The sequence below is a fragment of the Streptomyces sp. NPDC006925 genome (genome assembly GCF_042869575.1).
Classification (GTDB): domain Bacteria; phylum Actinomycetota; class Actinomycetes; order Streptomycetales; family Streptomycetaceae; genus Streptomyces.
This window is the reverse complement of the sequence record NZ_JBIAGB010000007.1, coordinates 143,836-201,128: the sequence shown is the minus strand read 5'-3', so window position 1 is coordinate 201,128 and position 57,293 is coordinate 143,836. Positions and strand designations below refer to the sequence as shown.

The window sequence follows — 57,293 nt, the reverse complement described above, 5'->3', positions numbered from 1 at the left end:
GAGCCGCCGCCCCCGTCGGCCGGGGGCCGAGCCATCCTGTCCGGAGCACCGCTGTTCGGCGCCTCACGCCCCGGCGCCCGGCTCGATGACGACGCAGGAGGCCGACGGCACGGGCAGCGAGCCCGCCGGTCGCGGCATCCCGGTGGCCGGGTCGATCCCGAACCAGGTGACGTCGCCGGAGCGCTCGTTGGCGGCGTAGAGCCGGTGACCTGCCGGGTGCACCGCCAGGTCGCGGGGCCAGCAGCCACCGCTGGGCACGAGCGCGACGCGCTCGGGCAGCGCGGACGAGGTCAGGTCCAGGACGGCGATGCTGTCGTCGCCCCGGTTCGCGGCCCAGGCGAAGCGCCCGTCGGGTGCGATGGCGAGCGCGGAGGGGTGGTTGGCGGCCGCCGCGTGATCCGGGGGTACGAGCCGGGTCTCGCCGAGCGGCTCCAGCGTGCCTCGCACGGGGTCCCAACCGCAGGTCACCACGGTCGAGTCCAGCTCGTTGACAACGTACGCCCGCCGGTCGGCGATCCGCCGTCCCCCGGAGTGCGCGGGCCCGAACGCCAGATGGCGGGGGCCGGTTCCGGGGCGGAGCGGGACCTCGCGGTGCGGGCGCAGGCTCGCGTCGGCGTCCCGCAGGTCGTAGATCCACACCGAGTCGGTTCCCAGGTCGGTGCAGAGCAGCCAGCGACCTGACGGGTCGGGGGTGACGCCGTGCGCGTGCGGCCCCTCCTGCCGCTCCCGGACCGGGCCCCGGCCGCGGTGCTGGTGTGTGCGCGCGGGCGCGGCCGGGGCACCGTCGGCGCGCAGGGGCAGCATGCTGACGCTGCCGGAGGTGTAGTTCGCGGTGCAGAGGCTGTTCCCGGCGACCGCGAGATGCGTGGGCCCGGCGCCTTCGACGGGGACCGTGGTGCCCAGCAGCGCGGGGAGCGCGCCGGCGGAGGGGCCGCCCGCGCCGGGACTTCCGGCCGGGCCGGGTCCGTCGAGGCGCAGCGCCGCGACCGCGCCGCGATCGGTCTCGCTGACGGCGTAGAGGAGGCCGACCGAGGGCGCCAGGGCGAGGAACGAGGGGTTCGCGACGGTGTGGTCCGTATGGTGCAGGGCGCTGAGCGCGCCGGTGCGGGGGTCGAGAGCCGCAGTGGTGATGCCCCGGCCCCCCGCCGAGGTGAACGACCCGATGTACGCCCGTGGGTGCCGCCGCGTACTGCTGTTCATCGCACCGCCCTTTCGCCGCCCCGTGCGGAAGGCACGACGGTAACAGGCACGGGCCGCTTGGTCTGGACCAATCAGCGAAGTTGGCTCGTCCGGACAGAGCGCGCGGTCAGCTCGCTCCGGACCGATCGGGGCGGCGGCGCGGGCCGGGCCGGCAGTGCGCCCTCAGGCGGCCGCTCGCGGGTGGGTGTGCAGCGGCGCGGCGAGCTGGTGGAGCGCGTCCTCCAGGGCGTGCAGATGCACCAGTGCGCGATCACCGGACGGGGGCGGCTCCGCGGCCGCGGCAGCCACCGGGACGGCGCTGCCGCGGGCCGGGGTGATCCGGGCCCGCGCCGGCACCGCCAACCGGTGCACCGCGGCCTCGACGCGCTCGCAGGCCGCGGTGAGCCGGGCGTCGTGGGACGCGGCGGGGTCGGCCGCGGCCTCGGCCAGACCGCGGATCTGGCGGGCACAGTCGTCCAGCAGGGCCAGCACCTGGCGGGCCCTGGCCTTGCGTGCACGCAGCGGACTGAGGGGATGGACGAGCGGCGCGACCGACAGCCGCACGCGTCCCAGCAGCAGTTCCAGTTCCGCGACCCGCGGTTCGGGCCCCTCGCCGCTGCCGCCCGCGAGGCGGTCCGCCGCCTCCCTGGCGCACTCGTGGACGCAGTGCACCGCACGCCGTATCCACACCTCGGTCGCGGCATGAGTGGTGACGGGCAGCACGAGGGCGACCGCGAGCACGGCACCCAGCGCGCCCACCGCGGTCTCCTCCAGACGCAGCCCGAGCAGTCCGGGGTGCAGGACGCCGAGCAGGCCGTAGAGCATGCCGACCATGAGCGTGACGAAGAACATCATCCACGAGTAGGACAGCGGTGCCGTGTAGAAGATCCCGAAGACGCAGCAGGCCACGACGGCGAGCGTGGGCGCGGCGGCGCCGTCCACGGGCACCGCGACCAGCAGCCCGGCGGCCAGCCCCGTGACGGTGCCCAGCACCCGGCGGAAGCCGCGGACGAGTGTCTCGCCCCGGGAGGCGGTGTTCACGAAGATCCACCAGGCGGCGCCGACCGCCCAGTACCAGCGGTCCAGGGACAGGGCCTGCCCGGCGGCCAGGGCGAATCCGCAGGCGGCGAGCGCCTGGAACGCCTGCCGGGTGGTGGGCCGGGCCAGCCCCCGGCCGCCGACGGGCGCGACGGCGGGCTGCGGCGCCGCGCCGCGCTCGAGCGGCCACAGCACGAACCGGGTGAGCGCGGCTGCCGCGAGCGCCAGCAGTCCGGCGGTGAACGTCTCCGGAAGCCGGTCGGGCTCCATACCCAGGAACTGCGCGGCGAAGAACTGCATGAAGGCGAAGATGCCCAGCGCATTGCCGCGCGGCCCCCAGCGGCGCGCGTACACGCCGGCGAAGACCACCGCGAGGAACGCGGCGTCCCGGGCGGGCGGCTGCTCGTGCAGGAACGCGGCCAGCGTCAGCACGGGAGCACCGACAGCGGGCAGCAGCGCGGTGGTGCGGCCCTGCGCACGCACGGTGGGGTCGGCGACGGTGAACAGCGCGAGCAGCGCCACCAGCCCGCCCGCGACGGTGGCCTGCAGCGGCAGACCGGCGACCGCGCAGACGGCGACCGCGAGTCCGATGCCGATGACAGCGCGTGCGGAGACGCGCGCCCGGTGTGAGCGTTCGGGACCGAGTGCCGCGACGGTGCGACGGAGGAGATGTGCTGGGGTCCTTCCCCCGGGCTTCCGAAGCGACTTGTCCAAAACCCCTCCAATCCGGGCTGACCTGGTCGGCCATGCGTCCACATGCTGGTACGAAGAGGAAAGCACCCCTTCCCACCTGCCACCAAATCGCACGCGTTTGACATGCTGGACGCGTGATCAGTTCTGCCGCCGCACCTGCGGTCGTCTTCGACCTGGACGGCACTCTCGTCGACAGCGAGCCGCACTACTACGAGGCGGGCAGGCGCCTGCTCGCCGCACACGGCGTTCCGGGCTTCACCTGGGCCGAGCACGCGCGGTTCATCGGAATCGGGACCCGGGAGACCCTCGCCGCACTCCGCCGCGAACACGGGCTCACCGCATCCGTGGACACACTGCTGGCCGAGAAGAACCGCCTGTATCTCCAGTCGGTGCGCTCCGGCACCGAGGTGTTCCCCGAGATGCGAAAGCTCGTGGAACACCTGCATGCCTGCGGGCATCCGCTGGCCGTGGCCTCCGGATCGTCGCGCGGCGCCATCGACGCGGTACTCGGAGCGACCAGCCTGGATGAGCTGCTTCCGCTCCGAGTGTCGGCGGAGGAGGTGCCGCATGGCAAGCCCCGGCCGGATGTCTTCCTGGAGGCGGCCCGCAGACTGGGCGTCTCCCCCGCGGACTGCGTGGCCGTCGAGGACGCCCCGGCGGGCGCCGAGGCGGCCCGGCGGGCGGGAATGCGGTGCGTCGCGCTGCCGTACCTGGCCGAGCAGGCCGCCGATCCGGGGTTCGCGGGCGCGGGCCTGCTGGTCCCCGGCGGTCAGCGCGAGTGCGACGCGCAGCAGATCTACGACTGGATGGTCGGGCGCCCTGCCGCCTCCCGGCCGCCCTCGGGCGGCCCGCAGCGGGCGTGACGGCGCGGACCGGACCGCACGGGGCAGGCAGCGCCGGCCCGGGACGCCCGGAATGCAGAACTTCGCACCCGGGGCGCATGGGCTGGAGGGGCCGAGCCGGTGCGCACGGGAGTGGGAGCGCCGAGCCGGAGCACGGGCGGAAGGGCGCGGACGGCGGTCGGGGTTCCCGCCGTCCGTGGATCCGCCACGTCCGCACCGCGCGCGGAAGCCGGCCCGGGCGGGACCGGCCGCGCGGGTGTCAGCCGCCCGTGGGCCGGACGGTGTTCATGATCTTCTTGATGTCGTCGGCGTTCAGCGCATCGGGCACGCCCTGGTCCGCGTAGATCACCCAGCCGTGCATGGTGCCGTCGGGGAGCTTCTGCGCGATGCTGTGCACGACGGCCTTCGGCGGCACGCACGCGCTCGGCCGGTTGGTGACGGTGACCTGGGCGGTCGCCGTGTAGCCCTCGATGCCGCCGTGCTTCCACGGCTTCGCCTGGCTGACCTCGATCTTGGGCTTGTGGTCCTTCCCGCCGTACGCGGCGAAGCCCCAGTTGCCGGCCCAGTTGCGGGCGTTCTCCTGGAGGGAGCCCTCCTTGCCGCCGCCGGTGGTACCGACGGTGGCAAGCTGCCCCTTGCTCGCCTGGCCGATCGCATCGGGGTTGGGGTTGGAGCCGCAACCGCCCTCGCGGTAGTTGGCCGCCGCTGTCATGACGACGATCGGCTTGCCGTCCTTGTCCGTGTAGGAGAGGGCCGTCCCCTTGTCCAGGACCTTCCACTTCTCGGCCTTGGCGGGCACGTCGTAGCGGAAGTGGTGCTTCTGCGAGGACTGGGTCTGCCAGCCCTCGACCATCGGCTCGTCGCCCGCGGGGGCCGCCGGGTCGGAGGACTGCGAGGCCCGCTCCGAGGGGCTCTTCGAGGCGGCGGACTCCTTGTCACCGCCCTTGCCGGCGTCGTCGTTGCACCCGCTCAACGCGACGGCCAGTCCCATTCCGAGGGCCGCGACCAGGGTCCTCTTCCTCCGGTGAACCGGTGCTGCCGCCGGGGTGGGCTGCGGATGCTGAGCGGTGGACTGCGGGGCCTTTGACTGATACATGATCAACACTCTAGGCGCATCGCACTGCTGCTCGGGCACCGGATGGACCTCCCTTACGAGACGCATACCGGCCCGTGACACGGCGCGCAAATCCGTCCCCGGACAAGGACGCCGGCCCCGGGCGACCACAACGCCCGCCAGATTCCGGAAACCGTTACGGAACACCCGACCGGCGGACCGCGAAGAGGCCCGGGGGCCGAGCGCGGGCAGCGCCAACCCCCCGCACACAGCCCTCCGTCGCCGCCGTCCGCAGCCGTTTTGGATCGCCTCCGGATCCTCAATACGATCTGGCGATGATCACCAGAAGACGGCTTGTGACCGGGGCGTGCGCCCTGCTCATGGCCCTGCCCCTCGGGCTCCTCCCGACCGGCACCGCGAGCGCCGAGCCCGCGTCGGACGAGAACGCCCCCAAAGTCGAGTTGACGCTCGATGTCAGCGGCTCCATGCGGAAGCGCGACATCGACGGCAGATCCCGGATGGCCGCCGCCAAGCAGGCGTTCAACGAAGTCATCGACGCGGTACCGGACGAGGTCCAGCTCGGTATCCGGACGCTGGGCGCCCGCTACCGCGGTGACGACCGGAAGGAAGGCTGCAAGGACACCCACCAGCTCTACCGGATCGGCCCGCTGGACCGCACCGAGGCGAAGACCTCCGTGGCGACGCTCGCGCCCACCGGCTGGACGCCCATCGGCCCGGCGCTGCGCGCCGCGGCCGACGACCTGGAGGGCGGCGAGGGTTCCCGCCGCATCGTCCTCATCACCGACGGCGAGGACACCTGCGCGCCGCTCGACCCCTGCGTGGTGGCGCGCGAGATCGCCGCGAAGGGCATCAACCTGACCGTGGACACGCTCGGCCTGGTCCCCGACGCCAAGACCCGCGAGCAGCTCAGCTGCATCGCGGAGGCCACCGGAGGCACCTACACCTCCGTCCGGCACACCGAGGAACTCACCGACCGGGTGAACCAGTTGGTCGACCGCACGGCCGACCCCGTCGCCGTCCCCCGGCCGACCGAAGGCTCCCGGACGTGCTCCCAGGCGCCGAAGCTGCGCCCGGGCCTGTACACCGACCGCGAGAAGTTCGGTCAGCACCGCTTCTACCGGGTCGAGGTCCCGCCCGGCAAGGAGCTGCGCGCCTCGGTGAGCATCGGGGCCGACCGGGCCGTCCACAACGACTACGGCGTTCTGCTCCGCGCCGTCACGGTCCACGGCCGGGAGATCGTCCGCGGTTCCGAGGCCGGCGACGGGCGCACCGACCTGATATCCACCGGCCTGCGCTATCCCAAGATGCCCGCCGACGAGGACGAGGCGCCTGCGGAGACCGTGTGCCTCCAGGTCAGCAACTCCTTCTCGGCGCCCGCCTCGGTCAAGACCGAGCCCGGGCTGCCCCTGGAGCTGACCGTCGACCTGGTGGAGAGCCCGCACGAGGCGGCCGACGTCGCCTCCTTCGGCCTGGGCCGCGGCTGGTGGATGCTGGGCGCCCTCACGCTCTCCGGGCTGCTGGCCGGTCTGCTGTGGGGCTGGCTCTCCCGCTGGCGCAACCCCGTCAGGAGGGGCCACTGATGCGTATCATCCGCACCCTGGCAAGCGCGGCGCTGGCCTGCGCGGCACTGTTCGCGGGAACGGGCGGCGCGGCGGCGGACACCGCCTCGCCCGACGCCGAGGACGGCAACTCCGGGCCGACCCGGGCCGGCACCGGCTTCCGTGATGCCGCAGCCGTCCCGCCGGGCCGATCGGCCACCGCGAACGCGTCCAGCGGCGACTACCTGTACTGGGTCTTCCCCCTCGACACCGGGCAGCGCGCCACCTTCAAGGCCGAGGTGGAGCTGCCCGAGCAGTCCGCCCGGCACGGCGACTCGACCTGGCGCATCGACGTGTACGACGGGCTGCGCCGCCGACAGCCCTGCATGTACGGCATGCAGAGCAGAGTGGCCACCGGGGAGACCGCGTCGGTCGAGCTGTCCTGCACCCTGCGTCCGGTCCGTTCGCTGACCGATCCGTGGTCGGCGCACCCGCTGCCGGGCAGCTACTACCTGCGGCTGACCGCCGTGGACGCCCCCGAGAAGGATCTCGGCCTGCCTATACGGGCACAGGTCGAGGCCGTCACCAAGGACGCCGGCGGTGCCCACGCGGTCGACGGGTCCCTGTCCACCCCCCTGACCCCGGGGGTATCCGCGACAGACGGCAAGGACGCGGAAGACGGCGAGGAAAGCGCAAGCCCCGAAGCGCAACAGGGCCCGGCAGCCGTCGAGCCGGAGGACGGCTGGTCCTCCGGCCGCTGGTCCGACCGCTGGATCTGGACCGTCGCGGGAGGTGTCCTGGCCGCCCTCGGCACCCTGGGCGGCTACGCCCTCGCCCGCGGTCCGGGACGCCCCTCCCGGATGCCACCGGGCGCCTGACCGAGCGGGCCCGATACGTGCTCCGGGCGGCGGATGCACCCCCGCCGCCCGGAGCACGTCGTTGCGGCGCGGGCGGCTACTCTTCGCCCCCTCCCATCCGGCGCAGCCGGTCGGGACGGACAAGGACCAGCCCTCTGCGGCTGGTGCGGACGATGTCCCGTTCCCGCAAGCTCTTGAGCAGCCTGGCCACGGCCTCACGGGAGGCTCCGACGGCGCCTGCCAACTCGTGCTGGCTCAGCCCGGCGGTCAGGCGGACTCCCTCCGCTTCCTCTACCCCATGGGTTCTCGACAGCTCCAGCAGCAGAAGTGCCAGCCGCTCACGCACCCCGAGCGCGCCCTGCTCCACGCGCCGCCGGTCACTGGCCCTGGTCCGGTCCCCGATCAGAGTCAACAGGTGGAGCGCCGTGGCGGGGAACCCCGCCAGGTGGGTGAGAAATAGACTGCGATCGATCGTGACGGCCTCGACCCGTCCGAGTGCGGCGACCGTCGCCGAGCGCGGGCGGCCGCTGACCGCGGATGCCTCACCGACCACGTCGCCCGGCCCTCGCAGTGCGAGCAGAGCCTCGTATCCGTTGGCAGCGGAATGGGTGACCTTCGTCCACCCTTCGAGGATGATCACCACGTGGGTGGACGGTTCGTCCTGGTGCACCAGCACCGCCTGCGGTCCGTACGTCATGGGCCAACCCAGTTCCAGCAGCGCGACCCGCTCCTGGGTTTCCAGACGGGCGAGGAACGGGACTTGGTCGTCCAGCCTGCCTGCCCGAGACGGCACCACCGCTCCGGGAATCGTGGGACCGCTCTCCGATCTCCGCCGTTCCGGTACCGAACCGGTCGAACCGTCGGTGTCCACCAGCACTCCCCCAAGGCCAGGCGACTCCACTCTCCTTCGGCAAAGCCTTCCCCGCGCTCCGGGGCTCCAGCCTAGGACACGTGGCCCAGCTCTGTGGGCACGCCGGGGCCGCTGCTACCCGCCCCGCGCACCACACGGCACTGTCTCAGCGCCCGTTCAGGTACGGCGCAAGGTGGTGCAGACGGGTGAAGTAATCGGGATGAGAGGACAGGAGCCGTCCCGAAAAGCTCTGCTCACGACCGTATGCCGAGGTCCCCTTGCCCGCTGCAGCGGTCCGGCCGCAGCCGGACAGAGCCGGAGCCGTCACCCGTCCGCTGGCTGCTTCCGCTGTGTGCATCATGTGCAGCACTTCGGCAAGCGGCGGCCCGAACCCGACCGCCGCCGCGTGACGATCGGCCCGTAGCTCGGCTCGCCGCGCCACCGCGGCCAGCAGATAGGGGGCGACAACCAGCGCCAGAACAATGAACCAGAAGGACAGCACGATCAACGCCAGGCAGATGCCCACCACAAGGAGAAGCGCTGCCGTCGCACAGCCCATGCGCCCGGGACGGAGCAGGGCAACCAGCCGGACGAATCTCCGCGCGGCCGCCCACGCGAGGCGTCCCGGAAGCGCATACCACTGCCCCAGAAGCGACGACCACGCGTGACCGCGCACATGGTGACCCAGCTCATGAGCGAGAACGGCGGCCATCTGACCGTCCGAGAGATGGTCCAACGAGAAGCGGGTGACCCCCACGATATGCCCCGCTGCTGCCAAGGCGTTGAGATGATCGCTGTCCTCGATCCACAGCTCGTAGGCGCGGCCCTCGACACCGGCCCGAGCGCTCACTTCCCGCCACAGCGGCTCGAGCCGGGCCCGTTCGCGCGGTGTCGGGTGGCGGAGCTTCAACAGATGACGGGCCACGGCCCGTTCGGTCGGACGGTGGAACGCCATGGCACCCGAGGCGATCCACATGAGGATTCCCGTCCACTCCATCGCAGGCAGCAGGGCAGCGGAGAGTACCGCCACGATCCCCAGGCTCGCGAGTGACGAGGGCAGGCACAGCAGGAGTTGCCCCACAGCGGTGGCATCGATTGCCCGCTGCCGCTTGGCGAGGTGCACACGTCCGCGGCGACGCAGGTCCTCGTGCGACGCGCGCTCGCTGTCCCCGGGAGCCGACCGGACTTCGGGGCCGCCGGGTGACTGGCCGTCCCCGGTCGATCCGGGCTCGCCCGGATATGATGGTGGGGGCGGCATCGTCCGGGTGACGTGGTGGGGTCCTTGGGGATCAGCGTCCGAGGGAGCGGAGTACCGCGCAGCAGCGGGGCGGGGAGCGCGTCCGGGGCGGGCAGGATCGGGAGGAGTGGTCATGGAAACTTCCTGTCTGGACAGACGGCCTCAGATGGCGAGGTGGGGGACAGCCCGGCGCGGGTTGTTCAGCCGACGAACTGCGCGAGAACCAGGAGCGTGACTCCTGCGCAGTAGGCACCCAGACCCCCGCGGATCCACCGGTGTTTGGCTCCGACGATGCGGCTGTTCTGGGCGAGGGCGTCGAGCACGCCGTCGTCCGGGCGCGATTCAGTGACGGCGAGCGCCTCAGCCAGCCGACCGTGCTCCGTGGCCCGGCGGATGTCGTCGAAGTAGGTCAAGGGCCGTCCGGGCGACCACCGACTGGTGCCGTACCGGGGCAGGACGGCGAGGAGCAGGCATCCCAGTGCTCCAGCCAGAGCGGCCATAGCAGACCACGACAGCACGTTCCCGGCATTCGAAAGCCGCGACAGGGGGCCGCCGCAGGCTGTGAGCAGGCCACCCAGCAGAGTCATCGTCATACTCATGACGCCCAGCAGCAGCGACGCTTTGTTGTCTGCGTACGCGGTCTCGGATCGTAATTGCGCCAGCAGACGAGTCCCCTCGCAGGCGGTGTCGGCTCCGGTGCGACCAGTGCTCATCGCTCCCCCTCAGCATGGGAGGCCGGGGCTCCGCCTGCCTGCTCACGAGGAGGCAGGCAGCTCTCGGCGGCCCCGGACCAGGACAGCGGATCCGGTGCGAAGGGCGCTGGGACGGCGTCAGGCAGGTTGCGGGCGAGGAGTTGCTCCACGATCCCCACGGCCTGCCTGTTCAGACCAGCCCGCTGATAGTCCTCCGGGGTGCCTTCCTTCAACACTCGCAGAGCGGCCTCGGACTGGTTGCGGATCAGGTCCAGCTGGTCCTTGCGCAGGTTCTCCATCACGAGCCGGGAGTCCTCCGGGTGCTGCGCCAGGTGCAGGGCCCACATCGCCACGCCGCCCTGCTGCAGGTAGGACTCGTAACAGTCGATCTTGGCCGTCTCCAGTTCCCTGGCCTCTTCCTGTTGGCGCCCCTCGAGCATGAGCAGTTCGTGCTCGTACCGCGCCTGTTCCTTGTTCCGCTCCGCCTTGAGCCGGTCTTCCCGCATCGCCATGTCGTGCGACTGGCCCAGCTCGGTGTCGGCGTACCGCATGCGGCGCAGTTCCTGCTGGTGGGCGACCGCGGCATCGTCCGGCCTGACCCGCGTCGCGTACGAAGTGCGCAACCCGACGTCCTCTCCCAGCTCGCCCGCCCTCGCGAGCACTCGGCACACCGCGGATTCGGCCTCCTTGCTCCGGTCGATCGGGTAGCCGCGACTCACCGGATACATCAGCCGCTGCAGTCTGCGTTTCAGGAAGGCGGGCACATCCCGCTCTCCGCTGGCCACGAACTGCTGCGGCCCGGAGACCTGCCAGGTGAGATCCACTTCGGCGGAGAAGTCGAAAGCGTCGTTGTCGCTCGGCAGCGACAGCGACGCGGTGAAGGTGTGCACCCCCGTGTCGACTTCGTAGACGGCGGTGTACGGGCTGGCAGCGAACAACGAGCGCCTCGGCCGGTGGGGCGGCAGATAGACATCGAACCCGCCTTTGTCCGTGGTGAAGACCAGTGCGTTGTCGATTCGGCTGTAGCTTCTGCGGTGGTCGTAGCGGGACAGCTGACGCACGATCAGCACCGGGTCGGCCAGCTCGGTGTGCCGGTCGGCTCCTTGGTCCCAGTCAGGTGCGCGGCGCAGGTCGGCCATCATTCGTCTCCTCACTCGATGGTGATCCGCGGCTTCGTTCCCGCAGCCACGGAGGGGAACCCGGGGTCTCAGACCACCGACATCAGACGCTCGGCAACGGCGGGAACGGCGCCTCGGCAACCGTCGCGCAGCGTCTCCAGCATGTGCGCGAGGCGCTTGCGGTCCTCGGCTGAGCCGACGAGAGCAGGAAGCAGCGTCGCCAGTTCCTCTTCGGCCTGCGGATCGGCTCCCGCTTCCCTGACCCAACCGGCCAGTGCCCTCAACGCGTCGGTGGTGTAACGCAGATCACTCAAGGCAGTCCGCCACAACAACAACAAACGCTCCGCGTCCGCGCCACCCCAGTCTCCGTCCGTGGCCGCCGAGGTGGCCTCGGCGTACCATCGCAGCAGCATTCTGCTGTCGCCACGTGTGCATGCCATGACGAAAGCCTGGAGCGCCAGCCGGTGGTCCGACCCTCCGTCCCCGAGAAGTTGAAGCAGTCCCCGCAGCACCCGACTGCGCACCGGCGCCGACTCGTCGCTCAGCAACAATGCGGCCGACTCGGCGATGTGCTCCGCCTCCTGCTCCTCCTCTCCGGTGCGAGCAGCTTCGGCCAGTGCCCTCAGCGCCTCGTCGGGCATCCTCGGACCCACCAGGGCATAGGCCCGGATGGCTGTCCAGCGATGCCTCGCCTCGGCCCCCTCCTCGCACCAGGAGCGCAGGATCTGCGAAATGTTCGGCGCGTCGAGGGCGTGTGCCATCGCCAGAGCGTTGGCAGCGACGAGGCAGTCGCGGTAGCGCCTCGATTTCGCCCAGTCCTCGATCAGCAGCGCCATGGCCGACGGCAGATCGGCCTGGGCGAGTACCGCGGCCGTCACCGCCGCGCGGGCACGCACCAACGGCCGTCCGTCCTGGGCGAGCCGCCGGAGCCACTCGAGAAGAGCGGGGCGCGCGGAGGGGTGACTCGTCCAGACCTCCCGAAGGACCTCGCCGGCAGTTCTGGGCTCCTGGAAACGGGCCATGCGCTGCCGCACCGGACCCCACTCGGTGTGCTCCTTCTGCCAGTACTCGATGGCACGGGCCAGACGCAGACGCTTCGTGATGGACGTGCCGAAGATACCGACCCGCGGCTCGCGTCCGGCGTCCTCGGTTCGCTGGAACTGCGCGAACAGCGCGTCGCTCAGCTCTGCGGTCAGTGCGTAGGCGGCCTCGTCGAACGCCGCGAGGGAGATGAGGAACGCCTTGTCCCTGAGTTGGGTCTCCTCGTCCCCGAACCACTCCTGGACCTGTTCCCGGACCAGCCCCGTGCCGACCTCCGCGAGTTGCTCCGGCGTCACGGCACCCTCCACGTGCGCGCTGAGGACCTTCGCGAACGCCGCCGCCTCCCGTAGCTGATGGCCTTCCCTGCCGAGGAACTCCCGGGAGGGTCGCAGGGCAAGCAGTTCCGACTCCTTGCGCGAGTTCTGCACCCGGGCATGCAGATGCGAGCGGAGCACGGCCTGGGGTGACGGCGGTTGCCATTCGACGGCAGACACACCTTGCAGGGAGGCGAACAGGTCGACGGTGATGACCAGGTAGGCGTCCTTCTCGCGGAGCGTTTCCCGCACGGCCCACAGGTCGATGTCGCGCAGCGGGTTCTCCCTGTTCGTCGCCAGGTCGCTGATGAGGTAGCCAAGTGAATCGCCGTTCAGTTCGTCCTTGACAGCGGTCGGACGTGTGTTGGGGTCGACGGCGCGTACGGGCACGGCACCGAGGGCACGCAGCAGCATCAGGCCTGCGCTGCGACGGCCGGAGAAAGGGGCACCGGACAGCACGAGGACCCGCTCCTCGCGCAGCCGGTCGCGGAGGGGGTGTACCAGTTCCTCGTATCCGGCGAATACCTCAGCCAGCTGGTCGATCTCCTCGGGCGGGATGTTCCCGGAGGTGTGCGTGGCGGTGCCGAACCGGTAGTGGTGCTCGACCTTCGTGCCCAGGACAACGTCGCCAGTGACGCTGCCTCCGCTGACCCCGGTCTGAGCACCTCCGACCAGGCTGCCGCTCACGGCCTTCGGTACGTGCTCGTACAACTCGCGCCGGGCGGACCAGGGATCCTGTGGGCGGTCGTCTGCCGCCTCGACGTTCTCCTCGCCGTTCTGCTCGGGCCCGTCGGTCTTCAAGACGTCGTCGTCCTGCGGCCGCTCTCCCCTCCTGTCCCCGGCGTTCTCGCTCATGACTGGCCGCTCCGGCCCTCGCGCCGGACGCTCCCCAGAACCACATCGCCGGTGACCCGGCCTCCGCTGACCCCGGTCTGGTCGCCGAGGACCTGGCTGCCACCGAAGGACGCGTTCGCGCCGCTGAACGTGACGGCCACCCCCCGGTCGGTAGGCGCTGCGGCAGAAGTCGGAGCCTGTCCGCCGGCGGCACCCGACGCAACGACGTCGCTGCTTTCCGGCGACGCAGCTCCCGGGACAGGAACAGGGGCGGCTGACAGAAGTGGACCGTGCAACCACAGGTCGAGCCGGTCCTTCTTCACGGCGACCGCGGCGTGATGGAACTGCTCCGGGCGCAGGCCGCGGTGCCCGTGGCGCACCACACCTTCGTAGACGGAGGGTGACACGCCCAGCACACAGTCCGATTCCCGCCTCGCGAGCGCTTCGCGCAGAACGTCGGCGTCGAGCAGTCGGCACGATTGATTGAGGTCGTGGCCGACGAGTCCGCCGACCGTGCCGTGCTTCGGATCCAGAGCGACCTCTCCCGCGGCCAACACCATCCGCAGCCGCATCTGCGCACTGCTCGATGCCAGCCGGTTGTACTGGCACAGCACATCGGGAGTACTCGTCAGCAGAGCTCTCAGCAGTGCGGTCTTCGGGATGTCAGCGCTGACCAGAACGATCAGGCCGTCTCCGCGGTCCTCGCGGTACTGCATGTTCCGCTCGACACCCGCCTCGGCCAGGGTGTCCTCGACCACATTGTGCAATTCCCGGCGCAGGCAGGCCTGCGCCACATCGTCCCGTCGGCTGAAGTCCTCGATGTCCAGCAGCAGGATGGTGCGGTTGACGGGTTCTGTCAGGGCCAGAGTCATGCGTGCCTCTCGGACGATCGGGCTCGGTCCGGAGCACTATCCCGCGGGGGTCTGACAGCGCAGAAGGAACAGCTGCACACAGGGTCTGTAACCGATGACACACAACGCCCCATGCTGAGCTCGCTGTTGGCCTGGCCTCCACACAGTGCCCGGTTGCCGCAGCCGGGTTGCTCGTTAGGGTGATACCCCGGCGGCCAGCCCCCGGGCCGTCGGGCAGCCCGAGCCGCGCGAGCGCACGGGAAGCGTCCGGCAGGGCGCGGGCCGAGGGGGCCCGGACGGAGCCGTGCCGGCCAGGAGGGGATACCGGGGGCGGTTGCGGTCGCCCGGTCGCCGGGGAAGAGCCGGGCCGGCGGGGCGCAGACGAGGGGCCCGGCACCACGGCCGGGCCGACAGAGTGTGGGGGGCGACGATGCATCGGCTGGACGGAGCAGGCCCGGCACCCGGCCCGGCCCGGTACGGGCCCACCGGATCCGGAGTCCGGCTCGGCCCGTCCGCGCGGCCCGCGGAGGCCGGCGGTCCGGACCGTGTGTGCGGGCGGACAGTTCGGGCGGTGCCTGGTCGCCGCAGCGCGGCGCGGCACGGGGGAGAGCCAGGCGTCTCGACGGACAGGCAGGTCGCCGCCGCGGGCCGGACCGGCGCGGTGGGCGGGTGACCGGGCGGGCGGCGCCCGCGCTGCTGGCTTCCCCGCTGCGCGCGGCGTTCGGGCCTGTCGCGGCTCTCGCCGCGTTGGTGGTCGCCGTGCTCGGATTCCGGTACGCCGGGGAGAACGGGCCTGGCGAGGTGGAGGCGCGGGTCCGGGCGGAGTTCGAAGGGGTGGGGTCGCCGTGGCGACAACTCGCCGTGGCCACGGACTTCCTGGGAGAGCCCGCGGGGGCGGCGGCGCTGATCGCGGCAGCGGTGACGGGCTGCCTGCTGCTCCGGTGGTTTCGCGCGGCGGTGCTCACGGTGGCCGGGACCGGGCTGGCCGTGGGGGCGACGACGCTGCTCAAGCATCTGGTGGGACGCACCATCAACGGCGGGTATCTGTCCTACCCGAGCGGGCACACCGCCTTCGCCACCGCACTGGCCCTGGCCGTGGCGCTGCCGGCAGCCGGCCGGCTCGGCCTGGGCAGGACGGCCGGCCCGCTCCTGGTGTTCGCCGCGGCGCTGGCCGGCGGTGCTGCCATGGGCTGGGCACAGGTTGCCCTGGGGGCGCACTACCCGACCGACGCGCTCGGCGGCTGGTGCACCGCGCTGGCGGTGACACCGGCGACCGCCCTGCTGATCGACCGTGCGGCCGGCCGACGGGCCATCCGCACGGACCGGGCCGCTCCGCCGGGTCCGAGGTGACGCTACGTCAGGACGAGCGGCTGAACACAGGCTGCACGGGCCGTCCGCCCAGCCAGGGGGTGGGGTCGGCGGCGTCGAGCGCCTTCCGGTACACCGCGCAGGCCCCGGCCACCACCTCGACGGTGCGGTCGATGTCGGCCTCCTCGAGTGCGCTGCTCACCACGAACGACGGGGCCAGCACTCCGCCCGCGAGCAGGTGCCGCAGGAAGAGGGTGCGGTACTCCTGCGAGGGCTGCCGGTTCTCGTCCAGGGTGGCGAACACCAGGTTGCTGGCCCGGCCCCGGACGACGAGGTGGTCGCCGACGCCCGTGCTCGCGGCGGCCTCGCGGACACCGGCGGCCAGCCGCTCCCCGAGGGCGTGCAGCCGTGCGGTGATGCCTTCCTCGACGTAGGTGGTGAGCACGGCCTGCGCGGCGGACAGGGCGTGCGTCTCCGCACCGTGCGTGGTGGACAGGAGGAACACGCGGTCGCCGGGGTGCCGCAGTCCGCCTCGCTCCATCAGCTCGCGGCGCCCGGCCAGCGCGGAGACGGCGAACCCGTTGCCCAGCGCCTTGCCGAACGTGGAGAGGTCGGGGACCACGCCGTACAGGCCCTGGGCTCCCGCCTCCGACCAGCGGAGGCCGGTGATCATCTCGTCGAAGACCAGTACGCAGCCGTGCCGGTCGGCCAGTTCGCGCAGACCGGCGAGGTATCCGGGTGGGGGCTCGGTGTGGGCCGCGGGTTCGAGGATCAGACAGGCGACCTCGCCCCGGTAGCGGGTGAGCAGCTCCTGGGTGGCGGCCAGGTCGCCGTAGGGAAAGGACAGGGTGAGTTCGGTGGTCGCCTCCGGAACCCCGGCGGACATCGGTGTGGTGCCGATGAACCAGTCGTCGGTGGAGAAGAACGGGTGGTCGCCGCAGAGGGCCACCCGCTCGCGCCCGGTGGCGGCGCGTGCGAGGCGCACCGCGGCCGTGGTGGCGTCGGAGCCGTTCTTGGCGAACTTCACCATGTCGGCGGTCGGCACCGTGGCCAGGAAGCGCTCCGCCGTCTCGACTTCCACGACGGACGGCCGGACGAAGTTGCTTCCGCGGTCGAGTTCCCTCCGCACCGCCTCCAGCACGCGCGGATGTGCGTGACCGAGACTGACCGAACGCAGGCCGGAGCCGTACTCGATGTAGCGGTTGCCGTCCAGGTCCCACACATGGGCACCGCGACCGTGGCTGATGACCGGGGCGAGGTCGGCGGGGTACTGGTCGTCGCCCTTGGCGTAGGTGTGCGCACCGCCGGGGATCAGGGCGTGCAGCCGCTCGTTCGCCGCCCGCGACCGGGGGAGGAAGAACTCTTCGCTGTCCGCCGCGGCTTCGAGGGCCGCGGCCGCGCTGTCGGAGCGCTCGGGGCTTTCGGTGTCCATGTCGGGCCTCACCTCTCCCTGTGCTTCAGGACCTCGGCGAGGCTCGGCGCCTCCCGGTCCCGCCGGGACATCGATGTGACCGGCAGCGGCCAGCCGATGGCGAGCTCCGGGTCGTCGAAGGCGATCGTCACGTCCTCCGCCGGATCGTGCGGGCGGTCGATCCGGTAGGAGGTGTCGGCGGTGTCGCTCAGCGCCTGGAAGCCGTGCGCGCATCCCGCCGGGAGGTACAGGGTCGTCTGCGTCTCGCCGGACAGCTCGAAGGAGGCCACGTTGCGGTGGGTCGGCGAGTGCGGCCGCAGGTCCACGACGACGTCGAAGATCTGTCCGTAGGAGCACCGCACCAGCTTGGCCTCGCCGTCGCCGGAGCGCAGGTGCAGGCCGCGCAGCACGCCCCGCACCGAGCGGGACACGCTGTCCTGGACAAAGGCGTCCGGGTCGAGGCCCACCGAGCGGATCACGTCGGCGTCGAAAGTGCGGCAGAAGAAGCCGCGTTCGTCGGCGTATGGCGTCGGCTCGAACAGGTATGCGCCGGCGATCGCCGGGACGTGGGTCGCCTTCATGGAGTCTCCTGCCGGGTGCGGGCGTGCGGATGGTCGTTCGCCGGGAACAGGGTGGCCGTCAAGGCCTCGAACTGGTCCCGGAGTTGCCGGGCGGTGAGCCGGTTGCGTTCGGCGAGGGTCCGGCGCAGCCCGACCGATCGCCTCTCCAGCGCGCGGAACTGCTCCAGCAGCCGGTCGGCATCGACCTCGCGGGCCGGGTGGCAGTACGCGCCCAGCCCCATCCGGGCCAGGAGCGCGTCGCTCTTGGCCGCGTAGCTGAGAGCGAGCGTCGGGGTGCCGGCCTTCAGCGCGCAGACCAGGTTGTGGTACCGGGTCGCCACCACGATGTCGGCAGCTGCGGCCTCCGCCATCAGGTCGGCCAGCGAGGTCGCCTCCGCGGCGTCGACCAGCGGCGAGTCCACCGCTTCGCGGATCGCGTCGACCACCCGGGCGTCGCACTCGTCGCCGGTGAGCAGCCGGACCGGCCTGCCCTCCTCGACCAGCGCGCGCACGAACCGGGTTGTTCCGTCGAGGTAGCGGCGGTGGATCTCCTCGGCGCGGGCGCGGTCGTCGTTGCCGCCGTGGAAGTCCATGACGCCGACGCAGACCAGGCCGGGCGGGCCGGATCCACGGCCGGCCGCTGGTGCCGGCAGGGCGAACGCGAGGTCCGGGTGGACCTCGTCGCGCGTGGTGTCCACACCCATCTCCCGCATCGCGTCCCGGGACAGCTCGTCCCGGTATGACCGGTGGGCGGCCAGCCGCGCCGACCAGCTCACCAGTGCCCGGGTCACCCGGTCGCCGATCGCGGCGGCGCCGACACCGACCAGCGCGACCTTGGTGCCGCACAGCCGCCCGGAGGCGCAGAGCAGGAACAGCGCATACGGGAAGCCCCACGGCCGCAGCGGCAGCGTGGCCTCCAGAACGCCCATGCCCGGCACGATCACCACGTCGTGCCGGCGCACCCAGGCGGCCGTGCGGACCACGTCGACGAGCTTGCCCAGCCCCTTGCCCGCGATCGAGCGCGCCCGGGACGCGGTGCGGTACTCCCCGCGGTACCAGTGCAGCCGCGTCGCGGGAATCCCGTACCGGGCCGCGACGGTCTCGGGCCCGCCGCACAGCGCGTCCACAACCGCCTCCGGGTGCTCGGCGCGCAGGTAGGCGAGCACGGCCTCCAGCGATCCGTCGTTGCCCAGATTGCCGGAGCCGAGCAGTCCGAACAGCCCGACGCGTGGGGAAGTTGTCATGTCCGTCGCCCTTCGCGGCCTGCGACGAGGTCGTCGACGGAGACGGTGAGCCCGGCCGCCGTCCCGACCGGGGCGCGATCCTCGACCCGCTCGCCGGCGCCCGGCCGGACCCGGCTGGTCAGCCACGCGGCCAGGTGCCGGTAGCAGGCGCGCCGGTCGGCCGCGGACAGCGGCGCCCGCCGGATCGCCGAGGCGAAGCCCGCGACGTACTCGGCCAGCAGCCGGGGCGTCGGGTGCAGCGGGCCCGCCCGTCGCGGGTCCAGATTGACGCACCGGGAGCGTTTGGAGGGGTTCGCGCGCTCGGCACGGGTGGGGTGGTCGCGGCGGAAGTACAGGAGCTGAGGCACCTGGTGGAAGGGCCCGTGCAGGACGATCTCGGCGACGAACGTCCGGTCCGCGTGGTGATAGCTGTCGTGCGGCCTCACCCGGCGCAGCATGTCGGCGCGCATCACTCCGTAGAAGTCGTCGCCACCGGGCTCGAACAGGAAACTGCGGAAGCGCTCCGGTGCGTGCGGCGAGTCGGTGGCGAGACCGTACTCGTAGGGGACCTTCACCTGTCCTTCGCCGTCGATGACCGCCTGGCCGGAGTGCGCCAGGACCACGTCCGGCCGCGCGTCCAACGCCTCCACACAACGCCGCAGCAGGTCACGGGCGTAGAGATCGTCGTGCGAGGCCCACTTGAACAGCTCGCCGCGGCACTCGGTGAAGACGTGGTTGTGGTTCGGTGCGGCGCCTATGTTCCGGCGCAGCCGGAGGTAGCGGATGCGTGAGTCCTGCGCGGCGTACTTGCGGCAGATGTCCTCAGTCCCGTCGGTCGAGGCGTTGTCGGAGACGACCAGTTCGAAGTCCTCGTAGGTCTGGCCGAGCAGCGCGTCGAGCGCCTCGGCGAGGTACTCCTCACCGTTGTACACGGGCAGGCCGATGCTCAGCCGGGGATGCGCGTTCATGGCGTCCTCACTTCGCGGATGGGGTGGTGGTGGCGCTCGCGCAGGGCGGACCGCAGCTGCAGCCACCACACAGCCGAGCCCAGGAGCGTCGCGGCTGCCACGCCCCAGGCGGAGCCGACCGTGCCGGCCGCGGCTGCCCCGCCGAGCCCGCCGCCGACATAGCAGGCGGAGGCGAACAGCTGGCTGCGCAGGCTGCGCCGGGCCGCGGCGAGCGCGCGCAGCCCGGCGGCCGCACCGGTGCCCAGGCCGGCGCCCGCCACGCCGAGCGTGGCGGGCACGATGAGCTCCGCCGCGGCATGCCAGACGTCGCCGAGCACCAGCGCGCCGGCCCGGTCCGGGAGCAGCAGCAGCGCCCCGCCCCACAGCAGTGCGGCGGCGGCCTGCCCGCCGCCCAGCAGGAGGCAGAACGGGCCCAGCCGGTGCGGGGCCCGCCGCAGCACCCGTGCCGCCTCCGCAACGGTGACCAGCGAGAGCCCCATCAGCACGGCGAGGAACGGGCCGAGCAGCAGTTCGGCGCCCCGGATCACACCCACAGCACCGACCCCGGCGATCGCGCCGAGCCCGTACGCCCGCAGCTGGCTCGCGCCGCTGACGCAGGTGTTCTCGACCAGATACCGGTAGCCGAGGTCGCGGTGTTCGCTCAGCCACGCGCGCGCTCCGGTGGGCCGGGGCAGGATGCCGGACTGGAGGCAGCCGTAGGCCGCGGCCACCGCGGCGGACGCGCCCCAGGCGACCACGAAGGCGGCGACGGTGCCCACGCGGGCCGCGCAGACCATGGCCGGGACGAGCGCGACGCCCCACACGAGGTCGTTGACGAACGCTTTGCGGCCGGTGCCCGCGGCGAAGAACGAGTACCGCCAGGCGTCCTGCAGCAGCAGCCCCGGCAGCAGCACGCCGAGGCAGGCGAACGCGGACCCCACCTGCCCGCCGAGCGCCGGTCCGAGTGCCAGGCACACCGCCCCGGCGGCGGCACCGACGCCGAGCGAGGTACCCGAAGCACGGGCCACGGCGCCGCGCCAGGACGCGTCAGGCACACCGCTGAAGCGCACCACGAGCGGGTCGGTTGCCATCCCGCGGGAGACACTGAGGACCACGCCGTAGGTCACCCAGGCCAGGCTGAAGGCGCCGAACGCGGCCAGGCCGAGCGAGCGCGCCACGTAGACGCCCACCGCGAAGTTGGTCATGCTGGAGGCCGCCTGGTCGGCCAGCCCCCAGGAGAGCCGGCCGACCACGGCCCGCCGGGCGGTCGGCCCGGAGCGCCCGGCCGGGGCGGCCGGCTTCGCTGTGCGCTCCCCCTCGGTGCTCATCGGCGTCATACCTTGATCAGCCCTGCGTCGTGCAGGGCGTCGGCCGCGACGGCGACGGTTTCGAACGGCAGCCCGGACCGCTCGGCGATGTCCAGCAGGCTGTGCTCTCCCTCGGAAAGGCTGAGCACCCAGAGCATGGCGAGCTGGGCCTGCTTCGCGTCGCTGCGGCCGCCGAGCGAGTCGTACAGGCCGCGGCGGCCCAGCTGCGGTTCGCCGTGGGGGCTGAGGTTGACGTAGCGCCGGTTGCGGTCCAGCACGGCGAACGCCTCGCGGCAGACGGCGAGTGTGTCGGCCATCGCCTCCGGGGTGACGAAGTCCAGGTTGTCCGCCGAGGTGTGGTACTCGGGGTACCCGGCATACGGGGTCCGGCAGAGCGAGCCCACGCCGAGGTCGAATCCGGGTGAGCAGAACTGCCGCTCGTCGTAGCCGTAGGGGGTGAACTCCGCGATCCGGTGGGGGCGTTCGGAGGTGCGCAGCACGTGTCTCAGCACCCGGTCGATCTCCGCGTCCCCGCGCCTGCTCTGCTTGTACGTCAGTCCGCCCCGGTCACCCGCGCAGGCCAGCACCAGCCCGTGCTCGACCCGTCCCCCGGCTCCCGGCTCCGCCCCTGCCGGGGACGCTCCCTGCACCCGGTCCGCGTAGCGGGCCAGCCATGTGATCGCGCCGATGGTGCCGGGGGCGAACAGGAACCGGTAGGTGTACCACGGTGTGCGCTCCGCCAGCGCGCGGGCCAGGAACGTCGCCACCGCGATACCGGCCAGGTTGTCGTTGGCCAGCGACGGGTGGCACACGTGGCAGGAGACGAGCACCTCGTCGGTGACCTGCCCCGGGACGACGTGCTCGGCGTAGGTGAGGTGGCCGTCGGTGAGTGCGGAGTCGATGCGCACCTCGTACGTGCCGTCCGGCAGGGCGTCCAAGGTGTCCTGGGCCAGGCAGAACCCCCATTCGGGCGCGTAGTAGCTGGTGCGGTAGGGCACCCAGGACGGGTGGTCGGGCAGCGTGTGCAGGTGTTCGCGCAGTTCGGCCAGCGGCATGGTCGCCGACACCGGCACGCTGTAGCCGAGCACGTGCAGGCTGGAGTCGGCGAAGTCGACGACCCGGCGGCCCGTGCTGTCGGCGATGTACGCCTCCCGGATGTTCCACTCCTGCGGCACCGTCCAGTCGAGTACCCGGGTGCCGGTGGGCACCTCGTGCACCTGCAGCGGGAGATACTCGCCGACGATCTCCAGGGTGGCGCGCACACCGTCGCCGGTGATGCTCCGGCAGAGCGGATACAGCCGCTCCACCAGGTTGTACATCTCGTCACCGACGGCGGTCACCGGCGCCTCCGCAGGGTTTCGTCGACGGCTCCGGCCTCGGACGCGGCACGCAGCACGGCCAGCCGGGTGAAGCGGTGTTCGAAGTCCTCCCGGGTCAGCCCGTGCTCCCGGTAGGCGTCGGCGAGTTCGAGGGCGCCCTGCTTCACCGTCCACGCGCACTCGAAGCCGGGCACCGCGCCACGGAACCGGGAGAAGTCCACCCGGTAGGACCGCGGGTCGGCACCGGTCTCCCCGGTGATGACCACGCGCGAGCCGGGCACCGCGGCGGCGACCTCCTCGGCGATCTCGGCGACCGTGACGTTGTTGGTCTCGCTGCCGATGTTGAAGGCCCGGTCGTGCACCGCCTCCCGCGGCGCGGTCAGCGCGGCCGCGAAGGCCCGTGCGATGTCGGCGGCGTGCACGAGCGGGCGCCAGGGCGTGCCGTCGGAGAGCACCAGCACCTCGCCGGACAGCAGCGCGTGGCCCACCAGGTTGTTCAGGACGATGTCGGCGCGCAGCCGGGGCGAGTAGCCGAAGGCGGTGGCGTTGCGCATGTACACCGGGCTGAAGTCGTCGTCGGCCAAGGCGTGCAGGTCATCCTCCACCCGTACCTTGGACTCGGCGTAGGGGGTCACCGGGCGCAGCGGGGCGTCCTCGGCCACCAGTTCGTCACCGCCGGCGGCGCCGTAGACCGAACAGGTCGAGGCGTACAGGAAGCGCCGCACCCCGGCCTCGCGGGCCAGCCGGGCCAGCCGCACCGAAGCGCGGTGGTTGATGTCGTAGGTCAGCTCCGGAGCCAGCGCGCCCAGCGGGTCGTTGGACAGCGCGGCCAGGTGGATCACCGCATCGGCTCCGGCCACGTGTTCGGCCGTGATGTCGCGCAGGTCGACCTCTCCCCCTGCTCCCGGCGGGTCGGCGGGGGCAGGCCCCAGCACACAGTCGGCGAACAGGGCGGCGTCGAGGCCGACGACTTCGTGCCCGGCGTCGGCGAGGACCGGGGCCATCACGGTGCCGAGGTAGCCCTGGTGTCCGGTCAGCAGCACGCGCATGGTTCAGTCCCCCAGGTCGAGAGTGAGTTTGGTGACGGCGAACGCTTCGGCGTAACGCGCGTGGCATTCGATACCGCGGATCCGCGCGAGGCCCAGGAAGGCTTCGCGGTCGTACCAGGGCCGGTGCCGCTGCGAGGGGTAGTGCTCCTGCAGCAGCCGCACCTTGTGTTCGGCGTGTTCCGGCGACAGCGGTTGATAGGCCGCCGGACGGCCGAGGTCGCCGTCCCACTTGACGATCTCGTAGCCGAGCACGAGATGGTCGCGGAACGCGGTGGTCATCAGCTTCGCCAGGCAGCGGTGATCCTGGTGCGCGTCGTCGGTGCGCGGTGCCAGCACGAGGTCCGGGTCGGTCTCCGCGCGCAGTTCCTCGACCGCGGCCTTGGCCTCCTCCCACCGCGACGGCAGCCGGCCGTCCGGCAGCTTGAGCACGGTCAGCCGCAGTTCGGCGCCCGGGCAGAAGGCCGCGAGCGCGGCCCGCTCCTCCTGCTCCCGCTCGCCGCCCCCGCCGCAGAGCACCAGCGCGTCGACGCGGATACCCGGCCGCGCCCGGCACATCGCCAGCAGCGTGCCGCCCGCTCCGATGGCGATGTCGTCGCAGTGCGCGCCCACTGCGACGATCCGCTCCAGGCGTCCGGCGCCGAGCCGGATCACGCGCCGACTCCGACGCCGTGCCTGCTGCCGGGGGTGTCCCCGACCGCTCCGGCACCGTCCCGTTCCCACACGGCCCACGGTCGGTCGCCCCGGGCGTGGGCGGCGTCGAGCGCGGCCCGCTCCTTGACGGTGTCGGTCGGCTTCCAGAACCCGCGGTGCCGGTGCGCCACCAGTCGGCCGCGCTTGGCCAGTCCGGCACATCCGTCGGCGACCAGGTCGCCGTTCTCGGGTATGTGGTCGAAGACCTCCTGGCGGAGCACGAAGTAGCCGCCGTTCTCCCACAGCGGCAGTTCGCTCACCGCGGTGATGCCTCCGACCAGCCCGTCCTCGCCCAGGTCCACGCAGTGGAACGAGGACTGCGGCGGCACCACCATCATCGACGCACCGGCGTCGCGCCGCGTGAACTGCTCGATCATCTGCGGCAGCGGAGCATCGGTGAGCACGTCGGCGTAGTTGGCCAGGAACATCTCGTCGCCGTCCAGGTGCTCGCGCACCCGCCGCAGCCGCTCCCCGATCGGTGATTCGATGCCGGTCTGCGCGAACGTGATCGTCCAGTCGGCGATGTCGGTGGACAGCAGCTCGGTCCGCCCGTTGCGCAGCACGAAGTCGTTGGAGGTGGTCTCCTCGTAGGTGAGGAAGAAGTTCTTGATGTGGTGCGCCCCGTATCCGAGGCACAGGATGAACTCGGTGTGCCCGTAGTGCGCGTAGTAGCGCATGACGTGCCAGATCAGCGGCCGCGGGCCGACCATCGCCATAGGTTTGGGGATGTCGTCGGAGGCTCCGCTGCGCATCCGCAGTCCGTAGCCGCCGCAGAACAGTACGACCTTCATGATGTGACCTCGACGATGCTCAGTTCCGGGATGGGAAAGACCAGTCGGCCGCCCCAGGCGTGCACGTAGGACAGCTGCTCGACCAGTTCGGTGCGCAGGTTCCAGGGGAGGACCAGCACGTAGTCCGGCCGGTCGGTGCTGATCTGCTCGGGTGGCAGGATCGGGATCCGGGTGCCCGGGGTGAACCTGCCGTGCTTGTAGGGGTTGCGGTCGACCGTGTACGGGAGCAGGTCGGGCCGGATACCGCAGTGGTTGAGCAGGGTGTTGCCCTTGCCGGGAGCGCCGTAGCCGACGACCGTCTCACCGCGCTCGGCTGCCTCGACCAGGAACCGCAGGAGGTCCCGGCGCACCTTCGCCACCCGTGCGGAGAACTCGGTGTAGCCGGTCAGCTCGTGCAGCCCGGCGGCCTTCTCCCGGTCCAGCACCTGGGCCACCCGCGGGGTCGGATCCCCGGCAGCGCCGGTGGGCCGGGCCCACAGCCGGATGGAGCCACCGTGTGTGGGCAGCAGTTCGACGTCCACGAGCGCCAGTCCGCCGGTGGCCAGCGCCCGGGCGGCGGAAGCGACCGTGTAGTACTGGAAGTGCTCGTGGTAGATCGTGTCGTACTGGTTCTGCTCGATCAGGGTCAGAAGGTGCTGCACCTCGATCGAGACCCAGCCGTCGTCCGCGACCAGAGCGCGCAGCCCCCGGGTGAACCCGACCACGTCGGGGATGTGTGCGTACACGTTGTTCGCCACGACCAGGTCCGCCGCCCCGTGCTCGGCGCGGACGGCCGAACCGGTGGCCGGGTCCAGGAACTCCGTGAGCGTCGGGACGCCCGCGTCCCGCGCCGCGACGCCGACGTTCACCGACGGCTCGATGCCCAGGCAGCGGATCCCCCGGTCCACCAGGTGCCGCAGCAGGTACCCGTCGTTGCTCGCGACCTCGACCACGAAGGCGTCTCTCTCCGCGGAGTCGAGGGCGAGCTCGTGCACGGCGTCGGCGACGAACGTGCGCGCGTGCTCCACCCAGGACGTGGAGAAGGAGGAGAAGTACGCGTACTGGGTGAAGGTGTCCTCCGGGGTGATCAGCGGAGGGATCTGCGCGAGCCGGCACTCGGTGCACACGCGCAGGTGCAGCGGGTACGTGGGTTCCGGCTGGTCGAGTTGGTCCGCGGCCAGGAAGCTCTCGCACGGTGGCGTCGCACCGAGGTCGACCACGCTCGCCATCGCTTCCGAGCCGCAGAGCCGGCATCGTGTCATCTGCATCTGCTGTCCCCATCCCCCCTGCGCGCCGGGCCGTCCCCGGCGCGATCCGGTGCTGACCGACCCGCGATCGCGGTGCGGTACTCCTCCACCAGGCGCTCCAGCCCGACAGCCGGGCTGAAGTCCTGCTCGTATCGGTGCCGGGCCGCTCGGCCCAGCTCCCGGTTGCGGTCCGGCCCGGACGCGATCCGGCGGATGCAGGAGGCGAGCGAGTCCGCGTCTCCTGGCCGGTGCAGCAGCCCGCTCACTCCGTCCTCGACGAGCTCGACGAAGGCGCCGTGCCCGGCGGCGACCGCCGGTACCCCCGCCGCCATGGCCTCCACGACCACCAGGCCGAACGCCTCCAGCCAGGTCGAGGGGGCCACCACCGCGACCGACCGCGCGACCGCCTGCCGGCACTGCTCCGGGTCGTACAGGCCCACGTACCGCACGTCGTCCCGGCCCGCCGCCCAGGCGCTCACCTCGCCCTCCAGCGGCCCCGTTCCGGCGATCACCAGAGGCACGCCCACACCGCCCGCCGCGGCGATCCCGTCCCACGCGGCCATGAGCAGCCGGACTCCCTTGGCCTCCGCGAGCCGGCCGAGATACAGCAGATGCTCGCCGGGGCCCACTCGGAAGCCGCCCGGGTCGGGCACGAAGTTGTGCTTCACCGCCAGTCGTTCGGGGGGCATGCCGGCCCGCACCAGGACGTCGCGCTGCGCCGCGGAGATGCACAGGAACCGTTCGACGCCGGACCACCAGCGGCGCCGGTTGACCGACAGACTGATCGCGAGCGGCACCGTCGCCAGCCGGGAACCGCGGTAGCAGCCGTGCCGGACGGCGGGCAGCGGCGCCGAGCCCACGCACTCCGCGCACGGCCGGCCCTCGCGCTGCAGGGTGCCGGGCGGGCAGACCTGGGTGTAGTTGTGCAGGGTGGCGACGGCGGGCACACCGGCGTCGGCGCAGGCGGCCAGCACCGCGGGCGACAGCAGCGGGAAGACGTTGTGGACGTGCACCACGTCCGGCCGCTCGGCGCGGAGCCGGGCGGTGAGCTCGGCGCGGACCCGCGGGTTCCACGGGACCAGCAGCGGCACCGCGGCCTTGCCCGGCAGGGAGCGGGCGGCTATGTCGTCGCTGCGCCGCTCGAAGACCTCGACCCGGTGTCCGGCCGCGCGCAGCAGCCCGACCTCCTGGTCGACGACTTTGTTCTCCCCGCTCGGCTGCGCCGAGGCGTAGCGGTTGTGCACCACGAGGACGTGCATGCTCAGGTCACCTCCCGGCTGGGATTCAGGGCGTGCGGCCCGCCGCGGTGTCCGGAGTCGCCGGGCGGCGGGAGGGGCGGGGCCTCGGCGGGTGCGGCCAGCAGCGAGGCGGCGACGGCCAGATGCAGCAGATAGGGCGAGGCGTCGCCCAGTCCGGCCTCGGTGTAGGAGGCGATGGCGCAGTAGCTGATCAGAAAGATCGCGCAGGCCCGGGACAGCGACGGGGGCCGCAGCAGCGCGCCGCCGCCCAGCACCACGAAGAGCGCCGCCACGAGGGCGATCCCGGTCAGGCCCTGCTCCTGGTAGACGGCCAGCCAGCTGTTGTCGATCGGCAGGCCGCCGAACGACTTGTCACCCAGGCCCGCGCCGAACAGTTGCTCGACGGCCGTGCGGGGGGCCGCCAGCAGGGCGTCCCAGACCTTGGCCCGGCCGGTGAGACTGGTGAAGTTCTCCTGGCTCTGCCCGCGCAGGAACCATGCCCGCAGCGCGGGGCCGAACCCCACCGCGGCCACCACGGCGCACAGCACGGTCCACACGAAGAACCTGCGCGCTGCGGCGCTGGTCAGGACGAGCGAGCCGATCGCCAGCGCCAGCCCGGTGAACAGGCCGAGGGTGGCGGTCCGGGTGTGGGTCAGCGCGAGGAGTACGGCTGACGGCACGATGACGGCCGCCGCGCTGCCCCTGTCGGTCCGGTGGCCCAGCAGGAGCAGCACGGTGAGCCCGATGATCACGGCGGCGTACTGCCCGATCTGCGGCGGGGTGAGCGGCCACAGTGCGCCGACCAGCCGGCCGCCGTAGAGGTCGGGCAGGGCGGCGCCCGGCGAGAGGAGCGCACCCGCGGCCACCGACCCGAGCACCGCCAGATACATCCGGATGTGGTGTCTGACGAACGTCGAACTGCCGTCCCACCAGCGGCTGAGCAACCACAGGGTGCTGACGAAGAGGGCCAGCCGGGTACAGCGGAACAGCGCGCCGAGTCCGGATTCCGGATGCGCGCTGGAGATCAGGCTCGGCACCAGCAGCAGGGTGAGCAGGAGCAGATAGCCGCCGGGCCGGATGCGCAGCCGGGGGTTGAGCACGAGTGCCAGTGCGAACGCGGCCACCAGCGCGCCCATGGTGACCAGTTGGATGAGAGAGCGGGGCAGCGGGATGATGGTCTTCGCCCCGGCGGAGCCGAGCGTGTTGAGGATCAGCAGTCCCCAGACGACTCCGACGGTCCTCGGTGTGCGCTGTTCCATCTCACCCACCGCCCAGGGGCCGGAAGGTGCTGCCCGCGTCCTGCCGGTAGGGCGCGGCCTGCCACTGGCCGGGGTCGAGGACCCGGCTCGGGTCGTGGGCGACGAAGCTCCACGGTCCCAGGTAGACGTTGTCGTGCCAGCGGTTGTGCTGCTTGCGGGTGATCGCCTCGGCCACCCGGTCGCCCTGGTAGGGCGACCAGTCCGGGTAGGTGCCGTAGTTGGCCAGCAGCGCCATGCGGTCGCACTTGACCGTGCACTCCACGACGGAGGTGTCCAGCACGAAGCGGTTGTCGTGGATGTCCACGCGCTGGGTCTTCCACCGGCAGTCACTGTAGAGCGGTGGCTCGGCGATCTCCGGGCGCGTGCAGCGGTCGGTGTCCTTCACCAGCAGGGTGCAGGAACCGGTGGAGGTGTTGGCCGGGCTGTTGCAGAACCGGTCGGCGTTCTCCCACAGGGTGATCCCGGACCAGTTGTTCTCCAGCACGTTGCGGTAGATCTCTATCCTGTCCGTGCGGGCCGGGATCCGCGGTTCGCCGCCGGCTTCGGACAGGTAGACGGTCGCGAACGGGAAGCTGTCGCCGCGGTCGGCGTATCTGCGGCCCTCGACCCAGTTGTTCCGCCGGATCGTGTTCTTGCGGACGACCGCGTTGTAGCTGGTCTCGTAGATCAGCGCCGCACCGTCGTTGGCCTCCAGGACGTTGTCCTCGATGCGGAAGTCGTTGTTGTTGGTGTCCGCCCACAGTCCGGCTCCGCGGTTGTCGTGCACCCAGTTGCCGCGGATGTCGGCGCCGTCGACGGCCCAGAACTTGACGCCGCCGGTGCAGCCGCAGCCGGGCCGCCGCCGCTCCCAGTCGTCCCGGTTGTTGTCCGCGATCTCGTTGTCCTCGACCACCAGGCCGCTGATACCGCCGGACGCCTTGTAGGCGTTCATCCCGTACTGCCCGTTGCCCCGCAGGCAACTGGCGCGGACCCGCTGGCGGGCGCCGGCCATCAGTCCGGCGCCGGAGTTGTACTGGATTCTGGCGTGCTCGATCACCCATCCGTCGGCCGAGTCGTGGTTGACCACGCCCTCGTCGTGCGGCGCGACGAAGCCCTGCACGGTCAGGTGCCGGATGGCGACGTCGCGGGCGCTGCCGCCGAACGCGTACTGGTTGGTCTTGCGGCCGTCGAGCACCGCGCCCGGCGCGCCGAGGTAGCTGTTCCCCTTCTTGGGGACGACCTGGGCGTGGCGGCCCCGCTCGAGCCTGTGCTCGCCCGGCCGGAGCCAGAAGACGGTGTTCGGGGGGCTGCTCCGGGTCTTGGCGGCCAGGTCGCCGACCACCGCGGGGTCGACCGGAACCGCGCCGGCGGGCGGCTTCGCCGGGCCGGCCGCGGGCTCGGCGCACACCCGGGCGGCGGGCCTGGCCGCGGACGGGGGCGGCGCGGCGCTGGGCTCCGCCGGGGCGCCGGGTGTGCCCACACAGCCGGTCGCCGCCACCAGGGCCAGTACCGGTGCCGCCACCGGTAACGCCCGGTGCCGCCGTTCGATCCCCACGCGTCCCCCTAACCGCGGAACCTGAGTACGGTGACGAAGCCCTCGGCGCTGTCGGTGAACCCGCTGCCGACCAGCGTCGTGGCGGGTTCCTTGCGTCCGAACCCGGCGGAGTACCAGCCCAGTGGCGGGTCGGTCTCGCCGCGATGGGCCCGCCAGGTCAGCCGCTCGGGCAGCTCGAGCACGGCGGAGCAGTCCTCGCCCTCCCGGGTCCAGCTGAGCACGGCCCGGTTCTCGACGAGATCCGCGGTGACGGCCGGGCCGAGGTGGAACGCCAGGCGCGCGGCCCGGCGTGGTCCGCGCACCTCGTCGACCACCCGCAACTCCCGGTCCGCGGCGCTCAGCTCCACCCTGCGGCGGTGCACGGAGTGCCGGTAGCCGTCGTGCTCGGCGCACCAGCGGCCCGCGCCCTCCGCGGACGGGTCCGCGACCAGGACGCGACTGCGGGCGTGCCGGGTCCACAGGAACGGGCCGCCGGAGGCGGACTGGTCGGCGCCGTCCAGTTGCAGGGTGTTGTGGCCCAGAGTGGAGCGGAAGTACTGCCGCCACCCGGGCTGCCCGTGGTAGCAGTACGTTCCCGGGTCGGCGAGCACGTCCACCCCGTCGTGCCGCACCTCCACGGACAGCGCGTCCGCGTGGGCGTGCGCGGCGATGGACAGGAAGCCGTGCGGACCACCGTCGCAGCGGCACCAGATCTCCCCCGGGCCGCGCAGGATGGTCATGCCCGCGTCGGCGAAGTGGGCCGGACGGACGGCAGGCCGGGACACCGCCGGTGCGGTCGGGCGAAGGAGCGCGGCCAGCAGCGGAGTGCGCACATCGGTCCCGGTCACCGTCGGCCACCAGGCGAGCCCGCCGAACACGGCGTCCCCGGTGGCCAGCAGCGAGGCCCAGCGGTCGGTGCCCGCACCGTCCAGGACCAGCCCGTGCCCGTCGTCCGCGTCCCCCTGGCGCGGCGGCCGCAGGCGGCTGTCCAGCACGGCCGCGAGCGCGTCGGTCATCCGCAGCAGCACCCGCCGGATCGACGCGGGGACGGGGACACCGGCGGCATCCGCCTCGGCCACCGCGGCCAGGCCGAGCTCCAGGACGAGTCCGTGGTACTCGGTGGCCGACTCGCGGTTCAGGCCGGAGGCGAAGGTGTTGCTGCGCAACTGCCGCTCCAGGGACCGCAGCGCCTCCGCCCGCCACCGCGCGGAAGAGGGGAACCACCCGAACGCGCAGGCCGCCGCGGACTGCCCGGCGGCCTCGGCGATGACGTGGTTGTTCGCCGACGACCCCCGGCTGGGGAAGGCGGCCAGCCAGCGCTGGTGGTGCCATATCTGGGCCAGCGCCACCGGGTTGTCCTCGAACAGCCCCGCCGCGCCCGGCCAGCCCTCCAGCAGCCGGCGGATCCACACCCAGGCGAGCAGCCGGATGCCCAGCTCGATGCCGCTGACCCAGTGCACGCCGCACAGCGGGGGGTTGGCCCTCCACCACGACCGCAGATGCCCGGCCGTCCGCTCTGCGTACCGCTCGTCGCCGGTGAGCGCGTAGGCGGCGGCGAGCTTGGTGAGGTACTGGTGCCGGGACAGTTCCCAGATCTGCTTGATGTCCCCGACCGTGTCCTCGTCCCGGTAGGGCACGCCGAAGGCGTAGCCGCCCGGGGCCCGGCGCCCGGTCTTCGGGTCGTACCACCAGTCCGGGTCGGCCAGATCCGTGCGCTCCACGCCGAAGTACACGGCGCGCCCCTCCAGCAGCCGGTCCGCCTCGGCGACGAGCCGTTTCGCGGCGTCCGGTGGCACCGCGGCGAGTGCTTCGGCCGGCAGTACGGAGGTGAACCGGGCGCCGGTCACCTGCGGGCAGTCCGGTCGGGCGGACCGCCAGCGCCGCCTGCGCACCGCGTCGCCCGCGCGGCCGGCGGCCTCCCGAGGTCCCATGCGGGAGAGCCGCCGCAGGTACCAGCCCGCGCTCATCGTCATCGCGGCCCCGCCAGGGTCACCGGTGCGCCGCCGACCAGCGCGGTGCGCACCGCGAGGGTGGCCGCTGTGGTGGCGGCCAGCGACTCCAGCGGAACGGGCATCGGCCCGCCGGTGCGCACCGCCCTGAGGAACGCGGCCAGTTCGGCGCGCTGCCCCTTGTCCCGGGTCCTGGACAGTCGCGGGGAGGCCCACCGCTTGGGGCCGTGTACCGAGGCCCGCACGAAGTCGTCGAGGTGCAGCACCTTGCCGTCCGCGACGAGGTCCAGCGTCTCCTTGGGGAAGCCGGGCGAACCGGAGGTGACGTAGCCGAGGGTGGCGGTCGACCCGTCCGGGTAGCGCAGCACGACCTGGAGGTCCTCGTTGTCGGGTGTGGCGACCGCGTACACCGCGACCGGGTCGCCTCCCAGCAGCCAGCTCACCGTGTCGATGAAGTGCCCGCCCTCCCCGGCGAACCGCGAGCCCTCCGTCCCCTGCCGGAGGTACCAGCTGCCGTGCTCCAGCCGGCCGGCGTTGACGAGGTAGCGGACGCTCGCCGGACCGGTCCGGGTGCCGAACCGCTTCCTGGCCTCACGCAGCAGCGGCGCGAACCGGCGGTTGAAGCCCACCTGCAGCCGGTCGTTTCCGGACTCCTCCACCGCCGCGAGCACACCGGCCAGCTCGTCCTCGGTGAGGGCCAGCGGCTTCTCCACGAAGACCGCCTTCCCGGCCAGCAGCGCCTTGCGGGTCAGTTCGGCGTGTGAACTGTGCCGGGTGACCACGAACACCGCGTCGACGGCCGGGTCGCCGAGCACGGCGTCCAGATCGGTGGTGGCCTCGGCGAAGCCGAACTTCCGCTTCGCGTTGGCGGCGGAGAGCGCCGTCGTGGTCACGACCGTCGACAGCGCGACACCGTCCTGCTGGGCCAGGTGCGGCAGCAGCATCGACGACGCGTAGTTGCCCGCGCCGACGAACGCCAGCCGCACCGGTGCGGCGGCGGCCCGGGCGGGGACGGACGCCGCTGCGGTACGGCGCCGCACCGCCGGTACGGCCACCTCGGGCGCCGCCGCGTCCGCCGGATGTTCAGCGGGGCCCGGGTACCGGAACAGCACGGCCACCGCCTTCAGGTCGCCGTCCTCCAGGCGCCGGTAGGTCTCGACGGCGTCGTCGAAGTCGGCGACATGGGAGACGAGGGGCTCCGCGTCGACGGAGCCGCGGGCGAGGAGGTCGAGGAAGCACGCCAGGTTGCGGCGTTCGGTCCAGCGCACGTAGCCGATCGGATAGTCCCGCCCGGCGAGCTCGTACTCCGGGTCGTAGCGCCCGGGGCCGTAGCTGCGGGAGAACCGGACGTCGAGTTCCTTCTCGTAGTACGCGTTCCACGGCAGATCCAGGCGGCACTTGCCGATGTCGACGACCCGGCCGCGGTCCCGGCTCAGCCGGGCGGCCAACTCGACGGGCTCGTTGCTGCCGCCGCCGGCGGCCAGATACACCTGGTCCACGCCGCGCCCGCCGCTGAGTTCGGCGACGGCCGCCTCCACGGCGGCAGACGCGGGATCACCGCAGGCCACCGCGCCCAGCCGGGCGCCGAGTTCGCAGCGCGCCGGGTCCGGGTCCACTCCGACGACGCGGGCTCCCGAGGCGGCGAGCAACTGCACCACCAGCTGGCCGATCAGCCCGAGGCCGACGACCAGCGCCACGTCGCCCAGTTGCGGTTCGCCGCGGCGGACGCCCTGCAGCGCGATCGACCCGACCGTCCCGAAGGCCGCGTGCCGCGGCGCGAGGCCGTCCGGCACCCGGGCGTAGAGGTTCTTCGGCACCCAGTTCAGCTCGGCGTGCAGCGCGTGCTCATTGCCGGCGCAGGCCACGAGGTCGCCCACCGCGACGTCGTCGATCCCCGTGCCGACCTGCTCGACCACCCCGCACAGCGAGTAGCCCAGCGGCGTCCAGGAGTCCAGCTTGCCCATCACCTTGCGGTAGGTGGCGGGCACTCCGTTGGTGGCCACGCTCTGCATGACCTTGGCCACCTGGTCCGGGCGGGAGCGGGCCTTGCCCAGCATCGACATCCCGGCCTCGGAGACCTTCATCAGCTCGGTCCCGGTGGATATCAGCGAGTAGGCGCTGCGGACCAGTACACCTCCCGGCTTGCACCCCGGTACCGGCACGTCGAGCACCGTCAGCTCGCCGCTCTTGTAGTTCTGCACGACCTGTTTCACGAAGTCCTCTTGTCTCTACGCCGTCAGCTGAGAGTTGTGGCCGACCCCCGAGGTCGCGCCGCGGTACCAGTACTCGAGGGTCAGCACGTGCCACAGATGCTTGGCGTGGTCCCGCTGCCCGGCGGCGTCCTCGGCGACGAGACGCTCCAGCGCCTCGCGGCGCAGGAACCCGGATTCGACGAGGACGCCGTCGTGCAGCACCTCGCGGACCAGCGGCGCCAGGTCACGGCTCATCCAGGCTCGCAGCGGAGCGCTGAAGAGGCCCTTGGGCCGGTAGACGATCTCCTCGGGCAGGATCGAGGCGGCCGCCTTCTTGAGGACGGCCTTGCCCTGCCGTCCGGCGATCTTGCGCTCCCCCGGCACGGCGAACGCCGCCCTGACCACCTCGACATCCACGTACGGCACCCGCACCTCGGTCGAGGCGGCCATGCTCGACCGGTCGGTATAGGTGAGGTTCAGGCCCGGCAGGAACATCCGGGCATCGGCCAGGCACATGCGGTTGACGAAGTCGTCGAGCTCGTTGTCCCGGTAGACGTCCGCATGCTCGGTCAGCACGTCCTCGACCGTCCCGGCCAGGTCCGGATCGACCAGGGCGAGCAGTTCGTCCCGGTCGTACATGGTGTAGCTGCGCCGGAAGGCGGTCTCCTCCGGCAGGTCGGCGAAGGAGAGGAACCGCTTGGCGAAGCGCACCGACCGGTACCCCCGGCGGGCCGAGGCGACCGGCAGCCGGTCCACGGCCCTGGACAGGCCGCGCCGCAGCGGCCGGGGAACGCGCCGGTAGCGCACCGCGAGCAGGTTGGCCAGGTGTTTGCGGTATCCGGCGAACAGTTCGTCCGCGCCCATCCCCGAGAGCAGCACCTTCACCCCGGCCTCCCGGGCGGCCGAACAGATCAGGAAGGTGTTGATCGCGGCGGGGTCGCCGATCGGCTCGTCCAGGTGGTACGTCATCCGCGGCAGCAGATCGAGCACGTCCGGAGCGATCTCGATCTCCCGCAGGTCGACGCCGAACCGCTCGGCGACCCGCCGGGCGTGGCGCAGGTCGTCCGGCATCGCCTCGAACCTGGCGTCCTCGGCGCGGAACCCGATCGTGTAGGCGGAGATCCCGGGCCGGTCGCGGGCCGCCAGCGCGGTCAAGTAACTGGAGTCCAGCCCGCCGGAGAGGAAGGTCGCCACGGGTACGTCGGACAGCAGGTGGCGCCGGGTCGACTCCTCGACTACGGCGGCGAGATCCGGCCGCTCCCCGGCCCGGGCGCGCTCCCGGCCCTCGGCTGCGACCTGACGCAGGTCCCAGTACCGGCCGCGCTCCACCCGCCCGTCGGGCCGGCACCTCAGCCAGCTGCCCGGCGGCAGCTTCTCCGCCCCGCGGAGCGCACACCGCGAGTCCGGCACCCAGTAGTACAGCAGTGAGGCCACCATCGCCGCGGGGTCCACCTGCATCGACCCGCCGGTTGCGGCGGCCAGGGCCTTGAGCTCGGAGGCGAACACCAGTCCCGTGCCCCGCCGGAGCAGGAACAGCGGCTTGATGCCGAGCTGGTCGCGGGCGAGCACCAGATCTCCGGTGCGCTCGTCGAAGACGCCGAAGGCGAACATGCCGCGCAGCCGGGGCAGGCAGTCCGTGCCCCAGCGCCGCCAGGCCTCCAGCAGCACCTCGGTGTCGGACGTGCCGCGGAAGCGCACCCCGTGGGCCGCCAGTTCGGCACGGAGTTCGGGCGCGTTGTACAGCTCGCCGTTGTAGGTCAGGACGAGGCCGTCCGCGGCCATCGGCTGGGCCCCGGTCGCGGACAGGTCGATGACGGCCAACCGGCGGTGCCCCAGGTGCACTTCCCCGTCCCCGAGGGGATGGCTGTAGCGCCCCGCCCCGTCGGGGCCGCGATGGGCGAGGGTGTCGGTGAGCCGGTCGGTGACCCGCTTCCCGTCCGGCCATGAGTACGTTCCTGCGATGCCGCACATGTCCTATCTCGCCTCCTGGTCGCTGTCCGGGACCCGGGCGGTCCGTACGGGCAGCCGTTCCGTCTGCGGGACGCCCGTCCCGTTCCGCCGGGGCGGGCGTTCGGTCCGGACGCGTGCCGCGGTGTACGGGCCGTCCCACAGCGTGCCGTCGGTCCGGTCCCGCGGATCGGGGCCGATCAGCACCACGCCGAGCACCGGGATCTGCTGTTCCGCGAGCTGCCGCGCCACCGTGTGCAGCCAGGCGGCGCTGCCGTGCCCGGCGCGCACGACCAGGACGGTCCGGGCTCCCAGGTGCCTCAGATCGGTCCAGGCCGTACCGGGCGCGACGGAGCCGACGCCGAGCCGGCGTTCCGGATGCTCCGCGTCCGCGGTCCGCTCGCCACCGGCCGGCACGACCGGGTCGTCCGGCTGCCGGCGGCGGTCGGCGAGGTGCGGGCCGGGCAGGCCGTCGACGACCGCCACCGGGCCGTCCGCCGCGAGGGCCCGTGCGAGGTCCAGGGCGAGCACGCTCGTGCGGCGCGCGCACCCCAGCTCCAGCAGCGACAGCGGTTCTGCGGAGCCGCGCACGGTGCGGGCCAGGGTCGCGGTCAGCCGGTCATGTGCCGCGCGCGTCCGCCTCGGCTGCCACAGCCTGCCCGTCCGGAGGGGCAACTCCGCGAGGACCGAGGCGCCCAGGTTCGCCGCGATCTCCCGGCGCAGGACGGGGCGGTCCGCCACCACCGCTCCGACCGCGGCCACCGCCAGTCCGAGGGCGAGCCCCAGGACGAGCCCGATCGTGGCGTCGGTGGCAGCGGCGGCGGGCAGCGAGTGGCGCACCGCGCGCGGGGCGTCCACGATCTGCGTCCCGGCCACGATCCGGGGCGTGCCGGTACGGGCTTCCGCTGCCCGCTGGTCGAAGTCGGCGATCCGCGAGTTGAGTTCGGCGCGGCGGGCGAAGAGCGACTCGATCCGCGCCGAGGCCCTCGGGCCGCTCTCCGGTGAGCGGCCGCCGATCGACTTGTTGACCTGGGCGAGTTCGTCCCGCATCCGGTCACGCTGGTCGAGCAGGGCCTTGGTCTCGGCTTTGGCGGTCTCGCGCATCCGCCGCACATGGTCGGCGACGAACGCGTCGGCCAGCGCCTCGGCCCGGGCCACCGCTTGGGCTTCGTCCCCGCCCGTCACATCGATCCGCAGCAGGTTGTTGGTCACGCCGGTGCCCCGGTAGTCCCGCAGGAAGTCCTCGGGGTCCTCGGAGGAGTGGAGGGAGCGCAGGGCCCGGCCCGCGATCCGCGTGGTGCCCAGCAGCTCGACGTCGGTACGGATCAGGGTTCCGGTGTCGTTGGGCTGGTCCTCCTGGTGCGCGACCAGCACCGTGGTCACCGCGGTCGGGGGCGGGGGCAGCAGGACCGGCACGGCTGCGCCGATCAGCAGTCCCAACAGTGCCATGGAACACCAAAGGCGGCGGCGCCGGCGCACCGCCACGACCAGCGACTGCAGGTCCAGCAGCGGAGCGGCGCCCGGCGCGTCCGCGGTCCGGCTCGTCGTCACGCCGGGCCTCCCCTCGCGGTGCCGCCGACCGGAACCGCCTGCTCCGAGTGCTGCGCGGGGCGGTCGGCGGTCCGCTGCGGCCGGGCCCGGACCGGTTCGGCGACGACGGCCCCGACGATCCGGTGCCCCGCGTCCGCACACGCCCCGGCGATGCCGCCGAGCTCCTCCGCGGTCCAGTTGCCCGCGCTGAGCACGACCAGGGCACCGGACTCGGTGTCGTGGTCCGGCACCAGCGGGCGGGACACGGACACGTCCACCGGCGGCAGCAGCGGATCGCTTCCGGCCTCGGCGGCGAGCTGCTCGGCGGCCCGGCGGCCGAGCACGTCGCCCTCCGGTACGACGGCCAGCACCCGCCGCGGGGCAGCCGGCAGCTCCTCCCGGAGGCGGGCGCACACCCGCCGGCAGCGGATCCGCCTGTCGGCCTCGCCTCCGGACGTCCGCGGCGCGGGTCCGTGCCATCGGGTCTCCAGGCCCAGCAGCCGGCGGATCCGGGCCCGGCCGCGGCCCGCATGGCGGTGCGCGAGCTGCTCGCCGGGCACCTCGACGGTGCCCAGCAGCGCCGAGCCCAGTGCCGCGGCGATCTCCCCTTCGGTGTCCAGCCGGCGGCTCATCCGTGCGGCGGCGAGCTGTCCGACGATGCCGAGCAGGAAGGACAGCAGCGCCCCGGCACCCACCCGTTGCGGCGTCGTCGGCGGTGCCTCGCCGGTGGGCCGGGCCGCCGGCCCCATGACGACCAGACCGGTCCTGCTGCTCGCCGGGGCGGCGTCGTCCAGCTTCTTCATGGCTTCCTGCAGCGCGGTGCGCAGCTTCTCCAGTTCGGTGCGGGCCTGCACGCTCTCCACGGTCCGCCCCGGATCGGCCGCCTCGGCCAGCTCGGTGATCCTGCGGTCGGCCTCCCGCACCTTCTGCCGCAGTGCCTCGGTCCCCGCTGCCGCGTCGGCGTCGGTGCCCTCGCCCGCGATCCGCGCCGCGAAGGTGACGAACTGCTGGGCCATCCGGTCGGAGAGCTGCTGCGCGCGCTCCGGCGTCTCGGCCGAACCCGAGATGGTGATGATGTTCCCGTCCGCCGCCTCGGCACGGACCCGGTCCCGCAGCTCGGTGCCGCTGACACCCCGCCAGTCGAGTGCGGCGGCCGCGCGGTCGACCACGGCCGAGCTGGTCGCGATCTCCACCTGGGTCAGCAGCTCGCGCTCCTCCCACTGTCCCGGCAGCAGTACCGATGCCGACGCCGTGTAGCGCGGCGGGAACAGCGCCGAGGTGCCGTAGCCGACGAGCGCGCCCGCCAGGGCGAGGACGGCGAGCAGGCGCCAGCGCCGACGGAGCAGCCGCCCGATCGTGACCAGGCGTATCGTGTCGTCGCTCAACGGCGTCGCCTCTTGCCCGCCGGGGCCGGGGTGCCTGCCGCGACCGGGTGGTCGCGGCAGGCCGCGGCGTAGGCGGCGAGCAGCGACTGCTGGGAGTTGTGCCAGGAGAGTTTCCCGCTGATCCGTTCCCGGCCGATCCTGCCCATCCGGGCCCGCTTCTCCGGATCGTCCAGCAGTTCCGCGACGGCCCCGGCGAACGCGGCCTCGTCGTCGGCGGGCGCGTAGACGGCGGCCTCTCCCGCCGAGACCCGGGCCTCCCGCAGGTCGAAGGAGACGATCGGCCGGCCCATCACCATGTACTCCAGGACCTTGTTCATGGTCGACACGTCGTTGAGCGGATTGTGCGGGTCGGGAGAGAGGCACACGTCGGCGGTGGACAGGTAGCGCACCAGGTCGGCGTCCGGGATCCGCCCGGTGAACTGCACCTGCTCGGAGAGCCCGAGCTGCCGGGAGAGCTCCACCATCGCGTCGAAGGTGTCGCCGGCACCGACGAACACCGCGTGCCAGTCGGTCCGTCCCAGGTCGTCGCGGAGCTTGGCGAGGGCGCGCAGGGCGTAGTCGACGCCGTCCTGCGGGCCCATGACGCCGAGGTAGCACAGCAGGTGCGGCTTGCCCCGCTTCAGCTCCGGCTCCGGCGGTACGGCACGGAAGCGGTCGGTGTCGGGCGCGCTGCGCACCACGAAGACGTCCGCCGCGCTCCGGCCCCCGCGGCGCAGCGCGACCTCCCGGTAGCTCTCGTTCGTGGCGAGCACGATGTCCGCGGCCCGGTAGGTCATCCGCTCCAGCGCGCACACGGCCCGGTGGAGCAGGTCCTCGCCGCGGCCGAACCGGGAGAGGTACAGCTCGGGCACCAGGTCGTGCTGGTCGAAGACGAACCGCGCGCCGCGCCGCTTCAGCCACAGTGCCGGGAGGAACAGCAGGTCGGGCGGATTGCAGGCGTGGACCACGTCGACCGGGCCGACCCTGCGGGCCAGCCGGACCGTGTGCCACAGCGCCGCTCCGTACTCCCGCAGATACCCGGTCGGCCCTCCGGTGGCCGCGCGCAGCGGATAGCGGTGGATCCGTATCCCGTCGATCTCCGCCTCCGGCTCGGTGTCCCGTTTCCCCCCGCGGGGGCAGATGACGTGCACCTCCCAGCCGGCGTCGTGCAGCGTCCTGCACTCCTGCCACACCCGCCGGTCGAAGGGCACCGACAGGTTCTCCACGAGGATCAGCGCGCGCCGGCCCGGCCGGTCACCGGCGGTCGTGTCACCAGGCAAGGCCCAGGTACCCCTGTTCGGCCCGGCGCGCCTCGGCGTCGGGGAGGTGGACGAGGTCGATCAGCTCCGGTCCTTCGCCGGCGGACGGCAGCGCCGAGAGGACGGCCGGGTCCCTGGTCCCGACCAGGCACACCTCGGCGTGTTCGAGCACCTCGGAGACGGAGTCGGCGAGGAGCTGGGCGAGATGCGGCAGCCGGGTCTCGATGTACTCGCGGTTGGCGCCCAGCAGCCGGGAGAGGCTCACGTTGGCGTCGTGGATCCGCAGGTCGTACCCCTTGCCGTAGAGCCGTTCCGCCAGCTCGACCAGCGGGCTCTCGCGCAGGTCGTCGGTGCCGGGCTTGAAGGAGAGCCCGAGCAGTCCGGCGCGCCGCTTGCCGGTGCGCTCGACCATGTCCACCGCACGCTGCAGATGGTCGGAGTTGGAGGGCAGCACGTGGGCGAGGATGGGCACCGAGACGTCGGCCCGCCGGGCCGCGTGGACCAGGCTGCGCAAATCCTTGGGCAGGCAGGAGCCGCCGAAGGCGAAGCCGGGCCGCAGGTATGCCGGGCTGATGTTCAGCTTGCGGTCGGCCAGGAACACGTCCATCACCTGGTGCGAGTCCACTCCGAGGGCCTGGCACACCGCGCCCAGCTCGTTCGCGAAGCCGATCTTGAGGCCGTGGAAGGCGTTGTCGGCGTATTTGATCGCCTCGGCCGTCGGGACCGGTACTCGGAAGACCTCGCCGGGCAGGCCGTCGTACAGCGCCGCCACCGCGTCGCCGCCGGCCGGGTCGAGTTCGCCGATGACGGTCTTGGGCGGGTCGAAGAAGTCCCGCACACTCGTGCCCTCGCGCAGGAACTCCGGGTTGACCACGACTCCGAAGTCCACCCCGGCGGTGCCGCCGACGTACTTCTCCAGAATCGGGACCAGCAGGTTCAGGCAGGTACCGGGGAGCATGGTGCTGCGGTACACGACGGTCTGCCGCCCGCCGCCTTTGTCGCGCTCCGCCAGCGCGGCACCGATCTGCTCGGTGACCCGTTCCAGATACGTGGTGCACAGGCTGCCGTTGGGCTCCGAGGGCGTACCCACGCAGACGAGCGTCACCTCGCTGTCCAGGACCGCCTCGCGGACGTCAGCGGTGGCGCGTAACGCTCCGGTCCGCACGACCTCGGCGACGAGTTCGCCGATCCGCTCCTCGACCACCGGGGCCTTGCCCGCGTTGACCAGGTCGACCTTCGCCTGGTTCACGTCCACCCCGACGACCTGATGCCCCCGGCCGGCCAGGCACGCGGCCGATACACAGCCGACGTAGCCGAGCCCCAGAACACTGACCCTCATGACGCGTTCCTCCCCCAGAGCAGGCCCCTGCGGCCTGCGTTGCGCACGTCGGCCGGACGACGGCCGCCGCGCATCAGTAGGCCCCCTGCCCGTGGAGCACCACGCGCAGCGTCTTCCACAAGATCACCGTGTCCAGGGCCAGCGACCAGTCCTCCACGTACCGCAGGTCGAGGCGAACCGCCTCCTCCCACGGCAGATCGCTGCGTCCGCTGATCTGCCACAGGCCGGTGAGCCCGGGCTTGACCAGCAGCCGCCGCCGGATGTCCGGGTCGTAGGCGGCGGACTCCTCCGGCAGCGGAGGCCGCGGTCCGACGAGCGACATGGATCCGGCAAGTACGTTGAACAGCTGCGGGAGTTCGTCGATCGAGTACCGGCGCAGCACCGCTCCCACCCGGGTCACCCGTGGATCCCGGCGGAGTTTGAACAGCAGCCCGGCGCCCTCGTTGCGGTCGGCCAGCTCGGCGCGTGCCCGGTCGGCTCCGGCGACCATGGTGCGGAACTTCAGTATGGTGAACTCCCGGCCGTCCTTGCCGACTCTGCGCTGCCGGTAGAACGCGCCGCCGCGGCTTTCCGCCAGCACCAGGAGCCCGACGAGCACCATCAGTGGCGCGCACAGCACCAGCAGGAGCGTCGCGCCCATCTTGTCGACGACCTCTTTGACGGCCCGGCGGCCCCCGGTGAAGGTCGGCATGCTGACCCGTAACAGCGGTATCCCGAGCACCGCGTCGACGTGCAGCCGCGGGCCCGCCACCTCCATCAACACCGGGGCCACGACCATCTCGGCGTCGCTGCCCTCCAGATTCCAGGCCAGCCGCTGCAACTGCTCCGGTGACCAGTGCGGGTCCGGTGTGACCGCGACCACGCGGTAGCCGTCCCGGCGGACGTGGCCCGCGAGGTCGGCCAGCCGGCCGACGACGGGCACTCCGTCCAGATGGTCACCGTGCAGTCCGAGTCCGTCCGGAGTGCACACCGCCTCCACCCGCCAGCCGAGGTGCGGGAACTTGCGGACCCGGGATATCAGATCGCGCACGGTGGCCGGGCTCCCGGCGGCCAGCACCGGCCGCAGGCATCGTCCCGCCATCCGCTGCCTGTGCAGCGAGAGCCGCAGCAGATACCGCGCGATCATGGTGAGCAGCGCGATCGCGGGGACCGCGACGAATATCCAGAGTTTGATGTTGCGCGAGGTCAGGGCTATCCCACCGAGCGCCAGTACGACGACCGCCGTGAACAGCGAGCGTCCGAGCCGGCGGAATTCCTCGGCGCCCTGGCCGAGCACGGCCGGAGCCCAGGCCCGGCTCACCGCGAGCGCTCCCAGCACCAGCAGTTCGGTGCCGAGCGCGAGGATGCTCCATTTCTCGTGCCAGTTGGCCGCGTCCCGGGCCCCGAAGAAGATGCCGATCGCCGCCACCACAAAGGCGGTCACCACGGTGTCGCTGGTGATCACGGTACGGCGGTACCGCTGCTCCCAGTCGCTCGCGGGCCGGCTGACTGCCCCCTCCGCCGGACGCCCGAGCGTCGACGGTAACGGGTCGACCAATTCCCCCTGCCGCACAGAATCCCCCAGCTCGCCAGTGGTTCGACCAGTTCGCCCATCACTGTTCCCCGGGAGACGCCCGCCCCCCGCGCCGCGCTGTTCCTTTCCCCCGGGAACGCTCCCGCCCGGGCGCACGTACTCCCGCCGTCGCGGCCGTACGTGCACACAACTCCGAGCGGTGGCGTACCCCCCTCTCCCCACCCGACTCCCTGGTGGCACAGGACCCCGCGGAACCCTCGGATGCTCCCCACACCCGCAGTCCCGGCCGGGGATCCCGGAGCCGAGCGCCCCTGTGTCGGGACCGGGATACGACCAACGGCTGCCCGAAACATCGGACCGTTAGATCACCATTTGTCGCCCCGTGTCCAAACATCTGAAGCACGGTCAATGTAGACCATCAGGGGCCACCTGAAGAGGGGGTGTGTGCAATTTGTGCGCAAGCTTTGGAGTTTGAGTACCGGCCGAAGCCGACCCGCGCGTGCTTCGACAGCGAGAGAACACCATGTGACCTGCGATGGCGCAGCATCTCTGCGGCGCCGGCCCCGCACCCCCGAGGTAGTCGGATGTGCGAATCACCTCGCTCGAGGGCCACTGGAGATGCGTGAACCGGTTCGCATGTGCCAGTGGTCTGGTCCGGCGGAGGCTCCGCGCAAGGTCCTCCGATCCGCGAACGCGGCCTCTTGCGGCCGCCTCCGGCGCCCGTGCCCCTGCCGCACATACCTCCCACGATCCCTCTGCGACGAAGGGGCACAGAGCTGGCGGCGTCCGGATCCCATGTCCGGCCCGCCTCGAACTTTCGGCTGACCAGGGGCGGTTGACGGCCCATCGGATCGGCCGAACAGCTGATCCGGAACGAGCTGGCCGCATCGCAGGATGGCGGCATGCGCCGCCCACCAGGGGCAGCGCGGACCGTATTCGACGCTCAGCCGCTCAGGGGGAACCAGATGAACACCGCTCGCCGTACCCGCCGCACCCTCCGGACCTCCGGCCTCGCCGCCGTCGCCGCGGCCGCGGCGCTCTCGCTGACCGCCTGCCAGGGAGACGACACCGACGACGGTGCTGCCGGCTCCTCCACGGGGACGAACGACTCCGCGGCGCACGGCACGGAATCGACCGGCGCAAAGGACTCCGGCCCGGCAGGCGCCGACTCCGCGGACACCGGCGGCACCAGCGGCCAGGGCGCCAGCGGCGAGGGCGGCGGCGGAAGCAACAGCGCGGGCACGGGCTCCGGAGCCGCGAACCCACGCGCCAAGCGCTCCACCTGCACGGTGGGCAAGGTCTCCGTCGGCCTCCAGCGGGCCGGAGGAAGCGCGCCGGTGGTGCTGCTCAAGGCGACCAACAACGGCAGCACCCGCTGCGACCTGTACGGCTACCCGTTCGTGGGCTACCCCGGTGCGCAGGCGCCGATCGCCGTCGGTGGCGGAAAGCCCCAGGCGGTGGTCTCCCTGGAGCCGGGCGAGTCCGGCTATGCCGCGCTCGGTCTGGAGAAGGGTGACGGCGCCGGCACGCACCGCGAGAAGCAGATCACCGTCGAACTGGCCGACCGCTCCCTGCACGGCACCGGCTCCACCGCCAAGGTCAGCGCTCCGGAGGGCGCGGGCCTCGCCCTCGGCGAGAGTTCCACCGTCTCCTACTGGAACACCACACCCGAACTGGCCCTGCAGTAACCCGCACCGGGGCCGCCCGCGCGTCGCACGCCCCGCGCACCGACCACATCCCCCCGGGGGAACCCGCCGCGCACCGCCCGAGGCGTGTCCGAAACAGCTGGGCGGAGTCCGAAGGGACCTCACCACCAGCGGCCTGCAGAGGCGTGGCCGGGCCCCGGACGAGCCGGGGCGGCCCGCCATCACCGCGGCCGGACACTGCGCGGCGGTCGCCCCGGCCGCGGACGCCTGGCCGGGACGAACCGCACCGGCACGAAGGGGCCGCGGGCGCGCGGGAGAGGGTTCAGCCGCAGAGCCCCGACTCCCAGGCCCACGCCGCGATCTCCACGCGGTTGCGGGCCGCCAGCTTGCGCTGGACGTTGCCCAGGTGCGTCTTGACCGTCGAGAGGGTGACGTACAGCTCCGCCGCGACCTCCTCGTTCGTGCGCCCGCGTGCCACCAGCCGCACGACGTCCAGCTCCCGTTCTGTCAGCGGTTCGACGGGACACGCCGTGGAGACGGGCGAGGGAGCGGCGGAGGCTGGGTGCGGCGAAGGCGCGGAGGGGGGAGGCGTCATGTGACGGAGGAGCCGCACCGTGACGGACGGGGAGATCATCGAGTCGCCCCGCGCCGCCGCGCGCACGGCCTCGGCGAGGAGCGCGGGCGAACCGTCCTTGAGCAGGAATCCGCAGGCGCCGTTCCGCAGCGCCCGGTAGACGTACTCGTCGAGGTCGAAGGTGGTGGCGATCAGCACCTTCAGCGGGTCCCGGACGTCGGGCCCGGCGAGCTGCCGAGTGGCCTCCAGACCGTCCATCTCCGGCATCCGGATGTCGAGCAGGCACACGTCGGGACGCAGGCGGCGCGCCTCCGCGACCGCCGTCGCGCCGTCCGGGGCCTCCGCGACGACCACGATGTCGGGCTGCGCGTCGAGGATCATCCGGAAGGCTGCCCTGACCATCTCCTGGTCGTCCGCGAGGAGTACGCGGATCGTCGTCCCACTGTTCACCCCGCCCATGATCCCAGAGGCAGCCGGGCCGTCACCCGCCAGCCCGCCGCACCGTCCCCCGCCGGGCCGGCGGTGAAGGTACCGCCCAGCGCCTCGACCCGCTCGGCCAGCCCCGTCAGGCCGAACCCCGAGCCGTCGGAGGTTCCGGTGCTCTCCACCGGGTCCGGCCGAGCGGTCCGCACCGCGGCGTGCGGCGAGGCACGGCCGTCGTCGGTGACGGACACGGTGAGCGCGCCCTCCGGCGACGAGCGCACTTCCACGGTCACCTGCCGTACCCCCGCACCGTGCTTGCGGACGTTGGTCAGCGACTCCCGCACGACCCGGTGCACTGCGGTGGCCGGGCCCGGCGGAAGCTCATGCCCGGGCCCTCGCAACTCGGGCGCCAGGAGGAGCACGGCGGTGGCCGGGCCCGCGGCGGTGAACTCCTCGGTGAGGGCGCGCAGCGCGCCGTCCAGGTCCCCGGTCGGCCGGACCGCGGCCGGGCCCTCGCCGGGTGCCCGGAGCACCGAGACCATGCCGCGCATGGACTCGATCGCCTGGGAGCCCGCACGCTCGATGCCCGCCATCATGCGGTCCAGGTCATCGGTCGCGGGTGCGTGGCCCTGCGCGGTGGCGTACCGCACGGCTTTGGTCTGCGCGACGATCGCCGTGACGTGGTGCGCCACGAAGTCGTGCAGCTCCCGCGCGTACTCCAGCCGCTGGGTCTGCCGGTCGGCTTCCCGCTCGCGACTGCGGAAGGTGTCGAGCAGCCGCAGGTAGAGGCCGAGCACGAGCGCCAGCAGGAGCACGAAGAAGATCACGGGTTCGCCGAGTTGGATCACGTTCTCGTACTCAGCCCGCGGCAGCCGCAGCGGCAGCAGCGCGGCGGCGAGTGCACTCCCCGCCACGAGGCCCGCCGCGAGTGCCGGGCGGGTTCGCCGGACGGTCCGGGTGACGAGCAGCAGCAGCGCCGCCATCTCCGCAGCGCCCGGGGTGACCTCGGGCCGCTGGGAGAGCCGCATGGTGACCAGGGACAGCGCCGCGGACGCCGCCACGGCGACCGCCGCGACCGCGGGGAAGCGGCCCACCGGGACGACGAGCGCCCCCGCGCACAGCGCACCCGTGACGACGGTCGCGGCTGCCGTGGGCGCGTATCCGGTGGCCGCGCCCTCGGCGAGGAGCAGGGCGAGCACCGCGGCCGCCGCCACGGCGGCCAGTACCCGGCGAAGCGGGGTGCGAAGCGGAGGAGCAGGGATCATGCCGCCTCACGTTAGAGCCGGTCCACCGCGCCCACCTCAGTCTTTCGGACGAGCGGGGAGCCTGGCCGGGCCGCCGGGTCGGCTGGACGGCCGATCCGCGAGCGGGGCGGGACACCGCAGGATCGAGCCGTCCGCTGTCCGCCCCGTCCCGACGAGGCCCCCATGCCCGCTGCCCCACGCCTCCCCCGCACCGCGGCCCGTCCGCTGCGCTCCCTGTCGGCGCACGCGTCCCGCTTCGCGCTGCCCGCTCTCGCCGTCGTGCTCGGTGTCGCCATCGTCACCGGCGCGCTGCTGTACGGCGACTCGGTCAGGACCGGGGTCGAACGCGCCAGGCGCGTCACACCGCCCGACGCATCGGTCACCATCACCCCGGAGCAGGGGGTTGCGGGGCCGACCGGGCCGGATGCCGGCGGTCTCGATCCCGGACTGCTGCCGCGGCTGCGGGCCCTGCCCGGGGCCGCCCGGGTCCGCCCGGTGGCAGAGGGCAGCACGTTCGTCGCCGGGCGGGACGGCACACTCGTCGGCTCCCGCACCGACAGCGCCGGCGTCGGCTACGTGCCGGACAGGAGTGGTTCGGATCCGCGCTATCCGCTCGCCGCAGGCCGGGGTCCACGGGCTGCCGGGGAGATCGCCCTGGACCGGCGGGCCGCCGAACGCGCGGGCTACCGGGTCGGCGACCGGGTACGCGTCGTCGTGCGGGGTGAGGCGCGCGATGTACGGCTCGTCGGACTCTTCACGGCGCGCGACGCCCGCGTCGCCTCCGGCGGCACGCTGACGGCGTTCGACGAGGCCACCGCACGCCGCCGGTTCGGCCTGACCGCGATCTCCCTGACGGCGGCGCCCGGCACCGGCGAGGCGCGGCTCGCGGCCCGCGCGCGGAAGCTCCTGCCGCAGGGGGCCGAGGCCGTCGCCCGCTCCGAGGCCCGGGCCCGGTCCGCCGCAGGCGCGAGCGCCCAGGGGGACAAGACGACCGGCCTGCTGCTGAGCTTCGCCGCCGTCGTGCTCCTCGTCGCGGGCTTCCTCGTCGCCAACACCTTCGCCATGCTCACCGCCGCGCGGGCACGCGAGCACGCCCTGCTCCGGGTCGTGGGCGCCACCCGCGGCCACGTGCTGCGGCTCGTCCTCGGCGAGGCGCTGCTCGTGGGCACCGCCGCGTCAGCCGCCGGCTACCCGCTCGGGGCGGCTCTCGCCACGGCGCTGAACGCATGCTTTCCGGTCGGCGAGGGAGCCGTGGAGGCACCGTTGTCCCTCATCTCCCTCCCCGCCGGGTCGGCAGCGCTCGCCGTCGGCGTCGGCGTGACCGCGCTCGCGGCGTACGTCCCGGCGCGCAGGGCCGCTGCCGTCGCGCCCATGGCCGCGCTCAGGACGGACGAGCCGCCCACGCCGGCCGCGCTGCGCCGCCGCAACATCACCGGCTGCTGCGTGACCGCGTTCGGCGCGCTGCTCCTGTGGTATCTCGGCGACACCCCCGACCTCGACATGGTGACGGTCGCCGCGGCCGTCCTGATGACGGGGCTGACGCTCCTCACCCCGTGGCTCGCCGTCGGCCTGGGCACGCTGGTGCGCGGCCCGCTGCGTCGCCTCGCGGGTGTGCGCGGCACGCTCGCGGTCGAGAACGCCCGCCGCAATCCGCGGCGCACGGCCGCCACGGCCTCGGCACTCATGGTCGGCCTCGCACTCGTCACCGCGGCCGCTGTCGGTGCCGCCTCGCTGAGCGGCATGGCGGAGCGGGACGCGGCCCGCGCCGTGGCATCCGATCTGCGCGTGGTCCCCGTCGACTTCGCCGAGATCGGTGACGGCACGGCAGGCCGCGTCGCGCGCATCCCCGGGGCCGAGGCCGTCACGCCCACGGTCCCCACCGGTGTCGCACTGGGCGCCGGACGCGAACTCGGTGCAGTCGCCGTCGATCCGCGGACGGTGGGCCGTGCGGCGGGGCTCACGGTCGCGGCCGGACACCTGGACCGCCTCGGCCGCGACGGGATCGCCCTCAGCCGCGCCGAGGCCGACTCGCGCGGCCTGCGGGTCGGTTCGCCCCTCGGTGACCGCCGCGTCGTCGCCGTCTACGACGGACCCGAGCGGCTCGGCCCGGCGCTGGTCCCGCTCTCCGCGGCACGTCCCGGCGAGCGGCCGGACGAGATCCTGGTACGGGCGGCACCGGGCCGCGCGGACGCGCTCCGCGACCGGATCCGGGACACGCTCGACAACCCCGCGCTCCTGGTCCAGAACCGCGCCGACGCCGCCCGCGAAGCGGCCCGTCCGTACGGGACGCTGCTGACCCTCGCCACTGCCCTGCTCAGCGTCGCCGTCCTGATCGGCGCCCTCGGCGTGGTCGGCACCATGGCGATGTCCGTGCGCGAACGTACCCGCGAGATCGGCGTACTGCGCGCGCTCGGCATGAATCGCCGCGGCGTCGCCTCGGTGATCCGGCTGGAGGCCCTGCTGATCTGCGCTCTGGGCGCGTTCCTCGGCCTGGCCGCCGGCACCGCGACAGCGCTGACCGCCGTGGCGACCCAGCCCGGAGCCGAGCCCCGCATCCCCTGGCTCCAGCTCGCTCTGTCCCTGGCCCTGACCGCCGCCCTGACCGCACTGGCCACCCTGCCCTCGACCCGCCGCGCCGCGAACCTCCCGGTGGTGTCCGCGGTCGGCGCCGAGGGCGCTTAGCTTGTTCTTCGACCTTCGTCCTGCTCCTGGCAGGTTGACCGACGGCCCTGGGTGTGATCAGCCGAATCGGGATGCGCTGGTCTGCGGTGCAGTTGCATACTCGCCAGATGGCCTTGTTCTCCGGTCGGTTCCGCGATCCGAGCAGTACCGAGTACGACTTCATCAGTTCGATCACGGTGCGATGCCCGAATTGCGAGAAGGCCGCGCGGGTCGTTCCAGCGCCTGAAGACTCCGAGCCCATCGGGCGGATGCTTTTCAGGCCGCGACGTCTGATCTGCGGTAGCTGCGGACTGTCACGGGTGTGGAGCGGTCGTCATGCCACGCTCTCCCGTGGCACCGCTCAACCCGCGACGGATCCGTATTTCGGTGTGCCGCTGTGGCTCCAGATCGAGACCCGGCATGGGTGGTTGTGGGCCTACAACCTCGAACATCTCGACCTGATCCACCGTTTCGTCCAAGCATCGCTGCGCGAACGAGCCCCCTGGTACGACACCGGACAGACGATGACGTTGGTAGCCCGCCTCCCGGTATGGATCAAGCGCGCGAAGAACCGAGACGAGGTCGTGCGTGCCGTCAGCCGGATCCATGCCTCACTGGTTGCCGCCTGAACTGCACAAAAGGCGTCCGAACGCCGCTCGGACTTGATCTCTGGCTCTGCGGTTCAGCTGACGTGGGGGCGGGCCTACTCCTTCGTGGCCGTGCTGGGGCCGGGGGCCACGTCCTGGACCGCGATCCTGGACGCGGTCCGGCTCGGCCCTGCGGACGACGCGACCGCCAGCACCGCCGACCGGCTCCGGGCAGTCGTTGAACGGCTCATCACCGCTGGTCAGTGGCAGGCCGGAGACCCGGACATCGTGATCGTCAGCGACGCGGGCCACGACGTCACCCGCCTGGCCTGGGTCCTGCGCGACCTGCCGGTCGAGCTGGTCGGCCCGGTCCGCTCCGACCCCGTGATGCGGCTGCCGAAACCACCGCGGATGCACGGCGTGAACGGCCGGCCGCCCGAACACGGCCCGGAGTTCCGCTTCGCCAAGCCGGAGACATGGCCCGAGCCCGCGATCACTACGGTCACGGACACCGCCAACAGCGGCAAGGCCGAAACCCAGGCATGGGACCGGGTCCACCCGCGGCTCACCCACCGCTCCTCACGGCTCCACCACGACAGCGAACTACCGCTGCTTGAGGGGCTGTTGGTGCGGCTGGAAGTCGATCATCCGTCAAGGGAACGGGATGCCCCGCCGCTGTGGTCATGGTCCTCCAAGACCGGCGCCACCACGCCGCGGGATGGGCGCAGGCGGTCACCGCAGCCCGGCGCCCCTGGTTCTCCTCGTGCCGCGTCCGCACCGCGCCGAGACGGTTCACCTCCCGCCATGCGGGTGACCCGTTGGCGTGGTACCGGCTCCCCGCCCGTGCCGCGGCCAACCCTGGTCGGGCGAGCCCTCGGCCGCGACGCGGGGCGAGGCCGACGGCGACGGCGACGGCGACGGCGACGGCGACGGCGACGGCGACGGCGACGGCGGACGGCGACGGCGGACGGCGACGGGAGCGAGTGGCCCGGCGCCTGGAGGCTCCACCGGGACCACGATCCTGCCGTACCCGGCCGGGCGCGGATCAGGGCCGAAGGGGCCCCACGGGCCGGGCGCGGATCAGGGCCGGAGGGCCCACACGGCGACAGGAACGGGAGACGACGTGACGGACAACAACCTGCATCCTGTGCTGCGCGCCGTATGCGCCCTCGCCGGCGGGGTGCTGATCGCCGTGGGTCTCGTCCTGCTCGTTCTTCCCGGCCCCGGACTGCTGCTGGTGTTCGCCGGCATGGTGCTGCTCGCCCGAGCCGTCCCCGCCCTGCGTCACCGCGTGGAACCGGTGCGGATCCGCGCCCTGCAGGCCGCCGAGGAAAGCGTGTCGTCCAGATGGCGGATCGCCGGCTCGACGCTGGTCGGTCTCGGGCTGATCGGCGCCGGCGTGGCCTGGGGACTGGTGCCGCAGCTGCCGTTCGGTGGCTGGAGCACCGGGGGAAGCCTGATCGTCTCCGGCATCGTGCTCTTCGCGCTCCTGGGCTGGAGCTACCACCGATTGCAGCGCGTGTCGGCGGCTCGTCGGTAAGAGGCATTCGAAGCTGAGGGAGGTGCTGGTGCGACTGCCGGACATTCGGGCCGAAGCGCCACCGATACCGGGTGGCGAGCATATCCGCGCGCACTCACCACCTCACTCCTCGCGTCGGCAGCGAGCTGGAAGATGTGACTGGCGGTCAGGGCCTGTGATGAACCGAGACCGCGTACGCCCCACCGGCGTAGGGCTCGCGGGACCAGGTCGCGTAGCGCATCTCGAGGGCGAGGCCCGCCGCGGCGCAGTGCGCGTCGTAATCGTCCAGGGCGTAGCCGCGGTCCAGGGAGAAGCCCGCCACCAGACGGCCTCCCGGCCGGACGTGTGCCGCCACGCCGGCGACCAGGTCCGGCTCGGTTCCCGGCGGAGTGAACAGGGGGACGTTGCCCGCCATCACCACCACGTCGAAGGATCTTCCGAGGTCCAGCCCGGCCAGGTCGCTCAGGTGCCAGGGGATGTCGGGGGCGAGATGCCGGGCCGTGGCCAGCATCGAGGAGTCGAGGTCCACCCCCACCACGTCGATCCCGTGCCGCGCCAGCTCGATCGCCACCCTGCCCGTGCCGCACCCCGCGTCGAGGACGCTGGACGGCCCCAGGGAACGCACCAACACGGCTTCGCCATGCACATCCCCGCCCTCCGCGGCGATCCTGTCGAACCGGGCCTGGTACTCCTCGCCATTCCACGCCATACCGGCACCCTGGCACACCAGGTGTCCGCTATCGCACTCACCCCGGGCCCGCGCTTTCGCCGACCTCCGGTGGACGTCGAGGTCGTCGGCGTCCACGCCGCCCGCGAGATCGGCACCGGCGCGCAGCCAGTCACCCACGGCGTCCGCGGCCTCGGGTGCGGAAGGGGCTCGGGCAGCTCGGCGGCGCGGGCCAGGTGGGGTTCATCATCGGCCTGTGCTGTCTCCTCCGCCGAGGTCAGCTGACGGTGACGGTGTAGGTGACGCGCTCGGGTGCGGACAGGGGCTGTGCCGTCGGGCCCTGGGTGCGGCCGTCGGGTGGGCACGTGGTGGTGGCCAGGCAGTGCGTCAGCACGATCCGGGTACGGCCCTTCCCGGTGGCCTCGAACGTGAAGGCGAGGTCGCTGCTGGAGCCGGGAGGCGGCTCGCTGTCGGAGTCCGACTCGATGTGCCGGCCACGGCTGCGGACCACCGCCCTGTCGGGCTCGGGGCCGGCCAGGAACCAGTGCTCCCGGGTGGAGGCATTCTCGTTGACGGTGAGGGTGAAGCGCTCCCCGACCTCGGCGGTGATGCTGGTGTCCCCGGTGGGGTGGCGGGTCGGCTCGTCGGCGCCCGACCCGCACCCGGCGACGAGCGCGAGGGCAGCGGCCATGGCGACGCCTCCCGCACCCGCCTTGCCAGTCCGGGAGGTAGACACTGTACGCATTGTTGAGCCCTTTGCTTGCGGCCTTGTCCAAATGGCCGTTGATGAAGTCGTTCTCACTGACCCAGGTGGTCGTGCCCCAGGGTTGTATACCTGCAGCCTGCCGCCCTCCTGCCCGATGATTGTCATGGCATGGGCACCGCCCTCGCCCATGGCATCGACCGGAACCGGCTTCCCCGCTGCGACAACCTTCTCCTCCTTGGTGAGGACCGGCACGCGACCGCGACGGAGATCCCGTCGGCGGCGAACTCTCTCACGAGCGGGTAGAGCCTTTTGCCGGCAGGTGAGCCTGCGACAGATACGCGGCAGCTCGGCGCAGGACTTGGTTCTCCTGCTCCAGCAGCCGGACGCGCTTCTTCCGCTCACGGTTCCCGGCCGACTCCGACCCGGTGACGCCGGGCTCCTCGCCGTCCTCGACCTTCGCCTGACGCATCCACTTCGACAGGTCATCTCATGGACGCCCAAGCCCTTCGCGATCTTCGCGAGAGTGACGCCTTCTCACAGTTGCCGGCCACGCGGACGACGTCGTCACGAAACTCTTGAGGGCAGGGAACTGGCACAGCTACATCCTTCCAGGCCACCGCACGAGCAAGCCAGATCAGGATGTCACCAGACCATGCAGCAGTCCCAACATCAGGTGTGGCGCTTACGGGATTCGGTAGGTACCTGAACCTGTTTCTGCGTGCGCTCCCACTGCGCCGGCAGCGCTCCGGAGGCTGCAGGTCTTGATGCAACGCCGACAGCTGGAAGGGCCAAACGGCCGCGCCGGGAACATCCGGCCCGGCCGGCACGGTTGCACCGGCCGAAGGACCGGCGCCGTGGGCGAGGAACACAGAGACCACAAGGCGGTCCGCCCCGCCAGGATCCGGTCCCCAGGGACGCGGCACGCCCACCGCGCACTCGGACCAGACATTTTCCGCAGGAGGAGCCATTCATGACCGACCGACCCTTGACGCTCATGGCTGTACACGCCCACCCCGACGACGAGGCCACCGGGACCGGAGGGATCCTCGCGCGCTACGCATCAGAAGGCATCCGCACGGTTCTCGTGACGTGTACCGACGGCGGTTGCGGTGACGGACCGGAGGGTGTCAAGCCGGGCGATCCCGGGCACGATCCGGCGGCCGTCGCCAGGATGCGCCGCCAAGAACTCGAGGCGAGCTGCGACATCCTGAAGGTCAGCGATCTGGAGACGCTGGACTATGCCGACTCCGGGATGATCGGCTGGCCGAGCAACGACACCCCCGGATCCTTCTGGCAGACCCCTGTGGAGGAGGGCGCCGCCCGACTTGCGGAACTCATGCGGCACTACCGGCCCGATGTGGTCGTCACCTACGACGAGAACGGTTTCTACGGCCACCCCGACCACATCCAGGCGCACCGCATCACCATGGCGGCGCTGGAGATGACCGAGCTGACCCCGAAGGTGTACTGGACGACGATGCCTCGCTCGATGATGCAGCGGTTCGAGGAGACCATGCGCGAGTTTCATGAGGACATGCCGGAGCCGGATCCTGCCGAGGCCGCCGCGATGGCCGAGATCGGCCTCCCCGACGATGAGATCACCACATGGGTAGACACCACCCCCGTCAGCGGTCAGAAGTTCGATGCGCTGGCCGCGCACGCCAGTCAGGGCGAGAACATCTTCTTCCTCAAGATGGGCAAGGAGCGCTTCGGTGAGTTGATGGGCATGGAGACCTTCGTACGTGTCAAGGACACCACCGGCGCGCCCGTACCCGAGGACGATCTCTTCGCCGGATTGCGCTGATCCGCCCGCCGGCCGGTGGTGAACGCCGCTGTCAACGAACTCACCGGGTAGCAGTTGTTTCCCACCTGACGGCCCCGACGCATGTCGCGCCCCGCGACCTCATTCGAGGCGCAGGGCGGGACGGCTGCCCGCCACCCACACGCGCATCCCGTTCCCCGCTGGCCACGAACTGCTGCGGCCGGGAGACCTGCCAGGTCAGCTCTACCTCGCGGCGGAGGTCCGCCACGGTCGATTTCCCCTCACTCAGTGGTCATCGGAACTGCGGGGCTCGCGGCCGCAGGTGGCGCCGCGGCGCCCCGCAGCATGGTCATCAGACGGCCTGCGACGTCGGGCGGACCGCCCCCGCGTCGGCCGCGGAGCGTCCCGAGCATGTGCTCGAGGCGCTTACGGTCCTCGGCGGAGCCGACGAAGGCGCGCAGCGCCAGTTGGCGGCTGGACGGCTCCCCCGGAGGAGTTCGAGCAGTCCGTGCACCACCCGGCTGCGCACCTGTGCCGATTCGTCGCTCAGCAGCAGTGCGGGACTCGGCGATGTGCTCCGCCTCCTGCTCGTCGTCCCCGGTACGAGCCGCTTCAGCCAACGCCTTCAGCGCTTCGTCGGGCATCATCGAGCCCACGAGGGCGTAGACCCGGACGGCTGTCCAGCGGTGCCGTGGTTCGGCCTCCGCGTCCGCACCAGGAACGCGGGATCTGCGGGATGTTGGGGGCCTCGATGGCGTGGCACGGGTCTGCGCCTGGGCAGGCGCGACCTCGCCGGTATCGGCCCACCCAGCACACCGGCGCGGCGAACCCCGGCGCTGCAGCCGTGTTCCCGCGAGCCCGCGAGAGCCGGCAACCGAACCATGTCCTGCAGGGACCACCTGCCCGGGCTCACCCCAGGAAGCTCAACCGCACCTTCCGGTCCGGATTGTCGACGTTGGTGTCCACCAGGCACACGGACTGCCAGGTGCCCAGGGCCAGCTGTCCCGCGACGACGGGCAGCGTGGCGTGCGGGGGGACGAGGGCGGGGAGCACGTGGTCGCGGCCGTGGCCGGGGGTGCCGTGGCGGTGGCGCCAGCGGTCGTCGGCGGGGAGGAGGTCGCGGAGGGCGGCCAGCAGGTCGTCGTCGCTGCCGGCTCCGGTCTCCAGCAGTGCCACACCCGCGGTGGCGTGGGGCGTGAAGACGTTCAGCAGGCCGTCGCGGCCCTCGGCGACGTCCCGCAGGAAGGAGCCGCACCGCTGCGTCAGGTCCTGGACCACCTCCTGCGAGCCGGTCCGGACTTCGATCTCGCGTGTCGTGAAGCGCTCAGCCATGAGTCGATCTTCTCAAAGCGGACCGCTCTCGTGGCCCGTCCGCGCATGCCCGACGTCGGATCGGCGCGCCGCACCGTGCCGGGGGGACGGGCCCGTCGGGCGCGCCGTTCGGGCGGGGGGGCGGCCCCGCACGCGCGTGCGGGAAGGTTTCGGGGGGCCGGACGGTTCGCAGAGGCATGAATGACGTGGCGGTCGTGGTCGTCGGGGCCGGGCAGGCGGGACTCTCCAGCGCCTATCACCTGCGGCGGGCCGGGTTCGAGCCCGGTGCGGACTTCGTGGTGCTGGATCACTCGCCCGCGCCGGGCGGGGCGTGGCAGTTCCGGTGGCCGACGCTGACGTACGGCCGCGTCCACGGCATGCACGCGCTGCCCGGCATGGAGCTGACCGGCGCCGATCCCGGGCGGCCGTCCTCGGAGGTGGTCGGGGAGTACTTCGCCGCCTACGAGCGGGCCTTCGCGCTGCGGGTGCGGCGCCCGGTGGATGTCCGCGAGGTGCGGGAGGCGGGGTGGGGTGGACGGCTGCTGGTACGAACCTCGCAGGGCGACTGGACGGCACGGGCCGTCATCAACGCCACCGGCACCTGGGACCGCCCCTTCTGGCCCCGGGTGCCCGGACAGGAGCTCTTCCGGGGCCGCCAGTTGCACACGGCGCAGTACCCGGGCCCGGGGTCGGACGCCTTCGTGGACCGCCGGGTGGTCGTCGTCGGCGGCGGGACGTCCGCGGTGCAGCATCTGCTGGAGATCGCCGAGGTCGCGCGGGAGACGCTGTGGGTGACCCGGCGGCCGCCCCGCTTCCGCTCCGACTCCTTCGGTGAGGAGGCGGGCCGGGCCGCCGTGGCACTGGTCGAGGAGCGGGTGCGGGAGGGCCTTCCGCCGCGCAGCGTGGTGTCGGTGACCGGACTGCCGATGACCGAGCAGGTGCGCCGCGCGCGGGAGAGCGGTGTGCTGGAGCGGCACCCGATGTTCGCCCGGCTGACCGGGGACGGAGTCGCCTGGGCGGACGGCGGCCGGGCACCCGCGGACACGGTGCTGTGGGCCACCGGCTTCCGTCCGGTCATCGATCATCTCGCTCCGCTGCGC

General features: G+C 72.5%; 47 protein-coding genes and 1 pseudogene (1 of these 48 running past the window's edge). 11 read left to right on the top strand and 37 right to left on the bottom strand.

The window, feature by feature from the left end; translation table 11 throughout:
- Nucleotides 1-63: 63 nt before the first annotated feature.
- Complete coding sequence (locus tag ACFYNS_RS12900) at nt 64-1,200, bottom strand: lactonase family protein (protein ID WP_388602566.1); 1,137 nt, start codon at nt 1,198-1,200, stop codon at nt 64-66.
- Nucleotides 1,201-1,362: 162 nt separating this feature from the next.
- Entirely contained in the window at nt 1,363-2,931 is a 1,569-nt protein-coding gene (locus tag ACFYNS_RS12895; RefSeq protein WP_388602564.1) for an FUSC family protein, read from the bottom strand.
- Between the two features lie 116 nt (nt 2,932-3,047).
- Here ACFYNS_RS12895 and ACFYNS_RS12890 point away from each other — a divergent pair, with 116 nt between their 5' ends.
- On the top strand, nt 3,048-3,773 hold the full coding sequence (locus tag ACFYNS_RS12890; RefSeq protein ID WP_388602656.1) for an HAD family hydrolase: 726 nt from the start codon (nt 3,048-3,050) through the stop codon (nt 3,771-3,773).
- 238 nt (nt 3,774-4,011) lie between these two features.
- Here the strand turns inward: ACFYNS_RS12890 and ACFYNS_RS12885 are convergent, their stop codons facing one another.
- On the bottom strand, nt 4,012-4,848 hold the full coding sequence (locus ACFYNS_RS12885; RefSeq protein WP_388602562.1) for a hypothetical protein: 837 nt from the start codon (nt 4,846-4,848) through the stop codon (nt 4,012-4,014).
- Nucleotides 4,849-5,141: 293 nt separating this feature from the next.
- On the opposite strand from ACFYNS_RS12885, the gene ACFYNS_RS12880 reads away from it, so the two are divergent.
- Together ACFYNS_RS12880 and ACFYNS_RS12875 are read left to right on the top strand one after the other, a co-directional pair.
- Entirely contained in the window at nt 5,142-6,407 is a 1,266-nt protein-coding gene (locus tag ACFYNS_RS12880) for a VWA domain-containing protein (RefSeq protein ID WP_388602560.1), read from the top strand.
- Nucleotides 6,407-7,243, top strand: coding sequence for a hypothetical protein (locus ACFYNS_RS12875; protein ID WP_388602559.1), 837 nt, complete (start codon nt 6,407-6,409; stop codon nt 7,241-7,243). The genes ACFYNS_RS12880 and ACFYNS_RS12875 overlap by 1 nt, the downstream gene beginning before the upstream one ends.
- 76 nt (nt 7,244-7,319) lie before the next feature.
- Here the strand turns inward: ACFYNS_RS12875 and ACFYNS_RS12870 are convergent, their stop codons facing one another.
- The 6 genes from ACFYNS_RS12870 to ACFYNS_RS12845 form a co-directional block, all read right to left on the bottom strand.
- Nucleotides 7,320-8,015 (bottom strand): Crp/Fnr family transcriptional regulator, encoded by a 696-nt coding sequence (locus tag ACFYNS_RS12870; RefSeq protein ID WP_388602556.1) that lies wholly within the window; start codon nt 8,013-8,015, stop codon nt 7,320-7,322.
- Nucleotides 8,016-8,238: 223 nt separating this feature from the next.
- Entirely contained in the window at nt 8,239-9,195 is a 957-nt protein-coding gene (locus ACFYNS_RS12865; RefSeq protein WP_388602554.1) for a M48 family metalloprotease, read from the bottom strand.
- A gap of 314 nt (nt 9,196-9,509) precedes the next feature.
- Entirely contained in the window at nt 9,510-10,022 is a 513-nt protein-coding gene (locus ACFYNS_RS12860; protein WP_388602552.1) for a Pycsar system effector family protein, read from the bottom strand.
- On the bottom strand, nt 10,019-11,143 hold the full coding sequence (locus tag ACFYNS_RS12855) for a PE-PGRS family protein (RefSeq protein WP_388602551.1): 1,125 nt from the start codon (nt 11,141-11,143) through the stop codon (nt 10,019-10,021). Before ACFYNS_RS12855 ends, ACFYNS_RS12860 begins: the two co-directional genes overlap by 4 nt.
- A 65-nt stretch (nt 11,144-11,208) precedes the next feature.
- Nucleotides 11,209-13,329: a hypothetical protein gene (locus ACFYNS_RS12850; protein WP_388602550.1), complete on the bottom strand. Its 2,121-nt coding sequence runs from the start codon at nt 13,327-13,329 to the stop codon at nt 11,209-11,211.
- Nucleotides 13,326-14,180 (bottom strand): hypothetical protein, encoded by an 855-nt coding sequence (locus tag ACFYNS_RS12845; protein WP_388602548.1) that lies wholly within the window; start codon nt 14,178-14,180, stop codon nt 13,326-13,328. The genes ACFYNS_RS12850 and ACFYNS_RS12845 overlap by 4 nt, the downstream gene beginning before the upstream one ends.
- A 648-nt stretch (nt 14,181-14,828) precedes the next feature.
- Between ACFYNS_RS12845 and ACFYNS_RS12840 the strand changes: the two genes are divergently transcribed.
- Nucleotides 14,829-15,509, top strand: coding sequence for a phosphatase PAP2 family protein (locus tag ACFYNS_RS12840; RefSeq protein ID WP_388602547.1), 681 nt, complete (start codon nt 14,829-14,831; stop codon nt 15,507-15,509).
- Nucleotides 15,510-15,516: 7 nt separating this feature from the next.
- On the opposite strand, the gene ACFYNS_RS12835 is transcribed toward ACFYNS_RS12840, so the two are convergent.
- From ACFYNS_RS12835 to ACFYNS_RS12735, 21 genes are all read right to left on the bottom strand, one after another.
- The gene (locus ACFYNS_RS12835) at nt 15,517-16,899 is read right to left on the bottom strand and encodes a glutamate-1-semialdehyde 2,1-aminomutase (RefSeq protein WP_388602545.1); all 1,383 of its coding nucleotides are present in this window, start codon (nt 16,897-16,899) and stop codon (nt 15,517-15,519) included.
- A gap of 8 nt (nt 16,900-16,907) precedes the next feature.
- Nucleotides 16,908-17,459 (bottom strand): dTDP-4-dehydrorhamnose 3,5-epimerase, encoded by a 552-nt coding sequence (gene rfbC / locus ACFYNS_RS12830; protein ID WP_360303248.1) that lies wholly within the window; start codon nt 17,457-17,459, stop codon nt 16,908-16,910.
- Nucleotides 17,456-18,682, bottom strand: coding sequence for a polysaccharide pyruvyl transferase family protein (locus ACFYNS_RS12825; protein WP_388602542.1), 1,227 nt, complete (start codon nt 18,680-18,682; stop codon nt 17,456-17,458). The genes rfbC and ACFYNS_RS12825 overlap by 4 nt, the downstream gene beginning before the upstream one ends.
- The gene (locus tag ACFYNS_RS12820; RefSeq protein ID WP_388602539.1) at nt 18,679-19,629 is read right to left on the bottom strand and encodes a glycosyltransferase family 2 protein; all 951 of its coding nucleotides are present in this window, start codon (nt 19,627-19,629) and stop codon (nt 18,679-18,681) included. Before ACFYNS_RS12820 ends, ACFYNS_RS12825 begins: the two co-directional genes overlap by 4 nt.
- Nucleotides 19,626-20,945, bottom strand: coding sequence for a hypothetical protein (locus ACFYNS_RS12815; RefSeq protein ID WP_388602537.1), 1,320 nt, complete (start codon nt 20,943-20,945; stop codon nt 19,626-19,628). Before ACFYNS_RS12815 ends, ACFYNS_RS12820 begins: the two co-directional genes overlap by 4 nt.
- Nucleotides 20,942-22,234, bottom strand: coding sequence for a DUF4910 domain-containing protein (locus ACFYNS_RS12810; protein ID WP_388602654.1), 1,293 nt, complete (start codon nt 22,232-22,234; stop codon nt 20,942-20,944). Before ACFYNS_RS12810 ends, ACFYNS_RS12815 begins: the two co-directional genes overlap by 4 nt.
- 17 nt (nt 22,235-22,251) lie before the next feature.
- The gene (locus ACFYNS_RS12805) at nt 22,252-23,283 is read right to left on the bottom strand and encodes an SDR family oxidoreductase (protein ID WP_360301703.1); all 1,032 of its coding nucleotides are present in this window, start codon (nt 23,281-23,283) and stop codon (nt 22,252-22,254) included.
- Between the two features lie 3 nt (nt 23,284-23,286).
- Entirely contained in the window at nt 23,287-23,934 is a 648-nt protein-coding gene (locus tag ACFYNS_RS12800) for a PIG-L deacetylase family protein (RefSeq protein WP_388602534.1), read from the bottom strand.
- Nucleotides 23,931-24,764: a glucose-1-phosphate cytidylyltransferase gene (locus tag ACFYNS_RS12795; protein ID WP_360301698.1), complete on the bottom strand. Its 834-nt coding sequence runs from the start codon at nt 24,762-24,764 to the stop codon at nt 23,931-23,933. The genes ACFYNS_RS12800 and ACFYNS_RS12795 overlap by 4 nt, the downstream gene beginning before the upstream one ends.
- The gene (locus ACFYNS_RS12790) at nt 24,761-26,005 is read right to left on the bottom strand and encodes a class I SAM-dependent methyltransferase (protein ID WP_360301710.1); all 1,245 of its coding nucleotides are present in this window, start codon (nt 26,003-26,005) and stop codon (nt 24,761-24,763) included. Before ACFYNS_RS12790 ends, ACFYNS_RS12795 begins: the two co-directional genes overlap by 4 nt.
- Entirely contained in the window at nt 26,002-27,249 is a 1,248-nt protein-coding gene (locus tag ACFYNS_RS12785) for a glycosyltransferase (RefSeq protein ID WP_388602531.1), read from the bottom strand. Before ACFYNS_RS12785 ends, ACFYNS_RS12790 begins: the two co-directional genes overlap by 4 nt.
- Nucleotides 27,250-27,251: 2 nt before the next feature.
- Nucleotides 27,252-28,487, bottom strand: a complete 1,236-nt coding sequence (locus ACFYNS_RS12780) for an O-antigen ligase domain-containing protein (RefSeq protein WP_360301692.1) — start codon at nt 28,485-28,487, stop codon at nt 27,252-27,254.
- A gap of 1 nt (nt 28,488) precedes the next feature.
- Nucleotides 28,489-30,021, bottom strand: coding sequence for a right-handed parallel beta-helix repeat-containing protein (locus ACFYNS_RS12775; RefSeq protein ID WP_388602528.1), 1,533 nt, complete (start codon nt 30,019-30,021; stop codon nt 28,489-28,491).
- Nucleotides 30,022-30,029: 8 nt separating this feature from the next.
- The gene (locus tag ACFYNS_RS12770) at nt 30,030-31,973 is read right to left on the bottom strand and encodes an alginate lyase family protein (RefSeq protein ID WP_388602525.1); all 1,944 of its coding nucleotides are present in this window, start codon (nt 31,971-31,973) and stop codon (nt 30,030-30,032) included.
- Nucleotides 31,970-34,162 carry a bi-domain-containing oxidoreductase gene (locus ACFYNS_RS12765; protein ID WP_388602523.1) on the bottom strand — a complete coding sequence of 731 codons (2,193 nt, stop codon included), beginning with the start codon at nt 34,160-34,162 and terminating at the stop codon, nt 31,970-31,972. The genes ACFYNS_RS12770 and ACFYNS_RS12765 overlap by 4 nt, the downstream gene beginning before the upstream one ends.
- Before the next feature lie 15 nt (nt 34,163-34,177).
- Nucleotides 34,178-36,112, bottom strand: coding sequence for an asparagine synthase (glutamine-hydrolyzing) (gene asnB, locus ACFYNS_RS12760; RefSeq protein ID WP_388602520.1), 1,935 nt, complete (start codon nt 36,110-36,112; stop codon nt 34,178-34,180).
- Between the two features lie 3 nt (nt 36,113-36,115).
- Complete coding sequence (locus ACFYNS_RS12755) at nt 36,116-37,639, bottom strand: Wzz/FepE/Etk N-terminal domain-containing protein (RefSeq protein WP_388602518.1); 1,524 nt, start codon at nt 37,637-37,639, stop codon at nt 36,116-36,118.
- Nucleotides 37,636-39,003, bottom strand: a complete 1,368-nt coding sequence (locus ACFYNS_RS12750; protein WP_360289371.1) for a Wzz/FepE/Etk N-terminal domain-containing protein — start codon at nt 39,001-39,003, stop codon at nt 37,636-37,638. Before ACFYNS_RS12750 ends, ACFYNS_RS12755 begins: the two co-directional genes overlap by 4 nt.
- Nucleotides 39,000-40,262 (bottom strand): glycosyltransferase family 4 protein, encoded by a 1,263-nt coding sequence (locus ACFYNS_RS12745; protein ID WP_360289373.1) that lies wholly within the window; start codon nt 40,260-40,262, stop codon nt 39,000-39,002. Before ACFYNS_RS12745 ends, ACFYNS_RS12750 begins: the two co-directional genes overlap by 4 nt.
- On the bottom strand, nt 40,252-41,580 hold the full coding sequence (locus ACFYNS_RS12740; protein ID WP_360289375.1) for a nucleotide sugar dehydrogenase: 1,329 nt from the start codon (nt 41,578-41,580) through the stop codon (nt 40,252-40,254). The genes ACFYNS_RS12745 and ACFYNS_RS12740 overlap by 11 nt, the downstream gene beginning before the upstream one ends.
- Nucleotides 41,581-41,653: 73 nt before the next feature.
- Nucleotides 41,654-43,132 (bottom strand): sugar transferase, encoded by a 1,479-nt coding sequence (locus tag ACFYNS_RS12735; protein WP_360289377.1) that lies wholly within the window; start codon nt 43,130-43,132, stop codon nt 41,654-41,656.
- 926 nt (nt 43,133-44,058) lie between these two features.
- Between ACFYNS_RS12735 and ACFYNS_RS12730 the strand changes: the two genes are divergently transcribed.
- Nucleotides 44,059-44,781 (top strand): DUF4232 domain-containing protein, encoded by a 723-nt coding sequence (locus ACFYNS_RS12730; RefSeq protein ID WP_388602515.1) that lies wholly within the window; start codon nt 44,059-44,061, stop codon nt 44,779-44,781.
- 280 nt (nt 44,782-45,061) lie between these two features.
- Here ACFYNS_RS12730 and ACFYNS_RS12725 read toward each other — a convergent pair whose 3' ends face one another.
- Complete coding sequence (locus ACFYNS_RS12725; protein WP_388602652.1) at nt 45,062-45,715, bottom strand: response regulator; 654 nt, start codon at nt 45,713-45,715, stop codon at nt 45,062-45,064.
- A 44-nt stretch (nt 45,716-45,759) separates the two neighbouring features.
- Nucleotides 45,760-47,001, bottom strand: coding sequence for an ATP-binding protein (locus tag ACFYNS_RS12720; RefSeq protein ID WP_360289383.1), 1,242 nt, complete (start codon nt 46,999-47,001; stop codon nt 45,760-45,762).
- Nucleotides 47,002-47,163: 162 nt separating this feature from the next.
- On the opposite strand from ACFYNS_RS12720, the gene ACFYNS_RS12715 reads away from it, so the two are divergent.
- The 4 genes and pseudogenes from ACFYNS_RS12715 (at nt 47,164) to ACFYNS_RS12700 (ending at nt 51,768) form a co-directional block, all read left to right on the top strand.
- A complete protein-coding gene (locus ACFYNS_RS12715) occupies nt 47,164-49,662 on the top strand; it encodes an FtsX-like permease family protein (protein WP_388602513.1) in 2,499 nt (832 codons plus the stop codon).
- 107 nt (nt 49,663-49,769) lie between these two features.
- Complete coding sequence (locus ACFYNS_RS12710; protein WP_388602511.1) at nt 49,770-50,270, top strand: hypothetical protein; 501 nt, start codon at nt 49,770-49,772, stop codon at nt 50,268-50,270.
- 45 nt (nt 50,271-50,315) lie between these two features.
- Nucleotides 50,316-50,933 (top strand): annotated as a pseudogene (locus tag ACFYNS_RS12705) (transposase); the annotation flags it as partial.
- A gap of 433 nt (nt 50,934-51,366) precedes the next feature.
- Nucleotides 51,367-51,768, top strand: a complete 402-nt coding sequence (locus ACFYNS_RS12700; protein ID WP_388602650.1) for a PGPGW domain-containing protein — start codon at nt 51,367-51,369, stop codon at nt 51,766-51,768.
- Nucleotides 51,769-51,913: 145 nt separating this feature from the next.
- Here ACFYNS_RS12700 and ACFYNS_RS12695 read toward each other — a convergent pair whose 3' ends face one another.
- From ACFYNS_RS12695 to ACFYNS_RS12685, 3 genes are all read right to left on the bottom strand, one after another.
- A complete protein-coding gene (locus tag ACFYNS_RS12695) occupies nt 51,914-52,456 on the bottom strand; it encodes a class I SAM-dependent DNA methyltransferase (RefSeq protein WP_388602509.1) in 543 nt (180 codons plus the stop codon).
- 235 nt (nt 52,457-52,691) lie between these two features.
- Nucleotides 52,692-53,150 carry a protease inhibitor I42 family protein gene (locus ACFYNS_RS12690; RefSeq protein ID WP_388602507.1) on the bottom strand — a complete coding sequence of 153 codons (459 nt, stop codon included), beginning with the start codon at nt 53,148-53,150 and terminating at the stop codon, nt 52,692-52,694.
- Nucleotides 53,151-53,409: 259 nt separating this feature from the next.
- Nucleotides 53,410-53,589 (bottom strand): hypothetical protein, encoded by a 180-nt coding sequence (locus ACFYNS_RS12685; protein ID WP_388602505.1) that lies wholly within the window; start codon nt 53,587-53,589, stop codon nt 53,410-53,412.
- 501 nt (nt 53,590-54,090) lie between these two features.
- On the opposite strand from ACFYNS_RS12685, the gene ACFYNS_RS12680 reads away from it, so the two are divergent.
- On the top strand, nt 54,091-54,924 hold the full coding sequence (locus tag ACFYNS_RS12680) for a PIG-L family deacetylase (protein ID WP_360289395.1): 834 nt from the start codon (nt 54,091-54,093) through the stop codon (nt 54,922-54,924).
- A 239-nt stretch (nt 54,925-55,163) separates the two neighbouring features.
- Here the strand turns inward: ACFYNS_RS12680 and ACFYNS_RS12675 are convergent, their stop codons facing one another.
- Both ACFYNS_RS12675 and ACFYNS_RS12670 read right to left on the bottom strand, forming a co-directional pair.
- The gene (locus ACFYNS_RS12675) at nt 55,164-55,529 is read right to left on the bottom strand and encodes a hypothetical protein (RefSeq protein WP_360289397.1); all 366 of its coding nucleotides are present in this window, start codon (nt 55,527-55,529) and stop codon (nt 55,164-55,166) included.
- Between the two features lie 262 nt (nt 55,530-55,791).
- Nucleotides 55,792-56,214: a YjbQ family protein gene (locus ACFYNS_RS12670; protein ID WP_360289399.1), complete on the bottom strand. Its 423-nt coding sequence runs from the start codon at nt 56,212-56,214 to the stop codon at nt 55,792-55,794.
- Between the two features lie 176 nt (nt 56,215-56,390).
- Here ACFYNS_RS12670 and ACFYNS_RS12665 point away from each other — a divergent pair, with 176 nt between their 5' ends.
- On the top strand, nt 56,391-57,293 hold the 5' portion of the coding sequence (locus tag ACFYNS_RS12665) for an NAD(P)-binding domain-containing protein (RefSeq protein WP_388602503.1). It continues 198 nt past the right edge of the window; only the first 903 of its 1,101 coding nucleotides appear in the window; the start codon lies at nt 56,391-56,393; its stop codon lies off the right edge, out of view.

Bases quoted from the DNA above. Each gene is read 5' to 3' on its own strand.
- rfbC (WP_360303248.1), bottom strand. From the start codon at position 17,459: ATGAAGGCGACCCACGTCCCGGCGATCGCCGGCGCATACCTGTTCGAG.
- ACFYNS_RS12770 (WP_388602525.1), bottom strand. From the start codon at position 31,973: ATGACGATGAGCGCGGGCTGGTACCTGCGGCGGCTCTCCCGCATGGGA.
- ACFYNS_RS12855 (WP_388602551.1), bottom strand. From the start codon at position 11,143: ATGATGGCCGACCTGCGCCGCGCACCTGACTGGGACCAAGGAGCCGAC.
- ACFYNS_RS12790 (WP_360301710.1), bottom strand. From the start codon at position 26,005: ATGACACGATGCCGGCTCTGCGGCTCGGAAGCGATGGCGAGCGTGGTC.
- ACFYNS_RS12875 (WP_388602559.1), top strand. From the start codon at position 6,407: ATGCGTATCATCCGCACCCTGGCAAGCGCGGCGCTGGCCTGCGCGGCA.
- ACFYNS_RS12880 (WP_388602560.1), top strand. From the start codon at position 5,142: ATGATCACCAGAAGACGGCTTGTGACCGGGGCGTGCGCCCTGCTCATG.
- ACFYNS_RS12850 (WP_388602550.1), bottom strand. From the start codon at position 13,329: ATGAGCGAGAACGCCGGGGACAGGAGGGGAGAGCGGCCGCAGGACGAC.
- ACFYNS_RS12835 (WP_388602545.1), bottom strand. From the start codon at position 16,899: ATGGACACCGAAAGCCCCGAGCGCTCCGACAGCGCGGCCGCGGCCCTC.
- ACFYNS_RS12720 (WP_360289383.1), bottom strand. From the start codon at position 47,001: ATGATCCCTGCTCCTCCGCTTCGCACCCCGCTTCGCCGGGTACTGGCC.
- ACFYNS_RS12685 (WP_388602505.1), bottom strand. From the start codon at position 53,589: ATGCGTCAGGCGAAGGTCGAGGACGGCGAGGAGCCCGGCGTCACCGGG.
- ACFYNS_RS12820 (WP_388602539.1), bottom strand. From the start codon at position 19,629: ATGAACGCGCATCCCCGGCTGAGCATCGGCCTGCCCGTGTACAACGGT.
- asnB (WP_388602520.1), bottom strand. From the start codon at position 36,112: ATGTGCGGCATCGCAGGAACGTACTCATGGCCGGACGGGAAGCGGGTC.
- ACFYNS_RS12785 (WP_388602531.1), bottom strand. From the start codon at position 27,249: ATGCACGTCCTCGTGGTGCACAACCGCTACGCCTCGGCGCAGCCGAGC.
- ACFYNS_RS12740 (WP_360289375.1), bottom strand. From the start codon at position 41,580: ATGAGGGTCAGTGTTCTGGGGCTCGGCTACGTCGGCTGTGTATCGGCC.
- ACFYNS_RS12695 (WP_388602509.1), bottom strand. From the start codon at position 52,456: ATGGCGTGGAATGGCGAGGAGTACCAGGCCCGGTTCGACAGGATCGCC.
- ACFYNS_RS12795 (WP_360301698.1), bottom strand. From the start codon at position 24,764: ATGAAGGTCGTACTGTTCTGCGGCGGCTACGGACTGCGGATGCGCAGC.
- ACFYNS_RS12725 (WP_388602652.1), bottom strand. From the start codon at position 45,715: ATGGTCAGGGCAGCCTTCCGGATGATCCTCGACGCGCAGCCCGACATC.
- ACFYNS_RS12885 (WP_388602562.1), bottom strand. From the start codon at position 4,848: ATGTATCAGTCAAAGGCCCCGCAGTCCACCGCTCAGCATCCGCAGCCC.
- ACFYNS_RS12780 (WP_360301692.1), bottom strand. From the start codon at position 28,487: ATGGAACAGCGCACACCGAGGACCGTCGGAGTCGTCTGGGGACTGCTG.
- ACFYNS_RS12815 (WP_388602537.1), bottom strand. From the start codon at position 20,945: ATGACGCCGATGAGCACCGAGGGGGAGCGCACAGCGAAGCCGGCCGCC.
- ACFYNS_RS12900 (WP_388602566.1), bottom strand. From the start codon at position 1,200: ATGAACAGCAGTACGCGGCGGCACCCACGGGCGTACATCGGGTCGTTC.
- ACFYNS_RS12715 (WP_388602513.1), top strand. From the start codon at position 47,164: ATGCCCGCTGCCCCACGCCTCCCCCGCACCGCGGCCCGTCCGCTGCGC.
- ACFYNS_RS12675 (WP_360289397.1), bottom strand. From the start codon at position 55,529: ATGATGCCCGACGAAGCGCTGAAGGCGTTGGCTGAAGCGGCTCGTACC.
- ACFYNS_RS12680 (WP_360289395.1), top strand. From the start codon at position 54,091: ATGACCGACCGACCCTTGACGCTCATGGCTGTACACGCCCACCCCGAC.
- ACFYNS_RS12825 (WP_388602542.1), bottom strand. From the start codon at position 18,682: ATGACAACTTCCCCACGCGTCGGGCTGTTCGGACTGCTCGGCTCCGGC.
- ACFYNS_RS12810 (WP_388602654.1), bottom strand. From the start codon at position 22,234: ATGTACAACCTGGTGGAGCGGCTGTATCCGCTCTGCCGGAGCATCACC.
- ACFYNS_RS12860 (WP_388602552.1), bottom strand. From the start codon at position 10,022: ATGAGCACTGGTCGCACCGGAGCCGACACCGCCTGCGAGGGGACTCGT.
- ACFYNS_RS12845 (WP_388602548.1), bottom strand. From the start codon at position 14,180: ATGACTCTGGCCCTGACAGAACCCGTCAACCGCACCATCCTGCTGCTG.
- ACFYNS_RS12730 (WP_388602515.1), top strand. From the start codon at position 44,059: ATGAACACCGCTCGCCGTACCCGCCGCACCCTCCGGACCTCCGGCCTC.
- ACFYNS_RS12805 (WP_360301703.1), bottom strand. From the start codon at position 23,283: ATGCGCGTGCTGCTGACCGGACACCAGGGCTACCTCGGCACCGTGATG.
- ACFYNS_RS12670 (WP_360289399.1), bottom strand. From the start codon at position 56,214: ATGGCTGAGCGCTTCACGACACGCGAGATCGAAGTCCGGACCGGCTCG.
- ACFYNS_RS12710 (WP_388602511.1), top strand. From the start codon at position 49,770: ATGGCCTTGTTCTCCGGTCGGTTCCGCGATCCGAGCAGTACCGAGTAC.